The following is a 55,127-nucleotide window of genomic DNA, read 5'->3' as shown; positions in this document are numbered from 1 at the left end:
CGAAGTCCCACCGCTCGCCTTGCCGGACATAGAGACGCGCGCGTTCCAGAACGGTAACCGCTAGGCCCTTCTCGGCCGGATAGCCCTTGATCCCGAAGTGCTGCTCGCCGCGGCCCACTACAATAGCATGCAACAAGGCTCGCAACGCCGCATTGGAATTGCTCGAAGGCCGCCGACGATTGATGAGTTCGGAATGCACGATCGGAGCCTGCCGGAAAGTCCGCCGGGCGATATCGCTTGCTGCTTGCGACAGGCCATAGGAAAGCGACTGCAAATCGAGCGGCTTACCAGTGTCGAACCAGTGCGCGCGCTCGAAACCCTCTCTCAGGAGACCTTCCAGCTGCGCGGACAAATGGGCAATGCGGGCATCGATCTCGCGCCTGGCGGCTGCATCTCCGGCCAGTTCGGGGCTTTCGTTGCGCACGTCTCGCGCGGCTTCGAGCTCGATCGCTGTTTTGCGAATGTCCGCACTGTTCGATGCAAGACCAACAATTACGGGCAGACCGTGCCGATGCTCCGTGCGCGAGACTTCGATCAGACTCGCCTCCGCTTGGCCGGGATCGACGTCGATCCCAGGCAGAAGCAGCAGGAACTTGCCAGCAGCCCCGGCGCTAACCCGAACGTCTTTCGGACCAAGCCCTTGCGGCGCCAGTTCGCCGATTTGTGCGTCGAACCAGCGCGGCGTGCCATATTCGGCGTAATGCCGCTTGGCCAGAATCGGCTGCAGCGAGGCGAGATCGTTCAGAGACGCTATCTCGAGCCGCCCGCGTTCGGCGATGCGGGCCTCGATTTCGCCCTCAATGTCGAAATCGCTGCCGGCATAGATTGCATAGGCGCCGAGATGGCGACGGTAGACCAGCGCCGAAATCTTCACGAGATCGGCAAGCTGCTCTTCGACGTCCGCATCGGAATGACCGAGGCTTGCCGCAATCGTCCGGGATGAGGCTGCCAGACCCGATCCATTGCTGAACAGATCGATGACCGCCACGGTCTTCGCGATCTGCAAGCGCAGGTGGGTGCCGTCGCGGCCCGCCCTCGCTATCGCCTCTGCGGCCTGTGCCCATCGATGGCCGTCGGGCGAAGCCATGATCGCAGGCTCCAGATTGACCTGCAGATAATCCCAAAGTTCTGCCGGTCCGAAGGTTCTTCCCGAGGCGAGTGTCGTGCGCGGAAGGAATTCGGTGAAGCCGCTGGGTTCCGCCGAGGCAAGAAAACCGAACAGGCTGCGTTCGTTCTGGCTGAAGCGCCGCCGGGTGATCGGCCCGAGCAGCGCTGCCGCCGCAGGGTTGAGAGGCCAGCAATCGTCGAGCCTTTCCGCAAGATCCTTGGGCACACCTGGTCGCCGTTCGGCAATCTCGCTGGCAACAATAGCGGCAATTTGATGCGACTGAGGGTGCGAACGCTCTGTCGTGACGGCACGACCGACCAATTCGATGACCTCGTCGACCGCCGTAATGATCGGGACATCCGCAAAGCGGCCCTGAACCTTGCGCCATTCGTCCTGGACGCTTTGCCCGAGGCGATCCGCATAGCGCTCGAAAGCCTGGTGCAGCACGCCCACAACGATAAGTCTTCCCTCGCTGCGATTGGCCGCCTCTGCGAGATCCTGGAAGAAATGGATGTCGACGGCGTGATCGGCAGCACCTTCCAGATATTTGCCCAGTTCGTCGACAACGACGAGAACCCCGCCCTTGGGACGCGCTTCAACCTCGCGTTGCAGCCGCTCGACGATATCGCGCCCGTCAGCGGCTTCCATCCTGGACCGCTTGGTCCGCGCGTGGCCCGGCTCGCCAGCGATTGCTGATGCGACCGCTTCGCGCAGGTCCGCCACCGGGTTGCCCCGCCGACCGCTCACCGGCACGCAGAGCCAGTCTTTGGGCGCACGCCCGAAAACGTCGGCCACTTCGGGCACATCGCCAAGCAGTTGCTTCGCTTCCCTGTAGGCGGGCCCGCGCCCGAGCGAGTAGGAGGCAAGCGCAAGCGCGAGGCTCGACTTGCCGCCGCCGTAAGGGCCCGTCCAGGTGAACGCGCCCTGGCCGTTTGTCGCGAGGCGGAGCGTGGTGGTCAACGCATCGCGCGCCGATCCTTGAAGTACATAGCCGGAGAGGGGATCGGCCTGGCCAAAATCGGCATCGATCCTGATCGATCTTTGGTAGCGCGGGGCGACCGAAACATGGTCTGAGAGATAGGCCTGCGTCATGCCGCGAGCGCCTTGGTGTGCGGATAGGCGCTGGCGATGAAGGAGGCCGGATCAGGCAGGCCTTCTCCCCGCCTGGCAATCGCGCGCACACCTGCGCTGTCGGTCCACAGAAAGGCGCCCTTGGCGACCCTTTCGATATCGACAAGCCGGTCGATCAGCGCATCCTCGTCTAGCTTGAAGATCCGCCCCGGCGATCCGGGCTCGTATACCAGCGTATCGATGGCGAGCGTTGCTTGCTCGGGCGCACGCCTCGCCCAGAAATCTGCAAGCGCAAAAAGGAAGATACCGTCGGGCAAGCCGGGCTTGGGCCCATGGCGGAAAGCGAACGATCGCGATGACACTTCGCGCATAAGGCCAAGTTCGCCAAGTACGGTTTCCACCTGATCGTCAACCGCGCCCGCGCCGACCTTGGCGACATAGGATCTGACAAAGCATTCCACGTCGCGCTTGATCGTTGTGGAGGAGGCCCGCGACCGGTCGAGTTGGGCACACAGCAGCCGGATCGGCTCGGCAATGCCGTCGCGGTCGAACCCGTGTGCATTCAGATGGTTGAACGCATAATACCACGTCGTGGCGCGCTCGAAATTGCTGGCGATCTGCCAATGGAGCAGCCATGTGGTCGCGAGGCTTTCCATGAACGGATCGAGACCTGAATCGCGGTCAAAGATGAGATCTCCGAAGGGCGTTGCCTTCAAGGCACCGACACCCCTCTCCGGGTCTTCTTCAATGATTCGGCACGCGAGCGCCCAATGCTTGATCGCCGCAACCATATTCTTGCCGACCCCGAACCGGATGATCCCTTCGTCCTTGTCGAAGGTATTGGGGGCCGGAGCTTCCGAATCCTCGCAGACGGCATCGTAAGCCTTGCGCAGCCACAGCCGCCTCAGCGGGAAGGTTTCATGTCCCGCGAAGCGCGTCTTGACGTCGGGCTGTCCAAGGGGTCCTCTGAGCATGATTTGTTCCTACTGGGGATTTCCCCCAGTTGGCAACCCTGCCCGCGCCTCTTGTACGAAGTTTTAGGCTTCAGGCAGCGGCGCGGTAGGCTTTCTCGTACGCAGCCAAGAGCGCAGTGACGGCACGGTCAATGTCCGCCTCGGAAGTGGTTCGGCCAATCCCGATGCGAACGGACGACGAAGCCTCGTCAAAGGAAAGCCCTTGCGCCAACAGGACGTAAGACGGCTCGATGCTGCCTGAGTTGCAGGCTGAGTCTGTCGATGCTGATAGTTCGCCGCGGGCATGCAAGAGGATGTCTTCCGCATTCACTCCCTCGGCCCTGAGGCTTGTGCAACCCGGGATGCGCTCGGCATGCGGATTGATAGTAAAAGGGCATCCCTTCCTGGTGACTCGATCTTCGAAAAGTCTTTGTAATGATTGAATATGTGTGCGTGCCGACTGGCCGTGGCGCTCGTAAAGCCGCGCCGCCGCTGCAAGCCCGGCGCAAAGCGGAACCGGCACTGTACCGCTGCGTCCGAGAGGCTGCTGTCCACCGCCATCAAGCTGCGGAACGAGCCGTAACCGCGCGGCGCGCGACACGACAAGGCCGCCGATGCCTTTTGGACCGTAGAACTTGTGACCGGAGAAACTCAGCAGATCGGCACTGGTATGGTTGAAGTCGACATCGATCTTTCCAACGGTCTGCGCCGCGTCTGTGTGAAACAGGACACCTTGGCGATGACAGATTTCGGCAATCTCGCGCACGGGTTGAATGACGCCGGTTTCGTTGTTGGCGTGCATGACCGATACGAGCGCCGTGTCGGGCCTCAGGGCCTGCGCGATGGCTTCTGCGCGAACGCGGCCATTTGACCCTGGTCTGACCTCGGTGACCTCGATCCCGCTTTTGACGAGCGAACGGGCGGCTTCCAGCACGCATTTGTGCTCGATCGACGACACCACCAGATGGTTTCCGCGTCGTTCGGCTGAGCTCATAACACCTTTGATGGCGAGGTTGTTCGCCTCGGTTGCTCCGCTGGTGAAGAGGATTTCGTCCTCCCCGGCACCGAGCAGCGCCGCAAGCGCTTCGCGCGATCGTTCGACAATTTTCGAGGCTTGCAGGCCATGCGCATGATCCGAATGCGGATTGCCCCAGTCATGGCTCATCGCGTCCGTCATCGCATCGATGACCGAGGGATCGACCGGAGTTGAGGCCATGAAATCGAGATAGGCGGGGTCGGGTCTGCGCAAGGAACAACCTTCATTGAAATCGGTGCACCGATAAGACCAAACCTGGCCATGCAAAGCAACCACGATCGCGCGGCGTTCGAGCCTGAATGGCGACGACCTTCCGATTTGGCCCTTTCCTTTCTTTCTTATTCTTCGCCCTTCTACCCTCACTGCAGATCGCTATTGCCTGAGGGCAAAGTAATGTCTTTTTGATCTGCCTCGCGAACGCAGCCGATGGTCGGTTGCCGCATCCGAGGCAGTCCATGAGCGTCATCCCCCTTCGATCCGAAGTCTCATCGCGCGGCGCGCGCATGCTGCGCACTGCGCTTGGCGGCGACATCGCTCGCTGGCTCGACGAGCCCGATGTCATCGAAGTCATGCTCAACCCCGACGGGCGTCTCTGGGTCGACCGGTTGGGCGAGGGTCTCGCGGCAAGCGAATGTCTGATGAGCGCGGCCGATGGTGAGCGCATCATCCGGCTGGTCGCCCATCATGTCGGCGCCGAGGTGCATGCTAGCGCACCGCGTGTGTCCGCCGAACTGCCGGAAGGCGGCGAGCGCTTCGAAGGTCTGCTGCCCCCGGTGGTTGCCGCTCCCAGCTTTGCCATTCGCAAACCAGCCATCGCGGTGTTCTCGCTGGCCGATTACGTGACGACCGGGATCATGAGCAAATGGCAGGCCACAGCGCTTGCCGGTGCAGTCGCTGCGAAGAAGAACATTCTGGTGGTTGGCGGCACCTCGACCGGCAAAACGACGCTCACCAATGCGTTGCTCGCCGAGGTCGCAGCCACGTCCGACCGTGTCGTCCTCATCGAGGATACGCTGGAGCTGCAATGTGCAGCGCCCAATCTGGTGTCGCTGCGGACCAAGGACGGCGTTGCCACCTTGTCCGATCTTGTCCGGTCGGCGCTGCGCCTGCGGCCCGACCGCATTCCCATCGGCGAGGTGCGCGGTGCCGAGGCGCTCGATCTGCTGAAAGCCTGGGGCACCGGTCATCCAGGCGGGGTCGGCACGCTCCACGCCGGCTCGGCGCTTGGCACGCTGCGGCGGCTTGAACAGCTGATCCAGGAAAGCGTGGTCACCGTGCCGCGCGCGCTGATCGCCGAAACCATCGATATCATCGCCGTGCTCGTGCGCGACGGCACCGGGCGGCGCCTTGCCGAACTCGCCGAGGTGCGCGGACTCGATGCCGCGGGCGAATACGTCCTCGCACCCCTTCCATCCACAACAGGAGACCATTCGTGACCCATATCTTGTCGCGAGCGCACCCGCGCCTGTCCGCTTTGATCGTTGGCAGCGTCATTGCGCTGGCATTTGCGGCGCCCGCCCATGCCGCCGGCTCGTCGATGCCGTGGGAAGCGCCGCTCCAGGCCATCCTGGAATCCATCCAGGGCCCGGTCGCTAAGATCGTCGCGGTGATCATCATCATCGCCACCGGGCTGGCACTTGCTTTCGGGGATACCTCGGGAGGTTTCCGGCGCCTGATCCAGATCGTCTTCGGGCTTTCGATCGCCTTTGCCGCGTCCTCCTTCTTCCTTTCGTTCTTCTCCTTCGGCGGCGGAGCGCTGGTGTGATGGATAGCGGTCAATCTTCTCTGCCGAACGGCTTTGCCGTCCCTGTCCACCGGGCGCTGACCGAGCATATCCTGCTCGGCGGTGCGCCGCGCGGACTTGCCATCGCCAACGCGACGCTGGCGGGTGCGATCGGACTGGGTCTGCAGCTGTGGATCGCAGGCGTCGCGTTTTTCGCGCTCGGCCACATGGTCGCGGTCTGGGCCGCCCGGCACGATCCGCAATTCGTCGATGTCGCGCGGCGGCATCCGCGGTTCCCCGCGCATCTGCAGGTCTGAGCCATGCTGAGCTTGCGCGAATATCGGAACAAGGCCGACCGGCTTGCGGACTTCCTGCCATGGGCGGCGCTCGTCTCCCCCGGCGTCGTGCTCAACAAGGACGGCAGCTTCCAGCGCACGTCTCGCTTTCGCGGGCCGGATCTCGACAGCGCGACCCCTGCCGAACTGGTTGCAACGACGGCGCGCCTGAACAGTGCGCTGCGCCGGCTCGGTTCGGGCTGGTCGATCTTCGTCGAGGCCGTGCGCCGTCCGGCACTGGATTATCCCGTCTGCGCATTTCCCGATCCGGCCTCGGCACTGGTCGAACGAGAGCGCGCCGCGCAGTTCGCAGAGGAGAGCGCGCATTTCGAGAGCCGCTATTTTCTGACCTTCCTATGGATGCCGCCTGCCGAGGATGCCGCGCGGGCTGAAAGCTGGCTCTACGAAGGAAAGGCCGAGAAAGGCGTGGATCCGCGCGAGCTTCTCGAGGGCTTCGCCGATCGGACCGACCGGCTGCTGCGCCTGTTCGAAGGGTTCTTTCCCGAGGTCCAATGGCTCGATGATGGCGAGACCCTGAGCTATCTTCACAGCTGCATCTCGACGCGGATGCACGATGTACGCGTTCCCGAAACCCCGATGCATCTCGATGCGCTGCTTGCCGACGAGCCGCTGACCGGCGGTCTCGAACCGCGCCTGGGTGCGGCCCATCTGCGGACGCTGACCGTGATCGGCTTTCCCAGCGCGACCTTCCCCGGCCTGCTCGATGAACTCAATGCGCAAGGCTTTGCCTATCGCTGGTCGACGCGCGCGATCATGCTCGACAAATCTGACGCGACGAAGCTGCTCTCGAAAATCCGCCGCCAGTGGTTCGCCAAGCGCAAATCGGTCGCCGCGATCCTCAAGGAAGTGATGACCAACGAGGCCTCGGTGCTGGTCGATAGCGATGCGGCCAACAAGGCCGAGGATGCCGATGCCGCGCTACAGGAGCTGGGCGCCGACCATGTCGGGCTCGCGCTGGTCACCGCGACCGTTACGGTGTGGGACGAGGATCCGGCGCTTGCCGCCGAGAAACTGCGGCTTGTAGAGAAGGTCATCCAGGGGCGCGACTTTTCCTGCGTGACCGAAGGCATGAACGCGATCGAGGCCTGGCTCGGATCGCTGCCCGGCCATGTCTATGCCAATGTTCGCCAGCCTCCGGTCTCAACCCTGAACCTCGCGCATATGTTGCCGCTTTCAGCGGTGTGGGCCGGACCCGAACGCGACGCGCATTTCGACGCGGCGCCGCTGTTTTACGCAAAGACCGAAGGTTCGACCCCGTTCCGGTTTTCGCTTCATGTCGGCGATGTCGGACATAGCCTGGTCGTCGGCCCGACCGGGGCGGGCAAATCGGTGTTGCTGGCCACGATGGCGATGCAGTTTCGCCGCTATGCCGGGTCGCAGATTTTCGCTTTCGATTTCGGCGGCTCGATCCGTACGGCCGCGCTCGCTTGCGGCGGCGATTGGCAGGATCTGGGATCGAGTCTTTCCGAGGACAGCGACGAGGCGGTCCTGCTGCAACCGCTGGCGCGGATCGATGAGCCGGCACAGCGGAACTGGGCCTCAGAATGGCTCCAGGCGATCCTCGCTGCGGAGGGCGTCACAGTCGATCCGGAGACCAAGGATCATCTGTGGTCGGCGCTGAGCTCGCTGGCGAGCGCCCCGGTCGCTGAGCGCACGCTCACCGGGCTTGCTGTCCTTTTGCAATCGCAGGCATTGAAGCAGGCGCTTGCCCCCTACTGCGTCGGCGGGCCGTTCGGACGGCTCCTCGATGCCGAGAGCGAACGGCTGGGCGAAGCGAGTTTCCAGGCGTTCGAGACCGAAGGGCTGACCGGATCGGCGGCTGCGCCTGCCGTGCTGTCCTATCTGTTTCACAGTATCGAAGGCCGCCTCGACGGCTCGCCGACGCTCATCATCATCGATGAAGGCTGGCTGGTGCTCGACAGTCCGGCCTTCGCCGCGCAATTGCGCCAATGGCTCAAGACCCTGCGCAAAAAGAATGCGAGCGTCGTTTTCGCCACTCAAAGCCTTGCAGATATCGAGACCTCGGCGATCGCGCCCGCGATTATCGAAAGCTGCCCGACGCGCATCTTCCTGCCCAATGACCGGGCAGTCGAACCCCAGATTTTGGGTATCTATCGCCGCTTCGGACTGAACGACCGCCAGATTGAAATCCTCAGCCGGGCAACGGCCAAGCGCGACTATTATTGTCAGTCCTCTCGCGGTAATCGCCTGTTCGAACTGGGCCTTGGCGAAGTGGCGCTCGCCTTTACCGCCGCATCTTCCAAGAGCGACCAGCTCACCATTTCCCGCATCGTCGAAGAGCAAGGCCGGAGCGGCTTTGCCGCGCACTGGCTGCGGCATCGCGGCCTCGACTGGGCCGCCGAATTGCTCGGCAACAATGCGCACTCTTCCGACCCACCAAGCCCCCCAGAAGGAGACCTGAAATGACCCGTCTAAGAATTGTCCGCAGCATCGCCATGGGCACCGCGCTCGCCATGGCGAGTACGAGCGCCTTGGTATCATCGCCCGCACACGCCCAGTTCGGCGGGATCGTCTATGATCCGTCCAATTACGCGCAGAACGTGCTGACCGCCGCGCGCACGCTCGAGCAGATCAACAACCAGATCCGCATGCTCCAGAACCAGGCGGACTCGCTCATCAACGAAGCGAGAAACCTCGAAAGCCTGCCGCTCACGCTCGTGCAGCCTTTGCAGGATCAGATCCAGCAGACCCAGCGACTGCTGAACGAAGCCCAGCGCATCGCCTACGATGTCCGCACCATCGAGGGCGCTTTCGACCTGCACTACAAGAACGTTCCGCTCGGTGCCTCGCAGCAGGCGATGGTCGACGGCGCCGAGGCGCGCTGGCAAAACAGCGTGGCGGCCTTCGAAGATGCTCTTAAGGTCCAGGCGGGCACAGTTGCCAATATCGACGGTTCGCGCGAAGCGCTCGGCAGCCTCGTTTCGGCGAGCCAGTCCGCCACGGGTGCCCTGCAGGCAGCACAGGCTGGCAACCAGCTGTTGGCATTGCAGGCCCGCCAGCTGGCCGACCTGACCGCCACGCTCGCCGCTACTGGCAGGGCGCAGGCGCTCGATGCGGCCGAACGCGCGGCGGCCAAGGCACAGGCGCGCGAACAGCTGAGGCGGTTTCTCGCTATTCGCCCGCGCTATCTGCCCGGCGGATCGGACTGATCCGCGATGGACACCAAACTCCTCGCGCGCATCGGTGCCGCTGTGTTCGTCGGTCTCGCCATCGCGATGACGATCGTGCAGCTGCGCGAGGAGCCCGCGCCGGTTCGGCAAGCCGACCGGCGCGTATGGGTGCCCGATGGCGATCCGCTCCCGGCACAGCTTCGCGTCTCCGCGGAGATGGGCGAACTGGCGCTGTCCTCGCCCGATTGCCGCGCCGCCTGGGCCGAGAAGCGCCGCCGCTTCTTTGGCGTCGATCACCCCGAGGCTTATTCCGGAATCGGCGATCGGGCGCTGCCCGGGGCCCCGCCCAGCGAAGCGCGAGGGGAGGACTGACATGGGTGGCACCGGCGTCGTCGATCGCTTTCTGGCGATCTTCTCCCAATATATCGACAGCGGCTTCGGGCTGCTTTCGGGCGAGGTAGCGTTCATCGCGACCACGCTGATCGTGATCGATGTAACGCTAGCCGCTCTGTTCTGGAGCTGGGGCGCGAACGACGACATCATCGCCCGGCTCGTCAAGAAGACGCTCTTTGTCGGGATCTTTGCCTACATCATCGGCAACTGGAGCGCGCTCGCCAACATCGTGTTCAACAGTTTTGCCGGGCTGGGCCTCAAGGCGAGCGGCTCGGGGCTCGGCGCGGGCGATCTGTTGCAGCCGGGAAGGGTGGCGCAGGTCGGCATCGATCCCGCCTGGCCGCTCCTTGAATCGATTGCCGATTTGATGGGCTATGTCGGCTTCTTCGAGAATTTTCTGCAGATCATCATCCTGCTTGTCGCCTGGGCGATTGTCATCATCGCCTTCTTCATTCTCTCCATCCAGCTGTTCGTGACCCTGATCGAGTTCAAGCTGACGACCTTGGCGGGTTTCGTGCTCATTCCCTTTGGCCTCTTCGGCAAGACCGCTTTCCTCGCCGAACGCGTGCTCGGCAATGTGGTCTCGTCGGGGATCAAGGTGCTCGTTCTCGCCGTCATCATCGGCATCGGCTCGACGCTCTTCGCCGAGTTCACCGGCGCCATCCCCGGCGAGCCCACCATCGAGGATGCGCTGGCCATCGTGCTCGCCAGCCTCACCCTGCTTGGTCTGGGCATTTTCGGGCCGGGGATCGCCAATGGCATTGTCGCGGGCGGTCCGCAGCTCGGTGCAGGCGCTGCCGCGGGCACCGCGCTTCTGGCAGGCGGCGCTGCGGTCGGCGGCGTGGCCGGTGCCAAGCTCGCTGGCGGCGCGGTCGCCAGTGCTGCCTCTTCCGTCGCGCAAGGCACCTCGCGCGCCGCCGGAGGTGCGACCATGGCCTATGCAACCGGTTCGGCGGGCAAGAGCGGCGGCGCCGCAGTTGCGGGCGGAATGGCGGGTGTTGGCCGCGCAGCAGGCGGTGCCGCCATGTCTCCGCTGCGCAAGGCGGCAGACAGCGCCAGGAGCAATTTCCGCGAGGGCGCGCGTGCATCGGTCGGGAATATGGGTGGGCGCATCTTGCCCGCTTCCGGTGCATCGTCACCGGATCCGGAACAGACAAACGGCCCGCCAGCCTGGGCGCGGTCCATGAAGCACAGGCAGAGCCTTGGCCATTCGGCCTCGCTTGCCGCGCACACCGTGCGTGCCGGCGACGGCTCCGGCGCAGGCGCTTCCATCGACACCAAAGAGAAGGATTAGCCTCCAATGTTCAAACGGCCTTCGATCCGGTACGCAAAGACGCCTCAAGCAGAGACGCCCTACCAGCGCGCGGCGCAGGTCTGGGACGAGCGCATCGGCTCAGCCCGCGTCCAGGCAAAGAGCTGGCGTTATGCCTTTTTCGGCGCGCTCGGCCTGTCGGCCGTACTGACCGGCGGGCTCGTGTGGCAGAATGCGCGCGGCACCATCGTGCCCTGGGTGGTCGAGGTCGACAAGCTTGGCGAAGCGCGCAGCGTCGCGCCCGCCGCCGCGGATTTCGAGCCGACCGATCCGCAAATCGCCTTCCACCTTGCCCGCTTTATTGAGCATGTCCGCGCCATCCCCGACGATCCTATTGTGGTGCGCGAGAACTGGCTCAGAGCCTACCAGTTCGCCAGCGACAAGGGTGCCTTGGCGCTCAACGATTATGCGCGGGCCAACGACCCGTTCGCAGCAATCGGCCGCGAACAGGTGGCGGTCGATATGACCAGCGTGATCCGCGCCTCGCCGCGCAGCTTCCGCGTGGCCTGGGTCGAGCGGCGCTACCGCGACGGCGCGCTCGCCGAAACCACTCGCTGGACCGCCATTCTCGGCGTTGCCGTCCAGCCTCCCAGAACACCCGACGCGCTCACCAGCAATCCGCTCGGGATCTTCGTCACATCGATCAACTGGTCAAAGGAGCTTGGCTGATGACCCACCTACTTGCATTTTCCCGTCCGGCGCTGCTCGCAGCGGGCGTTCTGCTCTTTGCCGGATCGCCGGCGGCAGCGACGCCTGCGCCGCAGGCACAGGCCGCATCGCGCGCGCTCGCCGCTTTCGACTTCGCCGATGCATCCCGGCTTTTTCAGGCATCCGCCCAAGAAACTTCCCCATTGCGGCAGGCCTCCCCCACTGCCGCGCGCCGCTCCCCTGCCTCTGACCCCGAGGGGCATGTGGGAGCGGCGAATGAGGCCGCCAGGATCGAACCGGACAATGCAGGATTCGACAATGCCATCCAGCGCTATGCCTATCGCGAAGGTGCATTGTTCCAGGTCTACGCAAAGCCCGGGCAAGTAACCGACATCGCCTTGCAGGAAGGCGAAACGCTGGTTGGCCCCGGACCGGTCGCTGCGGGTGATACCGTGCGCTGGATGATCGGCGACACGCTGAGCGGCTCGGGAGCGACGCGGCGGGTCCATATCCTCATCAAACCGACACGGCCCGATATCGCCACCAATCTGGTCATCAATACCGACCGCCGCACCTATCATATCGAACTGCGCGCCAACCCGAACATCTATATGGCCTCGGTCAGCTGGTCCTATCCGGCAGACGAACTGATCGCGCTGCGCCGCGAAGAAGAGCGAGCGGTACGAGCCGCACCGGTCACCGAGGGGTTCACTCTGGAGGCGCTCAATTTCGATTACCGCATCTCGGGTGATGAGCCCGACTGGCGGCCCATTCGCGTCTTCGACGACGGACGACGGACCCTGGTCGAGTTTCCACCCGACGTCGTCCAGGGTGAAATGCCGCCGTTCTTCGTGGTGGGCGCCGGTGGCGCAGCCGAGCTGGTCAATTACCGGGTCTCCGGGCGCTATCTCATCGTCGACCGCCTCTTCCACAAGGCCGAACTGCGCTTGGGTGCCGGTCGCAGACAGGTCCGGGTGAAGATTGAAAACCGCAAGCGGGGCCGGTCGTGAACGAGGAAAGCAAGACCGAGCCGCCACCCGATGCCGAAAGTATCGTTCAATTGCGCGGGGAAGGACCGCGCGTGGTCAGGCTGTCGCGCAAGGCGATCGGCATTGCCAGCGCCGCGGGTCTGACCGTGCTTGGCGGTATATTGCTCTATGCCCTGCAGCCGCCTTCGCAGGACGGCGGCGAAGAGCTGGTGAACACCGACGGGATCGCTGTGGCAGACGGACTTGCCGCAGCTCCGGCGGACTATTCCCAGGTTCCGAGGTTAGGGCCTCCGCTGCCGGGCGATCTCGGTCAACCGATCCTCGAGGCGCAGGATCGCGGTGCTATTGCCGCGCTGCCCCCTGTCGGCGCGCCGTCTCCGGTCCCGCCCCAGCGGGCGGCGCCGAGCCCTGAAGAGATAGAGCGCGAACGCCTGGAACAGGAACGCGAGGCGGCGCGCGGCAGCCGCCTGTTTTTTGGCGGCGGGACACAAGCTGCCAGTTCCGGTCCGGCAGGTTTGGGTGCTGGGCCGCAACCCGCAGCACCAGTTCAGCCTTCCGTCTCGACCGCGCGGGCAAGTTTTCTCCAGCGGCCTGCCGACACGCGGACAGCGTCCGTGCAGCGGCTTGAGGCGGTGCCATCTGGCGCGCTGCTTCAGGCCGGGTCGATCATTCCGGCAGCGCTGATCACCGGCATCCGCTCAGACCAGCCCGGCCTTGTGACCGCGCAGGTGACCGAGAATGTCTATGACAGCCTGACCGGGCGGCACCTTCTGATCCCGCAGGGTGCGCGCCTGATCGGTGAGTACGATTCCGATGTCGGGTTCGGGCAACGCCGGGTGCTGCTGGCCTGGAACAGGCTCATCCTGCCTGATGGTCGCTCGATTGTGCTGGATCGTCAGCCAGTCGCCGATCCGTCGGGCTATGCCGGACTGGAAGACGGCGTCGATTACCATTGGGGCGGTGTCGTCAAGGCGGCGCTCGTTTCCACCTTGCTCGGGATTGGCGGCGAACTCGGCGCAGGCGGAGATGATGACCTGCTGCGCGCTGTTCGCCGCGGCAGTCAGGACAGCATCAATCGCGCGGGCGAGCAGGTCGTTGCACGCGAGCTCGATATCCGCCCGACGCTGACGATCCGCCCGGGCTTTCCCGTGCGGGTGCTGGTGACGCGCGATATCGTGCTGGAGGTTGGAGCATGACCCGGCTCAAACTCTCCGACATCACCGATGGCAAGCCCGTAAAGCTAACGATCGAAATCCCTGCGCGGCTCCATCGCCGGCTGGTCGAATATGGGACTGTGCTCAATGGCGGGATACGCGAGGATGCGCCCGTGCCCGAACTTCTGATCCCCCCGATGATCGAACGCTTCGTTGCAAGCGACCGGGATTTCGCCAAGGCACGCAGAAGAACGCACGCATCATCAAGCCGATAAGTTCTGACAATGCCCGGGCTTTTTCTGGTTCCTCTCGGCCATTATTAGATAAGAATTGCGCCAATAGGTAGAATTGCTCTGTATTCCTGTACATGATCGGCTCTACTGTCGGATCGGGAATTCAGGTTCCTCGCGACCGGGTGGCGATGCGCATGTCCAAGCTACTCGCTAAAACCATCGATGCACTTGCCAACGGGTGCTTCCATCACCCGGTCGCACTTCGCGGACCAAGCTATCTGTTTATAATTCCATTATAAGTTGGCCCCTTTTGGCCATGATCTTCATGTTTTCGACCGCGACGATTGGAGTCGCGATCAAAGCAGAGGAGTGACCAATGAAGGAACTCGACACAACCCAGAGCGAGATCATCGATCTCGGCAGCGCATCCGAGGAGACCAAGGGCGACGCCCTGTTCGACATCGATGTGAGCGGCGGTCGTTTGTCCTATGCCACCGGCATGGCTGACGACTGAACCTCGCGAGGGGCGCGTGCCGGACCTGGCCGCGCCCCTTCTCCTCATAGAAAGTTCATGGTCAATCCGGATCCCGATGCTCTCGCGTGGTGCAAGGTGAGCGAACGTTTCATCTTTCTCGACATCGCGCGGGACCGGTATTTTGCCTTGGCGGACGGAGCGCAACACGTGTTTCTCGAAAGGCTCGGCATCGAAGCGGCTGTGTCCTGGCATCAGCCGCCACCAATGCCGCGCCCTGCGGACTGGCTCGTCCCGCAGCGTGTTTCCCATGATATTGGTAACGGACCTTTCCGGCTGGCCGATGTGGCCGCAGCTGTCTGGTCGCAGCGCCGGATCGAACACCGCCTTGCGCGGACATCATTCCAGACGGTCCTCGTTGAACTTCGCCACCTGGCCGAGCAACGCACGCAGGACGATTCCATGAAATTCCGGTCCGGTCCCACCGTGCGTGCTTTCGAGCACGCCCGCCTTCTGCGTTCGGCCGCAGACCGCTGTCTCCCGCGTTCGATCGCGTTGAAATTACGGCTCGCAAAGCTGAGACACCGCACGCATCTTGTTATTGGCGTGAAGGACCGGCCGTTCGGTGCCCATGCCTGGGTCCAGCATGGCGACATTGTGCTGAATGACAGCTTGGAAGAAGTTCGGCGCTACACGCCGATTCTGATAATTTGAAACAGGGCCGTTTCGTGCTTGCCGTCCCGCGTCGGCGTGGCGTCCCGCCGGCCGTTCGCAGAAGCGCAAGTCCTGACGATGTTTGCGGTGACAACGCCTCATTCTGGACCAGCGATGACACTCCCGAAGTCAGTCTGGGGCCGCAAGGCGACCTGATCGGTTGCGTCTTCTCTGCACACACCGCCCGCTCGGTCGACGCTGTCCCGCTATCTGAATTCGAGTCCGCCCAGACCGCCGCCCTACGGCTTGTTCGGGATTACTGGGGCGCCTACGTTGCGGTCCTGCCTGATCCGGGGCGCCGCACTCTTGCATTGCTGGTCGATCCCTCCGGTCTGTTGCCCGTCTACCGTAGAATCGGCCAGACGCATGTGGTGTTCGCGTCCGATGCCTGTCTGCTCGGAGAAGCTGTTGGAGATCGCCTCAAGGTCGACTGGGCCGCGCTCGCGTCGTTCCTTCGCTATCCGGAATTGCGACAGAAACAGACCTGTCTGGCAGATGTCGATGAGCTCACCCCCGGTGCGCTCATGGTGACCGGCGGAGATCGGGAACTTGAACTCCCCGTCTGGAGTGCGTCGGACTACCTTCCTCAAGGGCGCGCTGCGTCGGTTGGCGATGCTGCCGCAGAGCTGAGAGAGTTGGCAACCCGGACCTGCGCTGCATGGACAGACCGGTTCGGACCTGTGGCTGTCGCCACCTCAGGCGGGGTGGATTCCTCTTTTCTGTGCTCCGCACTCGCCGCCGGAGACAGGGATTTCGGATGTATCACGCTGGCGACCTTGGACAGCAGCGGCGACGAAAGCGATTATGCACGGCTGCTGGCCGAACATCTCGGGGCGGATTTCACACGGCGGGTCTATGATACGGCCTATTACCGTCCCACCGTATGTGCCTCCGCCGGTCTTCCACGGCCCGGTCGCAAAGGGTTTCTGACGGTGGTCGACGCGCTGCTTGCCGAAGGGGCCGCCGACCTCGGAAAATCCATCGTTCTCGATGGCAATGGCGGCGATAATCTCTTCTGTTTTCTCCATTCTGCGGCGCCTATCATCGACCGGCTGCGCAACGAGGGACCAAGGGCGGCACTTTTCGAAACTCTGCCAGACATGTGCCGTGTCACCGGTTGCGATGTGCCGACCATGCTGCGCGCGACTGGCAAGCGCCTGATGGGGCGGCGTTCGAAGAAGGAATTCGCGCCAGACAGCCGATTGCTTGCCGATGGGCCCATCCTGGAGGATTTGCCCGAACCGTTGACGCCGTGGCATCGCCTGGCGACCCGGCGCCACACAGGCAAGCGCGATCATCTTGCGCTGATCATGCGCGCCCAGCATCATATGCACGGGTTGGGTCCCGGGCCAGCGCGCTTCTCCCCGCTGATGAGCCAGCCCCTGCTCGAATTTTGCCTCGGCGTCCCCACCTGGACCTGGGTGACAGGCGGTCAGAACCGTGCGCTGGCCCGCGCCGCCTTCGCGGACCTGCTTCCTCGCAGCGTTCTCAATCGCATGTCCAAGGCGGGACCCGACAGTTTCATTCGAGGCGCCTTCGACCGTCATCGCGCCGTGCTTCGTGACCTGCTTCTCGATGGTCTACTGGCGAAACAGGGTGTGATTGATCGCGCAGCTGTCGAGCAGGCTTTCACGCTCGAAACAGCGCGGCGCGGATCGCTGGTCTACCGCCTGCTGGACCTCGTCGAGGCTGAGAACTGGTCGCGCTCATGGGAATGAGCTGCGACCATCCGAGCATCGTAGGTTCTCCCGGGCCGGCGCGCCATCCATCGCCAGCCACCGTGCATATTGCCCTGCCTTTGCCGGGTCGCAGTCGATCCGCTGCATCAACCAGAATTCGAACCATTCCACTGATCGCCGGTAGATTGCCTGACGGTGTGCGGGCTGCCACTTGATGTGGGTCTCCTCTTCCAAGACGTAGAGCTCGATCGGTCGCCCGAGGTGCGAGTAGGTCTCGAAGACATCGAGGCCCGCTTCATATTCGCTGTCGCCGGTCTGGATTAGGATTGGCACATCGACATCATTGACATTGAGAATAAGCGACATGGGTTGCCAGAACTCTTCGGTGCCAGGCTCGAAATGACGATATCCCATCGCGCGTACGAAATCTGTAAAGCGCGGACCCGCGGCGAGTGGGTAAGAATACATGTCTTCGCAGCATGAGCCCATCGAGGCGACCCGGAAGAGGTCCGAATTGATCAACGCCCACTGGACGGTCGACCCGCCATCGCTGAAGCCGCTGATGCCCATCCGCGCAGCATCGACCGCACCGGTATCGATGGCGAGCGAGATTGCGGTTTCGAGCGAGGATTGGACTCTGCGACGGTCGATCCAGTCTGCGCGGTTGGCGCGGGTCAGCTCCTCTTCGGTGGTCGCGCCAAGCGCTGCGGCAGAAAAGTCCGGACGATCGAAACTGAGCACGGCGAAACCGCGGTTGGCCAGCGGATGGATGGGAACCTCGTCCCCGGTACCGCCGCGCAGGAACCCTACACTTGTATATTGCACGACGACCAAGGGATGACGTTGCCCGGCCTGGTGGTCCGGTGGCAGGACAAGATCGGCATAGCTTTCGGCCCCGAAGGCGTTGCGGAACCTGAGGCGCTCAACGGTCCCGAAGGTGCTATCCTTAAGCTGCGGATTGGGATCGTGTATGAGGCGCTCTGCACCGGTGACGGCATCGATTGCAACCAGACGGCGAGGCTGACCGACCCCTTCGCGGCCGCACAGCAATTCGCCGTCGGCCACCATGCATCCGACCAGCGCATCTTCGGTAAGCAGGATCTGGCGCGGCTGCGCCTCACCAAGATCCCATCGCAGAATGGCGGTCTGACTGTTTGCCCAGCCCGTAGCTTGAAGGGCGAGTAGCGCGGTTCCATCGCTCGTCCACCACAGCTCGCGGATCCCTTCGCAGGCCATTTGTTCGCAGACAAGCCGATTACCGTCAGGCCAAGCGACGACAAGCCAGGTGGGGCTGATCAGCCGAGTGGGCTCGCTCGGCTCGAGCCACGCCGCAATCCCCTCGCCATTCTCGGCATAGGCGCGGGCTCTATCGGGGAGGCCCTCTGGCGCTTCGTCCGAGAGCAGGCGCGTTTCTTCCAAACTCGCGACCCGCACTTCGCCATTCGCCAGCGACACATAGCTATAGTGCGTTTCAAGCCGTCCGGTCGGGATTGGCCGATCGGCGAATTGCGGCGAGAAACGCTCGTCGAACAAAAATCCTTCGGCCGCTTCGTGTGCGATAGCCTCTGACTGGATGCGTATCCCGGGGCGCGTTGCGACTATCAGTGCACTTCCGTCGTTCGTCCATGCGAAACTATCGACATTATCGGGAAGGGCGGTCGCCTGTCGCGGTGGTACCGTTCGGTCAGGATCGACCAGCCATACCTGGGTCGAACCGTCCAGCCTCTTGAGATAGCCGATCCGGGAGCCGTCCGGAGACCAGCGGGGCGGGTTGGGCCTGTCCCATCCGCTCATAATCGCGGGGAAGTCGCGGAGCGGGAAATCATCGCGGATGAATTCGCCGCCACGGTCGACCTCGACGTCGGCACCGCTTCCGTCCATCGCCGCAATCATGAGCCTCTGGCAATAGGCGTTGGCTTCCGGATTTGCGCGCTTTACGAGGAAAGCGATGCGCTCGCCGTCGGGCGCTACGCCGAAGGCCCGGGCAGCGCCGAGCGGATTGGCGCGTCCGATGTCGGCCATCCTGACCTGATCATCGAGCGTAAAGGCCCGCTGGCCACTGCCCGATAGATCCCCTGCCACTTCGAAACCTGCACACGGATCTTCTTGCGGTGGCGGCAGGTCCACATGCGGAACGATGGATTGAGACAACGCTGCAGCGAGGGCCAGCGACATCACCAGTGCCTCCGGATACCGAATGCAATAAACCGTCCGATAGGGGAGTAGTTAGTCGAATCAAAAGGCGTATCGGTCGGGCCCGTCTGTCCGATGATCTCGGGTTCGTCATTGAACATGTTTTGTACGGTCAGCGACAGTGTGAGGCCGGGGTTGCGTCCTTCGCCACCGATCACATCGTAGCTCACGCCAAGATCGAGTGTGGCGCTAGGCGACAGGCGTTCCGCCACGCCGAAACGCGGATCTTCCAGTGCTCCTATATAATTGACTGCCGCATTGGCCTTGAAGGCGCCGGCTTCGAAGCGGGCCACGCCGCGTGCGCGGTATTGCGGCGGATTAAAAATCGTCCCGGCGAGCTGAACCTCTGGTAGGTCGGAATTCAGTTGCTGATTGCTGTCGAGCCAGCTGCCAGCGACTTCCAGACCCAGTCTGCGTTGGTTACCGAGGTCGTGGTCCCACGAAATCCGCGCGTCGATCCCTTCGACTGCCCAAACGGCGACATTGCGATTGCGGTTGTCGATGAAGGCTACGACATTCGCCGGATCATAAGGCGAGCCGGAAAAATTTTCGAGGCCGAACAAAGAATTGTCGATCAGCCCAGAAAAGATTGCGGGATCGGGCGAAAAATCGATCAGGCTTGCGTAACCCGGATCGCGAAAACCGGCGACAACCGATCCTGCAATGGGGCGAACCACCCGGTCGCGATAGCGAATGTCATACCAGGTGGCCGACACGAGCAAACCCGGCACTGACGGCGGACGAAATTCGAAACCTGCTGTCCAGCTGCGCGCACGTTCCGAGGTCACATCGGGGTTGCCCCCGCTTGTTATGAAGACGGTTTCCGGAGCCGTACCTGCGCCGAAAATCGAGGCCGGCAGCACGATGGTCTGGTACGGAATGAACCTCTGGTAAAGCGTTGGTGCCTTGAACGATCTCGCCCAGCTTCCCCGCAGGGTCAAGCTTGGGGTGGGTGCGTAGACCAAGCCGATGCGCGGCGTGGTCTGGCTGTCGAGACCGGGATAGCTTTCATGCCGTGCGGCCAGCGAGAGGCTTAGCTCGTCGATACCTCCGATCGCATTGCGCGACGAAACGAACGGGAGGAACAGCTCCCCATAGGCAAAGCGGGCCCGCTGCGTTTCGTCGAAAGCGATAATGAGAATGCCGCCTTCCGAGCGGGAGAAATCGAGCGAATTGTCGCGCAAGCCTGCACCAAATGCGAGGCGCGCATCGCCTCCCGGCAATGCAAAGAGCGGCCCTTCCGCGCCTGCTTCTAAGGACAGGACCTCGTTGCAGAAGCAGCCTTCGGTCACGCTTGTCGGGGCCGACGGCCGTGTAAAGGTCGTGCGGTAGCGCGTCCTGTCGCGTCCAAAAACACCGAGCACCGACAGCTGCCACGAAGCTCCGATATCGACCTTGAGCGACGGTGCGAGCGTGTAGGATTCGACCACTGGATCGGCGGTCTGGCGGAACGTGGAAGACCCGGTGATGCGAACCGAACTGCGCCGCGAATAAAGTGCGTCCACGCTTGCCTCGATACCGGGTGATATTTCGTGATGTCCGGAAAGCGTCACGGCATGCCGTTCCTGTGACGGAAACAGCGTGGTCTCAGGGTCGAGCGAGGCCGCATAGGATCGCTGCCCCGCCTCGATATCGGAGTTGTTGGTGAAATCATAGGCGAGGAAAAATCCGCCGCCATCCCACCGGGTTCCACCGACGATATCGGCCTGCTGGCGAAAATATCCGCCATCGGTGCTCGCGCCGATCTGGGCCGATGTTTCCACGCCTTCGAAATCCCGGCGCAGGATTACATTGACCACGCCGGCGACAGCGTCGGACCCGTATAGCGCCGACGCGCCGTCCGGGACGACCTCGATCCGGTCTACCGCCGCGAGCGGGATTGCCGAAATATCGACCCCTGCGAAGGCGGAATCGTATGGAAGGCGATGGCCGTTGAGAAGCGTAAGCGTCGCATCGGGACCCAGACCGCGCAGGTTCGCACTGGCCGCAGAGTTCACATTGCTGTTGATGAGCCCGGCACCCGAACCCACTCCGGGATTCTGACCGCCCGAGAAATTCTGGGGTAGGCTGCGGATCGCTTCGCCGAGGTCCACCTGGCCGGCCTCGACGATCGTCTCGCGATCAAGCTCGATGACTTCACCGATGACCCGTGCGCCTCGGATTCGCGTTCCCGTGACAACGATCGCAGAACTTTCGTCGTCCAAAGCCGTATCGCCAACCTCGGCAGCGTTATCTTGTGCCTGTTCGCCTGGACTGTCTTGGGCGAAAAGAGGAGGAGCGGCACCTGCAAATGCTGCCCCGGTTAGAAGGACGGAAAGTGTGCGAATTGTCGACGACATTGATATCTCCCTGTTTTGGCGCGGTCCGGCCGCTACAGAGGATGACGCTCGCTTTTCTGAGCACCTTAGTTTCAATTGAAATTAAATTTTGAGTGATCCCTTTGGGCTGGGTGCCTGCAGTCACCAACTGTGACCCAGCGCTTGACGCAAATGCGCAAGAGCTTTCATCATGTGATAGTCGACGGTCGGCAGTGCGATGCCGAGCTCAAGATGTATCTCGCGGTAGGATTTCTTCTCGAAGCGGTTCATCGCGAAGATACGCGCGGTCTTTTGGGGGAGCTCTGCGAGCGCGATTTCCAACACGTGCCGGGCTTCACGAGCGTGTACGGCATCTTCTTGCGCGGCGCGGCTTGGCGCGTCTGCGTTTTCCAGAAGTGGCTGGGTCCTGACCCGGCACTTTTGCCGCCGCGCCTCGTCCACCAGCAAGTTGAATGCAATCCGCCTCAGAAAGCCCGCCGGATTGACGAGTTCCGTTAGCTGCTTGCTGGTCGCCGCACGCAGGAACACGTCCTGTGCTAGGTCGCGGGCGCGTTCGGAGCCCACGCGGCGCGCAAGATATGCGATCAGTCCAGCCCGTTCCTCGCGGTAGAGGGCATCGAGTGTGCGGCGGCGACCGACCGTTCGGCTTAGCTTTGCAGCGCAATATGCGGGGCCCATGCACTGGGGAGATTGGTGCCGAATTTCGGCGGCAATTTGAGTCATGCTTCGAACTTGGAGGCGACCGCAACCTGAGTTCGCCGTGGCGAACTGCGTGCGGGTTCCAGGTCTGTGCCGCCGTCCGGGGCCTGGTTTGTGCCCCTTGATCGGTCCGGCCGCCGGGCCTGCGATGGACCGGCGTGCATGATGTCCGGCGGAAAGATCCACGCGGACGGTGCCAGAATATCAATCCGCGCGCTGTCAATCTGCCCAACATAGGAATGGCTTGCAAGAGGTAAGTAGAGCCGTTTTGGACCCGCTTGTGGCGGCGGTCGTCGCCTTCCCTAAGAAAGCAACGGTCTCGGCGAGCGCCTGATCAAATATGCCCAATATTGGGGAGGCGGCCCCCTAGGTCATGGAATGTCGGCGCGGTGCTGGCGCCTCTAGCGAAATCGGCGAGAAAGGAGGTGCTTCATGGCTCGACCATTTGACAGCAACGACCGGGTCGGCGGATACGACTTTTCGGATTTCGCGCAGGAATTCCTGCGCCGCAATTCCTCTTACCGGCAACAATACGCACGGATCGCCAGCGCTAGCGGCTTCGACGCGCAATCCCCAGCTTGCCGCCGAATGGCGCGTTCATGGGGCCTTGAATTTCCCGATTGATCCCGACCTTTCGGCTCGCAGCGATCCGGCGATCTGGCGAGCCGAGGAAAACCCCAATATTGTAATTCTCAGCGGTAGCGGCGCAGTCAAGGCGGCGCGCGCAGCGTGCGACCTGATCGCCAAACGAGCGAGCAATGCGGGAGATCATCTGGCCCTCGCCGATACTGGCGCTCGTCACCGGCTGCTCGTTATGGCCTCAGCCCGGTTGGGTGGAGACAATTATCTGATCCCTCAAGACCAGTCGGTTCCGATCAGGCTAGCGGCGCTCGATGCGTTTCACCGCTGCGTTGATGGCTCCGCTCTGCCCACCAAGCGATACCCCTTACGGCCCACCACCTATCAGTCCAGACGCCTCCACTTGCTGCTCGCCATACTCGATAATCTGGCCAGAGCGCCTGAGGGTGTCACCCTCCGAGAGATTGCGGGAACCCTCGTCTATCGCGGATTATCCGCGCAACGCGCCATAGACTGGAAATCGTCATCGCAACGCCGACAGACCCAGCGTCTTGTCGCCGAAGCACGGAGGATGGCGTCGCACGGCTATCTCGACCTGCTTCGCCAAAGCCGGTTCCGACCTTTTCAAACGCACTGAATGCACTATGGTTTTTCCTTGGGCAAGCCGCTGAATTTTGTGGCGCGCCCGGATTGGAACCAGACCTTGAGGGTCGCAACTGCAACAGCCGGAAAGGGTGGAATGGAACCGTCTTGTCTGGCACCGAGCAGGCGGTCGGGTGGCGGCGTGTTGGATTGCGTGCTGCCGATCGAACGGCAGGTCTATGTACGCATATCTCGCGGAGGAATTCGCAACTGAACTTATCAATGTTCGTTCGGACACTGAACTCGATGGCGCCCTTAAACAGGTTTCCCGACGCCTTGGCTTCGACCACTTCGCACTTAGCCTGGAGATGCGTTCGACATCGTGCGAGGCACCGGGCTTGCTATTGCACGACTATCCCGACGAATGGGCGAAAGTCTATATCGCCTTCGACCTCGCAGGGCAGGATCCGGTGCGAAGAGCCTGCGACAAGACCATCATCGGTTTTGCCTGGGACTGGATTGACGAACTCGTCCCTCTCACGCGCGGCGACCGTCAGATGCTCAATGTTGGCCGGGAATGCGGAATTGGCAATGGCTATACCGTTCCGCGGCACTTACCCGGGATAGGGCGCGGTACCTGCACCTTTGCTGTTCGACCCGATCGAGAACTGCCCCGACGGCGTTTCGCCGTCGCGGAAGTGATCGGGACGCTGGCTTTGAGCTGTGCACTGGGACTGAGCTCAGAAAGACTCGATGAGAAGGTTCCCTCCCTGACCGATCGGCAGCGGGAGTGTCTGCTCTGGGTTGCAAGAGGGAAGACTGCAGCTGAAACGGCCATGATACTCGAAATCAGTACCGAAACCGTCATTCAGCATCTCAAGATGGCCCGCGAACGCTACCAGGTCCATTGTAAACAGTCCCTCGTCGTCGCGGCGCTGTTCGACGGGTTGATCGGGTTTGCCGACATCATCCGTTGGCGCGATGTCGGATAGACGTGTCACACGAGCTCAAGAGCTTCGGCTAGTCGATCTCCATTTCGTCGACTCAAATGGAGCGTGCATGGTTCACAATGCAGGCATCTCTCTGTGTCGGCAAATCAGAAAATGCCGAAGCCCTTATTCAACCGTTTCTTCAACACAATCACACCATTGAGCCAAGGTCCGATCCCACGCTAGGGTAGACTGAAACCATTTTCTTGAGATCGCTAGTCGTCAGCCCAAGGCGGATCGCGAGACCGAAGAAGTTGATAATTTCGCCATATTCGGGGCCGAGTAAATGAGCGCCCATGATAGTGTCGCTGTCGTTATCGATTATGACCTTGGTTGCAGCGCAGCTTTCGCCAACGCGAAGGTTGGAATACCAGTCGCCGGTGTCATTCTCGACGACGCGGATATCGTGCCCGGCCTCTCGTGCTTCCTCTTCGAGCATGCCAACACGGGCTAGCTCTGGTACGGTAAATACAGCGCTCGGAACTCCCGAATAATCCGGCTTGGTGCCATTGCCCATGAGCATATTGGACGCAGCTACCTTGCCCTCGAAAACCGCGACAGGCGTAAGCGGAGCGCCCTGCGTGTCGGCGGCATCCCCGGCAGCGTAGATTTTCGGGTTGGACGTGCTTTGCAGGTAGGCGTTGACCGCAACGCCCTTGTCACCCGCCTCGACATTGGCTGCGGCCAGATCGAGCTGGTCAATTGCTGGGACGCGGCCCGCGCCGTGGACGACGAGGTCGGCGCGCAAATCTTTCGTTTCGCTGTCCGTTTCTACCGTGACAAGAAAGTCAGTCCCGTCCTTCTTGATCGATTTGAGTGACGTGCGCCGTCGCAGTTGGACGCCGACTTCCTTGCCCCGCGCCACGAGTTTTTCGACGAGATCGGGATCGAAACCTTTAAGCGGTCTCTCGCCACGGTCGATGATGCACACCTCGCTGCCGGCGCGTGCTGCGATATGGCCAAACTCGAACGAGATGAAGCCGCCGCCGATGAACAAGATGCGTTTGGGCAGCGCATCGAGCCGCATGAACTCAGTGCTGTCGGTGAGATGTTCGGCACCGGGCACCTCTATCGGTCGCGGTTTGGCGCCCGTCGCGATCAGGAAGTGGTTTGCCTGGAACTGCCCCTCGCCTTCGATTTCGACAGTATCTTCGCCGACGAAGCGCGCCTTCCCGTGAAGCGTAGTCACGCCGTTGCTCTCCAGACCATTTTCGATCCGGCTGGGCATCTTGTCGGTAAAGGTCTGGGTGAATGCAACCAGATCGGGCCAGCTGATCGCGATGTCGTTCGGCTCGATGCCCTTGCCGTGCATAAGCCGCGCCGCGTCGATGATTTCCGCCCCGCGGCGAAGCATTTTCTTGGGATCGCAGCCGCGTAGGGCGCAGGTGCCGCCATAAGGCAGTTCGTCGACCACCGCGACCGACCAACCTGCAGAGGCGCATTTGTTGGCGGCATTTACGGCTGCCATGCCGACACCCAGCACTATGAGATCGAAGTTTCGCGTATTCATCTCATCGTCCTCCGCAACATGCGGCGCCCGTGCCATCGGCGCGCGCTTCCTGGATTGGCGGGCAGGGGATGGTGCCGAATGAGCAAAAGACGCAGCAATCCCCCACATTGGGGCGGAGTTTCACACCGCAACCTTTGCAATCGTAGAAAAACCAGCAGGCATCGCTCGGCATCGTTTCGATCCTTTTATGCCCGCAAGTAGGGCATGTGATCTCGGACTTCAGTGCGATCATAGCGGGCTCGCGGCAAGGGTCGCTGGATAACCGGCGTCGGTCGACGCCGTTGCGATGGCAGTGGTGGTCGTTTGTGCAGGGTCGAACCGGGCGATGGCGGTTTTCGCCTCGTAATCGATCGTGACGTCTTCCACACCCGCCACGCTCTCCATTGCGCGCCGCACTGTGATCGGGCAGGTCGCGCAGGTCATATTCTCGACCGCAAAGCTCGCCGTTTGCAGGAATGCCGGATTTTGTTGGACCCGTTCGTCGGAGTTTTGCGGCAACAGGGTTGCTGCCCCGATACCCGCTCCGGCCAGCCCCAATACCGCAACTGCGGCGATCATCGTCTTCTTCATCTTTCGAACTCCTAATAGAATAGCGGTGCCCACCAATCGACCGTGGCCGAGGCAGCGATCAAAGCGGTTGCTAGCCATAGGGCGCTCTTGACGATCAGGTTTGCTTCGGGCCGCGCGCAATAGGTTTCGTCTTCGCAAGGTTCGGCTTGCCGAAAATAGGCGTGCCGGAATCCAAGGCCCAGAAAGAGGAGCGCGATGGCGATAAACACCCATTTATAAGGTTCGAGCGCGGTAAGATTGCCGATCCATGCGCCGCCGATGCCCAGGCTCAGCAACAACAGCGGAGCAATACAGCAGGACGAGGCGAGTATCGCGCCGAGCGCGCCTCCACTTGCCCATATTTGGTGCGCATTCTTTTGCGTTTGATCGGTCATGGAAACCGATATAGTCTCTGTAGTAACTACAGGTTCAAGCACTAACTGGCATTTGGCTCATGACAGCATCACAAATGATCAAGCGTGGCGAACTGGCCAAACAGTCGGGCTGCAACCTTGAGACGATCCGCTACTACGAGAAGATCGGTCTGCTTAAGCCGCCCGAGCGCACGGCAACCGGGCACAGGCTCTACTCACCCGGCGACCAGGCGCGGCTCGGCTTTATCCTGCGAGGCCGCGATCTGGGTTTTTCGATCGAGGAGCTAAAAAGCCTGCTCAGCCTTGTCGATTCGCACGACTACAGCTGCGGCGAGGTTCAGGATTTGACCAGTAACCATCTGGCCAGCGTGCGATCCAAGATTGCCGACTTGAGAAGGTTGGAGCAGACCCTTGCCGAAGTATCGGCCCGCTGCGAGGGCGGAAATGTTCCAGAATGCCCCATCATCGATACGCTCTTCGGTCGTGGTCCTGCCGCTCGACCGTGAAGCAATGCCATTGGAGGGGGTACGCGGCTTGAATCTATTTTGATTCTTTCATGAGACCAACCTTTGGCTCAGCCAAGTGCGACGCTGTGACACGGAGCCGCTGATCAGTTCAACCACCGCAAAACGCAATGTTGCTATTGCGAATTATTCGCAATTTCAATATTGGCGCCTTCAGATTCTGAAGGAGCCGTCCATGTATCGATATCTCGCTAGCGCGTTTGCAGTCATTTTCGTTTCGCCCGCCATGGCCCAGACGGTTCATCAAACAGAGGCCGACGAAATGGATCAGTCCGGCGACGTAATCGTCGTTACCGCGGCGCGTACCCAGCTACCGGCAAGCGCCCTTCCGCTTACTGTGGACGTGATCGACAGTGAATCTCTCCAGCGCCAGGCGCAGATTTCCGGCTCGACCGTGGATGCAGTCTCCGCGCTCTTGCCCTCCTTCTCGCCTACCCGCGAAAAACTGAGCGGGGCGGGCGAAAGCCTGCGTGGCCGTTCGCCGCTTTACGCCATCAACGGCATCCCCCAATCGACACCGGTGCGAGACGGTTCGCGTGATGGATATACGATTGACCCGTTTTTCATCGATCGGGTGGAAGTGATCTACGGTTCGAACGCCTTGCAGGGCGTCGGCGCTACTGGCGGTGTTGTGAACCAGGTCACGGTCGGTGCGCCGAGCGAGGACGGCATTGCGGTGCGTGCACTCGCCCAGCTTACACTGCCTGACGGTTTCGACGGCGAAGGCATCGGAGCAAAATCAGGCGGCCTGCTGGGTTATCGGGACGGCCCGCTCGATGCGAGCTTCGGCGCAACGCTCGAACGGCGTGGAGCCTTCTTCGATGGTGCTGGCAACAGGATCGGGGTCGATGGAACACAAGGGGAAATCCAGGACAGCGACAGCTGGTCTGTCTTTGCGCGCCTGGGGTATGACCTTGCGAGCGGTGCACGGTTTGAAGTGGTGGCCAACCGTTTTGAACTCGAGGGAAATGCCAATTACGTCATCGTTCCTGGCGATCGCGCTACAGGTGTCCCGTCCACCAGCGTGCGCGGCGTCACACCGGGCGACCCTCCCTCCAATACCGCAGAGCTCCTATCGGCTTCGCTCGTGGACCCCGAACTGGGTGGAGGCACACTCATCCTGCAGGGCTTCTACAGCCGCACGAACGATGTGTTCGGCGGCGGAGTTTTTGGGACATTCCAAGATCCTGCAATCGATCCGTCGAGGACACTCTTCGATCAGTCTGCCAACCAGTCGCGTAAACTAGGCGGCAAGGTTAGCTACGAACGCGCTATTCCCGGCCTGGAAGATCTCGTTCTAACGGCAGGCTTCGATGCTCTCTTTGATCAGACGGAACAATCGCTGGTACAGACCGGCAGGGTGTGGGTGCCGCAAAGCGATTTCCGCAGCCTCGCGCCGTTTCTGCAGAGCAATCTGGCGCTCGCCGATGGAGTTGTTCGCGTAGCAGGGGGCCTGCGCTATGAGAATGTCCAGCTATCCATTGATGATTTCCAGACGCTCGCCAGCTATGGTTCGGTGCAGGTGGAGGGCGGATCTCCGTCGTTCAAAGACCTTTTGTGGAACGCTGGGGTAATAGTCGAACCTGTCGACGGGCTCCGTGCTTACGGTAGCTATGCCGAGGGCTTCACTATTGCCGATGTCGGCCGTATCCTGCGCGGCATTACCCAAACCGGGGTCGATGTCGACGACTTCCTTTCACTGGAACCCGTGGTCTCGAACAATCGTGAGCTTGGCCTTGAATGGGATCGCGGCCCACTCAAAGCTTCAGCGAGCTATTTTTGGTCGTCGAGCGATTTCGGATCGCTGCTTGTTCTTCGCAACGACGTCTTTGAGGTCGAACGTCAACCCATAGAGATCGAAGGGTTCGAAGCCAGCCTCGCGTGGCGGACACCCCTTCCGGGCCTCTCTTTCAGTGGCGGCTATGCCAATCTTTCGGGCCGAACCGACAGTGATAGCGACGGGATCGTGGACGAGGATCTCGATGGGGCGAACATTTCACCTGACCGGATCAATCTTGCCGCCGACTATTCCTCCGGTCCGCTTAGCCTGCGCACACAAGCACGGTTCTATCTTCCGCGAGAATTTAATGACGTGGCCAGTGCTACGGATTTTGAGGGCTACACATTGCTCGACGCCTTCCTTGCCTATCGTAGCGATATCGGCGAGTTCGCGCTCGCCGCATCGAACCTGACCGACGAATTGTACGTGACCTACGACAGTGACACTGTACGGGTCGCGGACAACAGTCGTTTCTATTCGGGCCGCGGGCGGACCTTCACGCTAAGCTGGCGCGGCGCTTTCTGATGAAGCTTCTCTCATGGCTGCATCGCTGGACTGGCGGCATCGTGGGCATCCTGCTCGCGCTGATCGGGTTGTCCGGCACCGTGCTGTTGTGGGAGGAAAGCTGGATCATGCTGCCTGGGGCCGATCAGCCGGTTGTGGCCGATCCTGCCGCACTCGGCGAGACGATTGCCGCAGCCCGTAAGGCGGGACCGGGACTGTCGCGAATTACCTTCGCCAGCGATGAGATTGGACTGCACCAGGTCATTTATGCCGATGGAAGCGGCGCTTATCTGAACCAAGACGGTGTGCTTGTCGAACGGTGGGTCAGTATGTGGGATCGTCCCGAACTCTGGCTGTTCGATTTACATCACTATCTGTTCATGGGAGAAGCAGGGAAAACCATCACCGGGATCCTTGGAATCCTGCTTGTTGGCTTCTGCATCACCGGGCTTCTTCTCTGGTGGCGCACCCGGACGACCTATCGCTTCCGTATATGGCCTGCCCGCTTCACGCGATCAGCCATTGTTCGCCATCACCGCGACCTAGGTGCGGTTGCTTCGCCCTTGCTCATTCTCGCCGCCTTCACCGGTGCGATGATGGTGTTCCCTTCGATTTCGGCGTGGCTATTGTCTCCCGTCACGGAGGAACAGATTGCGCCGTCGCTCCCCGAACACCTCGAACCTCCGGACGAACAGACGAATTGGCCGCTCGTTATGGCACGAGCACAGGCCGCTTTCCCATCAGCAGTTCCCAGACGTCTGATGATGCCCGCAGCCGAAGGTGCGCCGCTTGCGCTGCGCTTGAAGCAGGATTTTGAGTGGACGCCCAATGGCCGGACATACGTCTGGATCGATCCTAGGGCCGCTCATGTTGTCGGCGTGCAGGATCCGGCCACCAGCGACATCGCTTCGGCTCTTACGGAGAAATACTATCCGGTACATGCCGCGAAGGTCGGCGGCATCGGGTGGCGCTTATTCATGAGTTTTGCGGGCTTGGCTTTGGCGATGCTCGGCCTCTTCGCGTCATGGAGCTTCTGGGCCGGGCGGGGACGTGCGCCTCGCCGCAGCCGGTCTTGAGCGGGAACCGCGGCAGCAGTCTGCAGCTCTTCTGATCGAAGCCGGATGCGACGAGGCGAGGGAACCAATATGCGCCCTGTCCGTCCCCTGATTACAGAGCCTTGTCATTTAACTTTTGATAGCCTTCCATGCCGACCACCATTCTGATTGTCGAAGACGAATTCCTCATAGCTGTCGAAATGGAGGCGGTGGTTCACGATCTCGGTCATGAATCCGCAGGAATAGCCGACGACATGGAGTCGGCATTGGCAAAGGCTTCAGAAGCGATCGATGTGGCGCTCGTCGATGTTAATCTGGCCGATGGAGCCACTGGTCCCAGGATCGGCGAGAAGCTTGCCGCGGATTTCGGGATCGAGGTTATTTTCGTAACCGCCAATCCCGCACAACTCGGCGAAGGGGTGAGCGGAACACTGGGCGCGCTGGAAAAACCGGTCGATCTTAGCATTCTAAAGCAGGTTCTCGACTATGTCATTGCGGTCCGAAAGGGCGAAAAACTCGATCCGCCAGCCCGTCTTAGGCTCTTCTTTAACTAGGCTCCTGCAACCTGCTTTTTCGGACATCCATGACGAGTTCAACGCCATCGTCATGCCAGGTTCTCTCGTAATTGCCTCCTAGCTGTTGCTTCACGGCCAACTCGATGAGGCGACTTCCGAAACCCGTTTGAGGCTCACGCGCCTTGTCGATGTGAGCTCCGTGTTCCCTCCAGCGGAAGCGGACGATCTCGTCCTCGGTTGACAGGTCCAGCGAAATCCTCCCGTTGGGATTGGACAGAGCTCCGTACTTCATCGCGTTGGTAGCCAGCTCGTGGAACACCAATGCGACCGGCGTGGCGGCGCGGCTTTCGACCGCGATATCGGGGCCGGATATAGCAATCCTTCCTTCGGAAAAGGCAGGATAGGTCTCGAAGATCGTCGCAAGCAGCGTGGCGAGGGTCACTTCCTTGCCCTCGGGCTGGGACTTTTCGCTATGCGGCCGGACGAATTCGTGCGCGCGCCCCAGCGCGGAAATCCGGCCAAGCAAGTCGCGCGACGCTTCACCGAACGCTTCATTTGCGCGCGCTGTCAGGCTGATCAGACCGGAAACAATCGCGAAGATGTTCTTGATGCGATGGCTGAGCTCCTGGCTCAGGATTTCGTTTTGGAGGGCGGTGCGCTTCTGCTCGTCGATATCCGTGCAAGTGCCGATCCAGCGCTGGATCTCACCCTGCTCGTTGAGGATCGGCAGCGCACGACCGATCATCCAGCGATAATCACCGCTGTGATGCCGCAGGCGATATTCAACCTCGTACGGTTCGCCGGTAGCGAGGCTGTGGTTCCATTTCTTCCATGCGTCGGCCTGGTCATCCTCATGGAACATCCCGGTCCATCCTTCGCCGTCGGTTGATCCGACAGGGACACCCGTGAATTCATACCAGCGCGCATTGTAATAATCGTGGGAGCCGTCGGGAAGAGTCGACCAAACCATCTGCGGCATGGTGTCGGCGAGCGCATGGAAAGCAGCTCCGGCGGATTGCAGCGCATGCTCTGTAGCCAAGGGCAAGACATCCGGCGCCGAGGAGGATTCGCGGCTGCCGAGCTGGAAATTCGTGATGACTTTTGCATTCATAGCCAGCTTGTGACCTTCCCGGGATGAACAGAATCGGACCGATAGGATACCTGTCGTATCTTGTTGATTTTCAAACGCTGAAGCTCATCGCACAGGTGGGGCGGTCAGTAAACTCGCCCTGTAGAGCACCAGACGGGGCCCTCCCCAGTTCTTGGTATGTCGCTGCCTATCCGGATTTGATGAGATGCAAGCAGTCATCAAAATCACAGGTAATCTTCATGCAGCAAAGCAGCGGTATAAATGGTGCAAGCCTGGTCGATCCGGCACTTCGCGCCATGTTCGAGGCGCGCAAGCGCGTGTTCGTGGATCTTCTTGGCTGGGACGTTCCGGTGCTCGACGGGACCTTTGAAATCGATCAGTTCGATACGCCCTCGGCCGCCTATCTCGTCCTTACCGGCGAAAATTGCGAGCATCGCGCATCGGCCCGGCTCCTGCGTTCTGATGGACCTCATATCTTGCGCGATCTTTTTCCGCAGCTGTGCACCGGACCTGTTCCGCAGGATGAGGCATTTCGCGAGATTACCCGTTTCTGTATCGATCCGACGTTGCCGCGCGCTGATCGCCGGGGTGTCCGCAACCAGCTCGTCTCCGCACTCGCCGATTTTGCAATATCGGAAGGGATCTCTGGTTATTCGGCGGTCGCCCCGGTGCCCTGGTTCCGGCAGATCGCCCAGTTCGGCTGGCGCTGCCAGCAGCTGGGACCGTGCGTTCCTATCGATGGCCAGCAGCTTGTCGCTCTTCGCATCGACATCGACCAGGATACACGCGCGCAACTCGCCAACGCAGGGATCTACTGCCGCAATCCTCAGCCGGAAGCCTATGGTGGTATGGAGCTGGCAGCATGACTGCGCCGAGCGAGGCGTATTGGCTCGATCAGCTTCAAGAGGATGGCTATTGCATCATTCCGCAACTTGTCGCCGAGCAACAGATCGCCGCACTCGATGCCGACCTGGAAGGTGCGTTTGCGCAGGCGCCACTCGGCAAGGGAGACTTCTATGGGTATCGGACCAAACGGTTTGGAAGCCTCCTTCGCCGGTCGAAGGTCGCAGGCGATCTGGTCCTGCAGCCGCTAGTCCTATCGCTAGCCCGCTCAATTCTCGGCAGCGCCTGCGACCGGATACAGCTAAATGTCGCCCAGGCGATCGCGATCAACCCCGGCGAGATAGAACAGTTTCCGCATTGCGATCAGGATATGTGGGCGGGCCGCAAAGGCGATCACGAATATCTTCTCAACGTCATCTGGCCGCTCACCGAGTTCACCGAAGAAAACGGCGCAACGCGCATATATCCCGGTACGCACAAGCAAGCGATCGAAAGCCTTGATCAGCTCGATGATCCGATAGTGGCCGAGTGCGGACCCGGAGATGCGATCTGCTTTCTCGGCTCGACCGTCCATGGAGCGGGACCAAACCAGACCGAGGATGTCCGCCGCGGTGTCGTGATCGGCTATAGCCTCGGCTGGCTCAAACCTTACGAGAATCTCTGGCTCGCATACCCGCCCGCAGTAGCAAAAGAGTTCTCGCCTGAACTCGCCGAGCTCGCCGGTTATGTCCAGCACCGCCCGAACCTCGGTAATTTCGAGGGGCAGTGCCCGTCGGTACTGCTGAGCGACAAGGTGCCCGAATTCCCTCAGGCAACCGATGGTCTGCGCCCCGACCAGAAAGAAGCGGTTCGTGAGTTCGCCAAGACGCGCCGCGGTGGACGATGAGTCCCGCTCACGTCCTCGAGCCTACGTACAGGCGGTTGAAAGATGCATTGCTGGAAGGGCGCTTCCGGGCCGGTACGAAGCTTGAGGCGATGCGACTCGCTGACGATTTCGGAGTGAGCATGACGCCGGTAAGAGACAGCCTGAACCAGCTTGTCGGTGAAGGGCTGGTCGACCTCACGCCCGGCGAAGGATTTCGCGTACCGCTGCTTACCGAACAGGCCTTGCGCGACATTCTGCAAGTCAACGCCCTGCTTTTGGAGCAGGCTCCCGACAACGATCACAAATCACTGACAATCGACGAAGGATCCAACGTCACTCAGGGTGCTTATGCCGACCGATTGGCGCACGTCTTCAGAGACATCGCGGCAAACTCAGGCAATCGGTTTCGCGTGCATTTGGTCGAACGCATTAGCGACAGACTCCACCCGATACGTGAACTCGAGCCGGAGATTTGGCTTGGGGCGTCGCATGCCCTTGAGCAAATTGAGCGAACAGCTCAGCAGGGGTTCGATGGCTCAAACCGAGCGGTACGCGCATATCATCAACACATTGAGGATCTGGTACCCGCTCTTGTCGGACGTTTGAACCAGCAGACGCCCTAGCCCTCGCCAATATTTTAGGTCGTCTCTCCACTCTCGGACAGAACCGTCGCGAGGTGGTCATTCCAGGCATCGAGCGCCTGGCGCTTTTCGTCCTTCCAGTCGTGGCGCTGGTAGATGCCGGCGACTCCGGCGCGAGATCCGCCCACATGGTTGAGAACGGCTTCGGTGACTTCAAACCGAACGCCAAGCCGCTGGAAGTTCGTTGCGAGGGTTCGTCGTAGATCATGAAGGCGCCAGGCTTCGAGCGGCTCTTCGCGACGTTCCTCGATCAGGCTGTCGAGCTTCACCTTCCCTTTGGCGTATCCCGTAAAGCCCGCCCCGCTAGCTGTCGCGAAAACACGGCCCTTACGCGGCCACCTCTCGCCGCGAGCCTCCCGGTCGAGCTCGGCGATTGCAAGATCGTTGAGGGGAATGGAGTTAGGTTCTCCGTTCTTGGTTCGAGATCCGGGCAGGGTCCACAATCTTTCGCTGCGACTGAGCTCCTGCCAGTGCATCCCGGAGACTTCTTCACGGCGCTGTCCGGTTACGATCAGAAGCCTGACAATTGGACCAAAGCAGCGATGACATTCCGGTGCCGCATTCCAGATATGGCGGAGTTCGCCATCCTTGAGCCAGCGCTCTCGTGGCTTGACCGGAGGCGGCGTTTCCATGCCCTCCATCGGACTGCGATCGATATCTCCGCGACTCACGGCCCAGCGAAACAGGCGGCGCATAACGGCAAAGACATTTCGCCGGTTTGCCACCTGCTTGGGCGGCATCTGATCGAGAACCGAAACGACGTCGATCTTCGTAATCGCTGGCAGCGCCTTCATTCCGAATGTGGGCTTGAGGTAGAGGCGAATGGATCGCTCCACCAGGCGACGCCATCCCTCGCGTTTGCAGGAGCGAGTGAAGAGGTCAGCGTAATTCGAGAAGGCGAGGTCGACAGCTTCCCGGCGGCGCTGCTTTTCCGCATCAACCGGATCAATGCCCTGCGCAACAATCACCAACAATCGCTCAGCTTCCAAGCGTGCAGTAGTCGGTGTCCAGGGCGATCCATGTGATCCGATCGTGAAACGACGGGTCTTCGCTTCTCGTCCGCCCATTCGGAACTGGATTATGTAACTGATTGATCCAGCAGCTGTAATCTTGACGCCAAAGCCCTTGAGATCGGTGTCCCAAAGATAGTTTTCCTTAGGTCCAACCGGGAGTGAATCGACCGTGCGCTTGCTGATTTTTCCTGTTGCCATGCAGTACCTCGTGGCCTTTTTCTGGCAATCACCGGGTAATCACGCAAGCGGAAAAAGGGGCGAATTGGAGGCAATTCTGGCGTGCGCGCTTTTAGCTAAGTCGTTGTTTTTACAAAATCCGCGTAGTCTAGCGTCGCCTGAATCGAAAGTACCAGACTTCGTGCCCCTGCCGCCGGGCCTTCGCCTCGTAGCGAGTCTCGGGCCAGCCGCCCGGACGCGTCAGGAAGTCCGTCGGACTTTTGCACAACCATTCGAAATCGGTGCGGTCTTTCATCACCGACAGCGCGTGGCGCAGATAGACGGGGTGATCGGTTCCGAAGCGGAACTCGCCATTGGGCTTCAGCTTGGCCGCGATCATGTCGACCGGCCCCTTGTTCATCATCCGCCGCTTCGCATGCCTGGCTTTCGGCCATGGGTCGGGATGCAGCAGATAGACAAAGCTGAGCGAGCCGTCGGGTACGCGGGAAAGCACTTCCAGCGCGTCGCCATTGTGCAGGCGCACATTGGGCAGGCCCCGCTCCTCGATCTGCACCAGCGCGCTCGCGACGCCGTTCACGAAGGGCTCCGCGCCCACGAACACATGGTCGGGCAGCATATCGGCCCGCTCGATCATATGCTCGCCCGAACCGAAACCGATCTCGAAATGCAGCGGCCGGTCCATGCCGGTCAGCGCGCGAGACGTTACCGCGCCTTCATCCGGCACGGATATCTGCGGCAGCAGTTCGTCGATCAGCCGCTGCTGCCGCTCACGCAGGGGTTTGCCCTTGGAACGGCCATAGAGCCGGTTGAGCGTGGTCGGATCGCCTTCCTTATAAGCCGTCATGACTGGCGGCTTAAAACTCGGCCTTGAGCTTCTCGGCGAGGTCGGTCTTCTCCCAGGGGAACAGATCACCCTTCACGTCGCGCCCGAAATGGCCGTAGGCGGCGCTGGGGCGATAGATCGGCTTGTTGAGGCCCAGATGCGTGCGGATGCCGCGCGGGGTAAGGCGAACGAGCTGCGGCAGCAGCGTTTCCAGCTTCGCCGGATCGACCTCTCCCGTATTGTGCATGTCGACATAGACGGACAGCGGCTCGGCCACGCCGATGGCATAGCTCAGCTGGATCGTGCAGCGCTTGGCAAGCCCCGCCGCCACGACGTTTTTGGCCAGATATCGCGTAATATAAGCCGCCGACCGATCGACCTTGGTCGGGTCTTTGCCGCTGAACGCGCCGCCGCCATGGGGAGCCGCGCCGCCATAGGTGTCCACGATGATCTTGCGGCCGGTAAGCCCGGCATCGCCGTCCGGCCCCCCGATCTCGAAGCGACCGGTGGGGTTGACGTGGATCACCGTCTTGTCGCTGACGAACCCGTCCGGAAGCACATCTGCGAAGACGGAGCGGACATAATCGTTCAGCTTGCCATATTTCTCGGCATCGCCCTCGCCATCGTGGAAATAATAACCCGGCGCGTGCTGGGTGGAGACGACCAGCGCCTCGGCACCGACCGGCTTGCCGTCCACATAGCGCAGCGTCACCTGGCTCTTGCTGTCGGGCTCCAGAAAGTCCGCCGCCCCAGACTTACGATCGTCCGCCATGCGCGCCAAAATCTTGTGCGAATAATCGAGCGTCGCCGGCATCAGATCCGGCGTCTCGTCACAGGCGAAGCCGAACATGATGCCCTGATCGCCCGCGCCTTCGTCCTTATTGTCCTTGGCATCGACGCCCTGCGCGATCTCGCTCGACTGGCCATGGAGGTAGTTCTGCAGCTCCAGCGTTTCCCAGTGGAAACCGTCCTGTTCGTAGCCGATGTCTTTCACCGTGCCGCGCACCGCCTCTTCGATCTTGGCCACGGCACCGGGTGCCCAGCCGCCCGTCGCGGCATGATCCTTGGCGTCATAAAGCGGCTGGCAGCGGATTTCGCCGGCCAGTACCACGCGGTTGGTGGTGGTGAGCGTTTCGCAGGCCACGCGCGATTCGGGATCGTTGGACAGCATCAGATCGACGATGGCATCGGACACCTGATCCGCCACCTTGTCAGGATGTCCTTCGCTAACGCTTTCGGACGTAAAGATATAATCGCTGCGCATGGGGAGACGTCCCTTCCGGAAATCAGGTGATATAAAGAAAGCTTTATATGCGCCTTAGCGACGTGCCCGCGCGCTTGCAATGCCGAGCGCGACGAGCAGTACGCCGCACAGGATGGCAAGCCAGTTGCCGAAGCGCGCGAACCAAGTGGGGGCAAGCGGCGGAGGCAGAAGCGCATCGATCCGCGCCTCTTTTCCTGTCGCCAGCGAAGCCAGCACACGTCCGTCCGCATCCACCAGTGCGCTGATCCCGGTGGTGGTCGAGCGCACCAGCGGCAGCCCTTCCTCGATGGCCCGCAACCGAGCTTGCTTCAGATGCTGCGGCGGGCCCCAGGTGCCGAACCATCCATCATTGGACGGGTTGAACAGGAAGGCCGGCCGGTCGCGGGAATCGATGACATGGCCGGAAAACACGATCTCGTAGCAGATTTGCACGCCCATTTTGGGATCGCCGGACAGGCTGATCGAGCGCGGCCCTGGACCGGGATCGAAATCGATCGAGCCCGCCACCAGCCGTGACAGGCCAAGCGGCTGCAGAAGCGAGCGCATCGGCAGATATTCGCCATAAGGCACCAGATGTGCCTTGGCGTAGCTGCCCTCGATCGCACCGGAAGGGCCGATCACGGTGACAACATTTCTAGCACCGGTGAGGCCGGAGGAGCCGATTTCCAGATCCTGCGCGCCGGTGATCAGCCGCCCGCCGGGCACGATCGTCGCGATCCGCGCGCGCGCCAGCTCGGCAGAGGCGCCGTAGGTCGTGTCCATATAATAGCGGCGCGGATAACCGCTTTCGAGATAATCGGGGATCGCGCCTTCCGGCCAGAAAACCATGTCGAACGGCGCCTCGCCGGGCGCAGGCTGAGACAGGCGCGCGAGCCGCTGGAAAAACTCCTCGTAACGGCGCGGATCGTTGGCGATGTCCTGTCCGATATTGGGCTGCACGATCGCGATGTGCGGCGCGCTCTCCGGCAGCGGATCGCTGAACAGGTTCTTTGGCAGGAAGGCGGCGATCAGCATGATCAGGCTGACCACGCCGAGCGCCATGAAGCGACGATCGCGCAGGCTCATACTGCCAATTTGTGCCAGCGCACCCGGTACAATCAGCAGCAGTCCGGAAAAACCATAGGTCCCGACAAACCGCGCGCCGTGCGGCAGCAGGCCGTAATCGACCGTCAGGCTGGAAACCGGATTCCATGGGAAACCGGTGAACAGCCAGCCGCGCAGCCATTCGGTTAGCGTCCACAAACCGGCAAAGGCCAGCACCAGCGCAATCGGTCGCCCGCGCCCGATCCACCAGGCGCCGAGCGCCGCGAGCGCCGGATAGACCGCGAGGTAGATCGACAGCAGAACCACCGCGATCCAGCCCAGCCAGGCCGGCATCTCCGCCTGATAGGTGAAAGCGGTGGCGATCCAGTTGAGGCCCAGCACGAACTGCGTCAGCCCGAACAACCATCCGATCACGAATACCCGCCGCTTGCCCTCGGCCAGCATCAGCAATCGGATCAGCAAGGCAAAACCGATTACGGGGATCACGAGGAAGGTGAAGGAGGGCGCGAAGCCCCAGGCAACGAGAATCCCGGCCAGCGCCGCCAACAGGAAGGGGCGGTGCGCCATCAGGCGATCGGCTGCGGTGTTTGCGCTCTGCATAGCCGCCGCCTCTGCCTCCATCACGAAGCCGCTGGCAAGTCCATTTGCCCGCGCGTCGCTCCGCGCCATTCGCCGGGTATGCGAAGGCCGCCCGGTTGCGCTACGCCTTGAGGCAAGCCCAGCGGACGCGATTCGCTTGGGACCAAACAGGAGAGAGACCCCATGAAAGCCCTATTGCTGGCCCTGCCGCTGCTCGGCCTTTCCGCCCCCGCCGCCGCCGAGACCATCCTTGCCGGCAACCTGATCACCGATGCGGCGTCCGATCCGATGGGCCCGGCGACAATTGTGGTGGAAGACGGCAGAATCGTCTCGATCACCCGGGGCATCAATCGCACCGCCACCGGCGCGGACGTTATCGACCTTTCCGACAAGACGGTGCTGCCCGGCCTCATCGACACGCATGTCCACCTGACCGGTGATCCGGGCGGCGATTTCTGGAAGGAAGCGGTGGAGCCTGCCGAATGGGGCGTGGTGGTAGGCGTGAAGAACGCTGCCAAGACGGTGCGCGCCGGTTTCACCACCGTGCGCGACGTCGGATCGTCCCAAGAGGGCGCGTTCGTGCTGCGGCGCGGGACGGCGGAAGGGCTGATCGAGGGGCCGCGCATCCTGGCTTCCGGCCCGGCGCTGTCGATCGTCGGCGGACATGGCGACGTAAGCGGCTTCACGCCGGAGGTGAACCTGCTGCTCGATCCCGGCTTTACCTGCACCGGCGCGGTGGAGTGCGCCGAAAAGGTGCGGCTCGCCAGCCAGAACGGCTCCGATGTCATCAAGATCACCGCGACCGGCGGCGTGCTGAGCCAGCAAGGCCGCGGGCTGGGCGCGCATTTCTCGCAGGAGGAGATGCGCTCCATTGTCGATACCGCGCATTCGCTCGGCCTCAAGGTCGCCGCCCACGCCCATGGCGCGCGCGGTATCGAGGCGGCGGCGCGCGCAGGGATCGATTCGGTGGAGCACGGCACCTTCGCCGATGAAGCCGCGCTCACCGTCATGAAGGAAAAGGGCACCTATATGGTCCCCACCCTCCTCGCCTTTCGCGGCATTTCCGAAGGGCTGGGTCAGGGCGTCTACACACCGGTGGTGGAGCAGAAGATCCGCATGACGCTCGATCAGGTCGGCAAGGCGATGGCCGGGGCCAAGCGGCTCGGCGTGCCGATCGCGTTCGGCACCGACGCGGGCGTGTTCGCGCATGGCCGCAATGCCGAGGAGTTCGAAATGATGGTGGATGCGGGCATGACCCCGCGTGAGGCACTGGCGAGCGCCACCACCGTTGCCGCGCGTCTGCTCGACATGGAAAGCCAGATCGGCCGGATCGCACCGGGTTATTCGGCGGACATCATCGCCGTGGACGGCAATCCGCTGGAGGACGCCCGCGCGCTGCAGAATGTCGACTGGGTGATGGTGCGCGGCCAGGTGGTGAAGTGACCGAAGCCGTGTCCGCCGCCGTCCGCAGCGACATCGACGGTCCGATCGTCACCATTACCATCGATCGGCCGGACAAACGCAACGCCGTCGACGGCCCCACCGCCCGCGCGCTGCGCGAGGCATTCGAAGCGTTCGAGGCGGACGACGATCTGGCTGTCGCAGTCCTCACAGGGGCGGGCGGCCACTTCTGCGCGGGTGCGGACCTTGCCACGGTGGGCGACAAGGAGCGCGGCAACCATGTCGAGGAGACCGGCCGCGCCGCCGGGCCGATGGGGCCCACGCGTATGGTCTTTTCCAAGCCCGTCATTGCCGCGATCGAGGGCTATGCCGTCGCGGGAGGGCTGGAACTGGCGCTGATGTGCGACCTGCGCGTCGCCGCCGAGGAATCGGTGCTCGGCGTGTTCTGCCGCCGCTGGGGCGTGCCGCTGATCGATGGCGGCACGGTGCGTCTGCCGCGCATCATCGGCCAGAGCCGCGCGATGGATATGATTCTGACGGGACGTCCCGTCACCGCTGCCGAAGCGCTGGATATGGGACTGGTGAACCGTATGACGCTGCAGGGCCAGGCGCTGGCCGAGGCGCAGGAGCTGGCGCGCCAGATCGCCGCTTTCCCGCAGGGCTGTCTGCGCGCCGACCGCGCTTCCGCCTTGGCGCAATGGGACCTGCCGCTGCCGGACGCGCTCGCCGCGGAAGGTGCGGGCGCCTTCCCCATCGTCGCGGCCGAGGCGATTGCTGGCGCAAAACGCTTCGCCGAGGGCGCGGGCCGCCATGGCAGTTTCGACCGCGAGGATGAGGAATGACCGCCCCCACCGCGCGCGATCTGATCCGCCGCGGCGCGCGCCAGCATGGCCACCGCACCGCCTTCCACTTCGGCGGACAGGATGTGAGCGTCGCGGAGGCCGACCGGCGATCGAACCGCTTGGCCCATGCGCTGGCCGCCAAGGGCGCGGGCCATCATGCGCGCGTTGCGATCCTGCTCGACAACGGGCTGCATTCGATCCCGCTCGATTTCGCCTGCATGAAGGGCGGCATCAACCGCGTGCCGCTGAACGGCCGTCTGTCCGAGGACGAGCATGCGCGGATGCTGGAGAATACCGGCTGCGATATGCTGGTTCACGGCGCCGAACATGCCGCGCGGGCCGAGGCGCTGGCGGCGCGGCGGGCGGGGCTGACGCTGCTGGCGGTCGAGGATCTGCTGGCGATGGACGTGGCCGAGACCGAGCCCGATGTGCCCGTGCGGCCGGACGACATCATCCTTACCCTCTTCACCTCGGGCACCACCGGCACGCTGAAGGCCGCGCAGCACACGCAAGCGAGTTATGCAGCCATCTGCCGCAACCTGATGCTGAACCTGATCGATATCCGACCGGGCGACGTGATGATGCACGCAGCCTCGCTGATCCACGCCAGCGGCGTGTTCGTGATCCCTTATTGGCTGCGCGGTGGCACGTCGGTGATCCTGCCGGGCTTCGACCCCACCACCTATCTGGCCGATCTGAAGCGCCACCGGGCCACCGCGATCAATCTGGTGCCGACGATGCTGCAGATGCTGCTGCAGCAGGATGCGTTTCAGGACGGTTATCCGGATCTGCGCCAGCTGATCTACGGCGCCTCCCCCATGCCGCGCCCGGTGATCGAGGCGGCGATGGCCGCCTGGGGGCGCGAAAAGTTCTGGCAATATTACGGGCAGACCGAATGCCCGCTCTGCCTCGCCGTGTTGCGACCGGAAGATCATGACGGCGATCGCCTCTCCGCCTGCGGCCAGCCCGCGATCGATATGGCCATCCGCCTGATCGACGAGCAAGGGAACGACGTGGCCGAGGGCGAGCCGGGCGAAATCGCGGTGCGCGGCCCGTCGATGATGGCGGGCTATCACGACGCGCCGGATCTGAACGCGGAAATGTTCACAAGCGACGGCTGGCTGCGCACGCGCGACATCGGCCAGTTCGACGCGGACGGCTTCCTCCATTTGCGGGACCGTACGTCCGACATGATCGTGACCGGCGGCTATAACGTCTATCCGCGCGAGGTAGAGGACGCCCTGATGGCGCACCCCGCCGTGAGCGAATGCGCGGTGATCGGCCTGCCCGACGACAAGTGGGTGGAAGCGGTGACCGCCGCCGTCGTGCTAAGCGATGAGGTTTCGGATGAGGGGCTGATCGCCTTCGTGGGCGAACGCCTCGCCGGCTACAAGAAACCCCGCCGCGTGCTACGCATCGAAGCCATTCCTAAAACCGCCATCGGCAAGATCGACCGCAAGGCGCTGCGCACGCGGTTCGGGTAGGCAAACATGAAAAGTTATCGCCGAAGAATCCTGAAGCGTGAATTTGGGCTTTAGTCCCAATTACCGACTTACTAAATCCCGGCCGATGGAGGGCGCGGTGGTGGTGGCTGCGGTGGTGTCAGCACGGCAGGTGGGGGTTTGATACGAAATAAACGCACTTTTCGAAAGTAGCCGAGGGCTCGGTCGCAGTTAACCTTCGTGTCGCATCGAGCAAAAAGGTTCAGCGCGACCCCATGACGTTGGTCTACTACCACATGCACAAAAACTCTGAAGGGTTTCGGTTCTCCACGGCGTTCACTGGGCCCATGCCGGTAGAGGCCAATCAGTGCATTCTTTCCGGCGATTTTCTCGCGGGTGATTTTGCAGGCTTCTTGCGACGGGCTACATTCAGGCGGTCCGCTGTAATATCCAAAGTCAGTGCTGATTATCGCATCTGTGGAGTGGAACTCTTCCACCTTGCTGTCGATACCACTTACATCTTGCCGGACGTACTCTGGTGGTAATTCAAGCGTATAATCGTAAGCGATCGGAGTATCGCTGCGGATAATATCTGGCTCGTCACACGAGACGGTGAAAATGCTCAGCGTGCACACTAAGACCATTATCGGCGACAATTTCATAGTAATTAAACGGCGATACCAAGAAAGCGCTCCAGCGAAACAGTATTGCCCACTTTCACTAATCGCAAAGTGCCTAGCAAGGCAATTACGGCATCCATAAAAAAAGCGGCCGGATCGTCTCCGGCCGCCCTTTCGCGTTGCATCGAACCCTAAGGCTCAGAGCACTTCGAACAGTCCTGCTGCGCCCATGCCGCCGCCGACGCACATGGTGACGACGACATATTTCGCGCCGCGGCGCTTGCCTTCGATCAACGCGTGGCCGGTGCAGCGGGCGCCCGTCATGCCGTAAGGGTGGCCGATCGAGATCGAGCCGCCGTTGACGTTCAAGAGGTCATTGTCGATGCCCAGCTTGTCGCGGCAGTAGAGCACCTGCACCGCGAACGCCTCGTTCAGTTCCCACAGGCCGATATCGTCGACCTTGAGGTCGAACCGCTCGAGCAGCTTGGGAATCGCGAAGACCGGGCCGATGCCCATTTCGTCGGGCTCGGTGCCCGCAACCGCCATGCCGACATAACGGCCGAGCGGCGTGAGGCCCTTCTTTTCGGCAACCTTGGCTTCCATCAGGATGCTGGCCGAGGAACCGTCGGACAGCTGCGACGCGTTGCCCGCTGTGATCGTGGTGCCTTCGCCCATCACCGGCTTCAGGCCATTGAGGCCTTCCAGCGTGGTCTGCGGACGATTGCCTTCGTCCTTGTCGATGGTGATCTCGACATCGGAGACCTCGCCCGTTTCCTTGTCCTGCACCTTGTGGGTGGTGGTGACGGGCACGATCTCGTCGTCGAACAGGCCCTGCTCCTGCGCCTTCGCGGTGCGCATCTGGCTGTTATAGGCATATTCGTCCTGCGCATCGCGGCTGATGCCGTAGCGCTGGGCCACCGTCTCGGCGGTCTGCAGCATGGGCATGTAGACGGCGCCGTGCATCGCGATCAGCTCCGGATCGGGCATCACGCGCATTTCCTTGGTCTGGACGAGCGAGATGCTTTCCTGACCACCGGCAGCGACCACGTCCATGCGATCGGTGATGATCTGCTTGGCGGCGGTGGCGATCGACATGAGGCCCGAGGAGCACTGGCGATCGATCGTCATGCCGGACACGCCGATCGGGCAGCCTGCGCGCAGCGCGACCTGGCGGGCAAGGTTGCCGGCCTGCGTGCCCTGCTGCAGCGCGCTGCCCCAGACCACGTCCTGCAGCTCTCCGGCTTCGATCCCGGCACGCTCGATCGCGGGAGCCAGCGAATAGGAACCGAGCGTCGGCCCCTTGGTGTCGTTGAACCCGCCCTTATAGGCGCGCCCGATTGCGGTGCGGGCGGTGGAAACGATGACGGCGTCACGCATGAAATGATCCTTCTTTTAGGTTCCCCTCCCGCCGGCGGGAGGGGGTAGGGTGGGAATGTGGGGGAAGCGCCTCAGGCAGCCCCCCCGGCCCCTCCCGCAAGCGGGAGGGGAGCGTTCAAACGAAAAACTGGCTGATCCATTCGGCGATGAGCGCGGGCTTGTCCTGCCCTTCGATCTCCACCGTGAAATCGAGCACCTGCTGCCACTGGCCGGGGCGCTTTTCTTCCAGATCGACGAGCTTGAAGCGGCCGCGCACTTTCGATCCGGAGCGCACTGGGGTGAGGAAACGGACTTTGTTGCCGCCGTAATTGACGCCCATTTTCACGCCCTCGGGCCGCGGCATGTCGGTTTCGGCGGCGAGCCGCGGGAACAGCGAAAGCGTCAGGAAGCCATGGGCGATGGTGCCGCCGAAGGGCGTCATCTTAGCGCGCTCGGGATCGACATGGATGAATTGATGATCGCCCGTCGCCTCTGCGAACTTGTCGATCATGTCCTGATCGACCGTGACCCAGGGCGATACGCCCAGTTCCTGGCCGATCAGTTCCTTCATCTTGTCGGCTGCCATCGCCTGGGTCATGCTCTCTCCTTCAACGGGTATGGCGAACCATGGCGCGTTTCCGCCCGTTTCTCAAGCAAAACGGGGTGCCGTTACGGCAAGCGAGCGCGGGGGTGAGCCAAGCCGAGAGAGCCGCCAGCCGGAGGCACGGGCCAGCGCTCAGGCCCCGCTCGATCCTTCGATCTGCTGCACCGGCTGAACCTTGGGATAGGGCATGATCATTTCGCCGTCGGGCGCCGCGGTGAAGGTGGTCTGCGTGGGATAGGCGAACTCCAGCCCTTGCTCTCCGAAACGCTTGTAGATCGTCATCCCGATGCGGTGGCGCATATCGTAAAAGGCGGCGTAATCGGCCGCGCCGTCGAACTCCACCTCGTAATCGATCGAGCTGTCGCCGAAGCCGACGAAGCCCGCGCGCACGAAAGTGCCGCCCTCGGCCTCGACGATTTCCTGCAGTAGATCGGGCACCGCGCGCGCCTGATCCGGCGGGGTCTGGTAGATCAGCGTAATCCCGAATTTCGCGCGCCGGTGCGGGCGGCGGGTGACGTTGTCGATCTTCTTGTCGAGCAGATTGGCGTTGGAGATGATCATCTCTTCGCCGGTAAAGGCGCGGATACGCGTGGTCTTGAGGCCGATTTCCTCCACCGCGCCGGTCACATTGTCGAACGCGATGGTATCGCCCTTGGCAAACGGCTTGTCGAAGATGATCGCAATCGCCGCGAACAGATCGGAGAAAATGCCCTGCGCGGCAAGACCGATGGCGATGCCGCCGACGCCCAGCCCCGCGATCAGACCGGTGACGTCCACGCCCAGATTGCCCAGGATCACCACCAGCGCGATGGCGAAAATGATGAAGGTGACGAAGATGTGGATCAGCTTCATCGCGCTGTCGAGCGTCTCATGCGTGTCGTCGTTGGCGTGGCTGCGCCGTTCGATGAAGCCGATGATCAACTCGCGCACCCAGATCGCGATCTGCAGCACCACCGCGATGGTGAAGATGAAGCCTACCGTCTTCTCCAGCCACGAGGGCGCATTGGCATAATTCACAACCAGTTCGGCGGCGATCATGAAGCGGAAGGTACGCGTGGTCTTCGAAATCGTGCGGCCCAGGATCACGCGATAGCCGGTCAGATCGTCATTGCTGCGCACATAGCGCGCGCCGAACCGCTTGATCGCGGACAGGATGACGTAAAGTAGCACGGCCACGGCCAGCCCGATCAGCACCTCGACCCAATGGAGCTGGAACCATTGCAGCGTCGATTCGAAATAATCGGTCACCTGCTTCCACGCTCTGGACAAGTCGGCCTTGTCCGCAATCGGTTTGGGTGACTTCACATCGATCTTCGCCGTCATCTACAAACGCTCCTTCTTGGCCCTTGCGGGCCGGTTCGGGCGCGGAGATAGGAACGAGGCTCGGCCTTGTCCAACTTAGCGTAAGTTTACTTCAGGCGGGCGCGGGGGCGGCCTTCGGACGGGCGGCGTGTGCCATCATCGGCCGGAACCCCTGTTCCTTGCGGCGGCGCGCCAGATAGGTGTCGAGGCCGATCTGCATGGCGATGAGCATGTAGATGAAGGGCTGATAAGCGATGCCAACGAACAGCGATCCGGTCAGATAGACCATCTGCCCGTTCTGCAGCGCTTGGGCGAGCGGGGCGATCCAGCGCTCGCCCTCCTTTTCGCTATTTCGGTATCGCCGCCGCACCATCTCCATGCGCCAGACCCCGCCGACATGGATGATCAGCCAGAGCGCCAGGCCGAACCAACCCTGTTCGCCCAACATCTCGAAATAGCTGGAGTGATAGGCGCGGCCTTCGTCCACCACCTCCTTCACCTCAACATTGCCAGTGTCGAAGCCGTTGGCGTCCATCATCGGCAATTCGTAACGCAGCTTGTTCTGGCGATAGGCATCGAAGCCGCCGCCGCCGGGGTGCGCCTTCACATATTCCAGAGTCCAGGCCCATACGGCCAGGCGCGTGGAAGCGGATTCGTCCTGATCGTAATTCTGGATGGTCTCCATCCGCTCGCTGAAACTGGACGGCAAGAAGGGAATAGCCGCCAGCCCGAGCAGCGCCGCACCCCCCAGATACAGGAACTTGTAGCGCGAGAAGCGCAGCGAGAGGATGTACAGCACGCCCAGGCAGACCAGGCCCGTGCGCGCCTGCGTGCCGATGGGGATCAGGATGCAGGCGAAGGTCAGCGCGATCGCAAACAGGCGCATCGCCAGCCGCCAGCGCTTGTCGTCGGACGGAAAGATCGTGCCGTGCTGTGCGATCCACCAGACCAGCGGGATCACCGCGATGGACACGCAGCTGATGATCGATCCTTCATAAAGGCCGCTATTGTCTTCCACCAGAATGACGAGCGCGCCGTAGCCGCCGCCGGACAGCACCGTCTTGATACCCCCGTTCACCACCAGCGCGGCCAGCGACAGCGTCATGGTGAGCGCCAGCGCCTCGATCCTGAGACGGGTGCGCAAGGTGAGCGGAAGGAAGATCGCGAACACCATCGCCTTCCACACCCAGTCCCATTTTTCGAGCGCGGCCTGCGGTTCGTCTGCGGTAAGCGTGGTGTATCCGGCATAAGCCAGCAGCACGAGCATGCACATCTGCCGAACGGAAAAGCGCGCGTCCTTCTTTCCGCCGTCCATCAGAAAACCGAACAGCGCGAAGGCGAAGACGATCAGCGAGACCGGAATCGAGTTCAGCAGAAAATAGCTGAGCCGCTGCGGCGCGACGATATCGATATAGGCGTAGATCAGCGTGAACAGGAACGGCTTGCGCAGCCCGAACAGCAGGAACAGCCCGAGAAAGCCGAGAAGATAGAGATCGCGCATGGCCCGTCAGCGCCAGCGACTGGGCGGAGCGGCGCCCTCCGCCGTCTCCTGCGCTGCCGACTCATCATCGAGGTCCGGCCGGTGCAGCAGCCGCCAGAAGGCTAGCAACAGCAAGCCGTGGCTCAGCAGAATGGAGAAATGGTCGATCATCGGCGGCGGTGCGCGCAGGCTCCCTGGACTATGCCTTCAGCGCCTAGCCGCTTTGGGTTGACGGCCCGTTAAGGCTTTTGCGCCATCAGCGGGCTCTATGGCGCGCATTCTTCACGTCCTCGATCACAGTCTGCCGCTCCACAGCGGCTACACTTTCCGCACCCGCGCGATCATGAAGGCGCAGGAGCGGGCCGGATGGGAGGTGGCCGGGCTCACCGGCCTGCGACACGGGGCCAATGGCGGCGGTGCGGGCGAAGAGGCTGAAATTCATGAAGGCCTGCGCTTTTACCGCACACCCGGCCATACCTCCCTGCCCTCGCCCATGCGCGAATTTCGCGAGGTCGCGATGCTGGCGGACCGCATCGTGCAACTGCATCGCCGATGGCCGTTCGATATCATCCACGCGCACTCGCCCGTCCTCGACGGTCTGGCCGCACAGCGCGCGGCACAGCGTCTTGGGCTGCCGTTCGTCTACGAAATCCGCGCTTTCTGGGAAGATGCCGCCGTCGGCAATGGCACGGGCACCGAGGGCAATGCGCGGTACCGCCTTATCAAGGCGCTGGAGACGCGCGTCGTGCGCCACGCCGATGCGGTCGCGGTGATCTGCGAGGGCCTGCGCAGCGATCTGATCGCGCGCGGTATCGATCCGCAAAAAATCACCGTTTCCCCCAATGGTGTCGATCTCGACCTGTTCGGCACGCCGCCGCGCCGCGATGCCGCGCTGGCGAGCCGCCTGCTGCTGGACGACGGGCCGGTGATCGGATTTATCGGCAGTTTTTACGATTATGAAGGCATCGATACGCTGATCGACGCGCTAGGCCCTCTGCGAGAGCTGGTGCCTGGCACGCAACTGCTGCTGGTGGGCGGCGGCCCGTGCGAACAGGTGCTGCGCGCCCGGGCGCTGGGATCGAACGCGTCCAGGGCGATCCGCTTCGTTGGCCGCGTGCCGCATGAGGAGGTCGAGCGCTATTACAGCCTGATCGACGTGCTCGTCTATCCGCGCAAGCGCATGCGCCTGACCGAGCTCGTCACCCCGCTGAAGCCGCTGGAGGCCATGGCGCAGCGCCGTCTCGTCGCCGCGTCCGATGTCGGCGGGCACCGCGAACTCATCGACCATGGACGCACCGGCACGCTGTTCGCAGCGGATGATCCGCAGGCGCTTGCCGATGCGGTGGCGGGGCTGCTGAACGATCGCGGCGGCTGGGAGGCCCGTCGCGACACCGCGCAGGCTTTTGTGAAGGCCGAGCGCGACTGGGCGGCGAATGTTCATCGTTACGATCCCGTTTACCATTCGCTGTTAAAGCGACCGGACATAGGCCGCGCAGCCTAAGGAAAGCGCGCGATTCGGGGGCGGTATGACACTCAAACGACATCACTGGACGATCCCTGCGGCGCTTGCCGCGGGCTGCGCCGCCGCTGCCGTCACCGTGCTGATCCCCATTGCAGTGATCGAGAACTTCACCGCATCGAGCGGTCTTTCCGAAATTATCCCGCAAACCGCCCCGCCGCTGGGGTCCACCGCGCGCATCGGCATTGCCTTTGTGGCCGCGGTCGTCGTTGCCGGCATCGTGCTCGCCCTGATCGGCAACGGCGCGCCCGCGCATCGCGGAACGAAGGAACCCAAGTCCATGGCCAGCATATCTTTCCGGCGTTTCCCCCGGTTTACCGGGATTCGCCGCTCGACCATCGACACCCCGGCAGGCGGAAATTCGCAAGGCTGGTTTGCCCGCCTGAAGTCCAAATTGGATGCGCTGGCCGGACGCGAAAGCGGTGTCCCTGCAATTCGCGAGTTTGACGATCTTCCCAAGCTCAAGCGGGCGGACCGGCACCCCGACGCACCGCCGCGCCCTCCGATCCGGGCGAACACCGATCTCGGCGAGCATTTCGATGCAGACGAACGGGCAGTCCCGGCCTGGGAGCAGCCGGCACAGGTCGCGGCAAGCGCTGCGCCGGTACAGGAAGACCTTCCCCGCGCCGTCCCCGCCGCCCCGCGCCTGCCCGAAGGCGGTCGCCCGCTCGGCGCTGCCTTCATGGCCGATGCGCGGGATGAGGAAAGCAGCCCTGCCGCTGCCGAGGACAAGCCCGTGTCCGACAGCGGCGTGCCTTATGCCGATCTCGATCTGGACGACCTGATCGACCGACTGGAAGCCCGGCTGCGCACCCGTGCAGAGCGCGCATCGGAGAAAACGCCGGTCGCCGAAGAGCCAGGCATCGAACCGGAGCAGGAAGAGCGCGAGCAGCCGGCCGAGACCGAAACGGCCGCAGCGCCGCCTGCCGAACCGGACGTGATCGAAGAACAAGCCCTGCCGGAACCCGCACCGGCGGAAACGGTCGCCGAGCAGGAAGAGGACAGTTTGCCGCCGCTCGCGCCGCGTCCGGTCCAGGCCGTGCCCAAGGCGCACGAACCGCGGGACGAGATGGACGAGGCCCTGCGCGCTGCGCTGGAAACGCTTGAGCGGATGAACCGCCGCAGCGCTTAAGCCTCGGCGATCAGCAAGGCTTCCACCACAATCGCATCCCGCTCCGTTCGCGCGGCAATCTCGGCCACCAGATAACGGATCACGCCATAATCGGCCTGCTCGATCCGCGCGCACAGATCCGCAATGTGGTGCCCGGAACCCCCGCCGGACCGCATGGTGATACGCAGGCGCAGGCCATCGAAGGTGGCGCTGGCCCAAGGGCGCTCGCCCGCGCGCACGATCGTCCAGCCTGGCCCTGACAGATCGAGCAGCTGGCGAACGAACCGCCCTGCGCTGCGGCTGAGAAGCGCTTCATGCCGCACTATGCTTCTCCCGCTCGGCCTCGATGAAAGCGATTACGCGCGCTGCGGTGCGCTCACGCACTTCGCGGCCATTGCGCAGATCCTGCACGAACCGCGGATCGCGCACCGCCAAGCGGCCGAACTTGGTCGGCGGCATATCCATTTCCCGCAAAAAGCGCTCCACCAGCCGTCCGATATGCATCGCGCAATCCTCCTTTGCTCGAATCGATGTTCTTTATATGTTCCAGCTTTTTCCTTTCGAAATCCTACTTGTCTAGGATTTTTCCTATCTCTATATACGGGGTATGGACGGCAGCGAACAGCGCCGCGCGCTGGCGCGGCTGATCGAGGAAAAGGGCGGCGATTATGCTGGCCTCTCGCGCCTGCTTGCCAAAAATCCGGCTTATATCCAGCAGTTCATCAAGCGCGGCAGTCCCCGGCGGCTGGCCGAGGAAGACCGCCGGACGATCGCCGAGTTTTTCGGCGTGGATGCCGCGCGGCTCGGCGGACCGCCTGCTACGGCGCCCGCGTTTCTTGCCGTCGACCGGCTCGATGTCGGGGCCTCGGCGGGGCCGGGCGCGGCGGTCGATCATGAAAGCACCAAGGGCGCGGTGAGTTTCGATCCCAAAATGCTGCGCGGGCTGGGCGTGCGCGCCGAAGACGCCTCCATGATCAGGGTGCGCGGCGACAGCATGGAGCCCACGCTGATGGACGGCGACGAGATCCTGGTGGACCGCACGCCGCGTGCCTGGCGCGACGGCATCCACGTCATCCGCGTCGACGGAGACCTGATGGTCAAGCGCCTTTCCCGCGTGCCGGGCGGCGGCGTGCTGATCTCCTCGGACAACAAGGCGGTGCCGAGCCTGGGCGAACGCCCGCTCGACACGGTCGACGTGGTCGGCCGCGTGCTATGGGTTGGCCGCAAGCTTTAGCGGCAAATGCACGATCGTGTGCGATCCGCTGCATTGACGCGCCGCCACCCGCGCCCTTGCATCGCGTGCGGGCTCCGGCCACATCTAGCGCCATGGCCAACGTCACTTCGAACCCCGCCCCCACGCCCCCGCTCAAGGCCGCGATGATCCCGGTCACGCCGCTGCAGCAGAACTGTTCGCTCATCTGGTGCACCGCCACCAATAAGGCAGCCCTGGTCGACCCGGGCGGCGACCTCGACAAGCTGAAGGCAGCGGTGAAGCAGGCCGGTGTGGAGTTGGAGAAAATTCTCATCACTCACGGCCATGCCGATCATTGCGGCGAGGCGGGCAAGCTTGCCAAGGAACTGGGTCTGCCGATCGAGGGGCCGCATGAGGCGGACCGGTTCTGGATCAGCCGGCTGGACGATGACGGCCCGCGCTTCGGCCTCGACAGCGCCCCGTTCGAGCCCGATCGCTGGCTGGTCGACGGCGACCAGGTGACCGTGGGCGATTTGACGCTGGACGTCTATCACTGCCCCGGCCACACACCCGGCCACGTCGTCTTTCACCACCCCGAATCGAAGCTCGCCATCGTGGGCGACGTGATTTTTGAAGGGTCGATCGGCCGCACCGACTTCCCGATGGGCAACCATCAGGATCTGATCGACGCGATCACCGGAAAGCTCTGGCCGCTGGGCGACGACACCACCTTCATCCCCGGCCATGGACGCCCCAGCCAGTTCGGACGCGAGCGTCAAAGCAACCCCTTTGTCGGCGACGCCGCGCTGGCGTGATAAGCTAGCGGAACGTTTCGGTTAGCGCGTCGGCCTCCATCTCCTTGGGATCGGGGCCGAAGCGGTTGGGTCCGCGCGTCCCCGGCAGGCACATGAACACCAAAACGATCAGTCCGCCGATATAAGGGATGAACGAGAGAAGCACGAACCAGCCGGAATGGTCCTGATCGTGAAACCGGCGCACCTGGACTGCCAGCGACGGGATGAGGATCCCGATGCCCAATAGCGCGACCGCAACGCCGAGAAGGCCGGTGAACCCATCCAGTCCAGCACCCCCGCTCACTTCCTCATCTGCAACGATAAGTGTGCACACGGCGAGATAGACGATCACGACAAGGAGCGTGAACATCCAGAATTCTTTCCGCCGCGAACGACCCTGGAAATCGGCATAGCGCTTGAGCGGCAGCAACATCCACTTCATCGAAAACATACCCTCTTCTTCAACCCTGATCCACTTGGGCGGGCTTATCCCGACACAGCTAGGTTCGGCCTGCCGCGCAAGCTATCGTGCAACGGGAGACCCAACAAGCGGCGCGCAAACAGGGCGAACGCTGCAACGAAGAATTAACCGGGCGCTTGGTAAATGGATGCCAAGGGAATGGGGTTTTTGCAGAGTACAAGCGGATGACGCAGGCCATACGCGGCATATTGGTCGAGGAAGACACCGAACATTCGGGGACCGAAGAGCGGCGTTCGAATGAACGACACCGGGTGGTGTTTCGCACGGCCAAGCTGCTGCTGGAAGATCATGACTGCTTCTGCATCATGCGCGATATTTCCAGCGCTGGCATGAAGCTGCAAACCTTTGGGCCGATGGACGGCATCGATGTGATCGACATCGAATTTCTCGGTGGACGCACGCTGCGGATGCACAAAAGGTGGGAACGGGACGGCTTCTGCGGTTTCCAGTTCGAAGCGCCGATTGATATCGCCAGTGTGATCGCGCTGCCACATGGCGAACGCGAGCGTCGCCCACAGCGGCTGCGCATGAACTTTCCCGCCGCGATCGAAGTGGATGGAGAGGTTTTTCAGGTAAGGCTGCACGACATTTCGCTGGCCGGTGCCAAGATCGGCATCGACAAGCGATTGCGGGCGTCCGCACCGCTGCGCATCGCGATCGACGGCATCGGGCGCAAGCGCGCCGATGTGCGCTGGTGGCGGCAGGGTTTTGCGGGCCTCCATTTCCACGCTCCGCTCGCCTTCAACGAACTGGCCGCATGGTCCGCGCAGCTGCCGACCGATTGGAGCGAAGAGAGCGAATAGCGCATTTGGCGGCGCAGGCGATCTGCGCTAGGCCGGGCGCCATGAACAAAGCCCTCCTTGCGCCCGCCCTTTTCCTCTCCACCACGATCCTTGCTGGAGGCGCCTCGGCTCAGTCCTCTGCCACGGTAGAATCCACCGCGCCGGATCCGCAGGAGCTGCGCCGGAGCGTCCAGACCCTCGTCGATTTCGGGACGCGGCACACCTTGTCCTCCGCCACCGACCCGAAGCGAGGCATCGGCGCCGCGCGCGCCTGGGCGGCGCAGCGGCTGCGCACCATCTCGAAGGATTGCGGCGGCTGTATCACGGTCGAGACGATCGGCGAGAGCGTGACCGGCGACCGCGCGCCGGATGGCGTGCGCGTGGAGGATGTGCTCGGCATCCAGCGTGGCACGGGCGATCCGAACCGCGTCGTCATCGTTCAAGGACATATCGACAGCCGCGTCAGCGATGTGATGAACATCACGGACGATGCGCCGGGCGCCAATGACGATGCCTCGGGCGTCGCTTTGGTGCTGGAGGCCGCGCGGCTTCTTTCGAAGGAAAAGTTCGACGGCACCATCGTCTACGCCGCCCTTTCGGGCGAAGAACAGGGCCTCTACGGCGCTGAGATCCTGGCGAAGACCGCCGAAGAGCGCGGTTGGACCGTCTCCGCTGTCCTCAACAATGATGTCGTCGGCAATAGCACCGGCATCGGAGGA

57 protein-coding genes (2 of these 57 cut by a window edge) are annotated in these 55,127 nt (G+C 62.4%); 33 read left to right on the top strand and 24 right to left on the bottom strand.

The annotated features are described in order from the left end of the window. The 3 genes from H7X45_RS12960 to H7X45_RS12950 form a co-directional block, all read right to left on the bottom strand. On the bottom strand, positions 1 to 2,200 hold the 5' portion of the coding sequence (locus H7X45_RS12960; RefSeq protein ID WP_187335251.1) for an ATP-binding protein. Its footprint begins 1,169 nt before the window's first position; the window shows 2,200 of its 3,369 coding nt (coding positions 1-2,200); it begins with the start codon at positions 2,198 to 2,200; the stop codon falls past the left edge of the window. Then, positions 2,197 to 3,153: a DUF4007 family protein gene (locus tag H7X45_RS12955; RefSeq protein WP_187335250.1), complete on the bottom strand. Its 957-nt coding sequence runs from the start codon at positions 3,151 to 3,153 to the stop codon at positions 2,197 to 2,199. The genes H7X45_RS12960 and H7X45_RS12955 overlap by 4 nt, the downstream gene beginning before the upstream one ends. 70 nt (positions 3,154 to 3,223) lie before the next feature. Next, the gene (locus tag H7X45_RS12950; RefSeq protein WP_187335249.1) at positions 3,224 to 4,381 is read right to left on the bottom strand and encodes a cysteine desulfurase family protein; all 1,158 of its coding nucleotides are present in this window, start codon (positions 4,379 to 4,381) and stop codon (positions 3,224 to 3,226) included. A 242-nt stretch (positions 4,382 to 4,623) separates the two neighbouring features. On the opposite strand from H7X45_RS12950, the gene trbB reads away from it, so the two are divergent. From trbB to H7X45_RS12880, 14 genes are all read left to right on the top strand, one after another. Then, on the top strand, positions 4,624 to 5,604 hold the full coding sequence (trbB, locus tag H7X45_RS12945) for a P-type conjugative transfer ATPase TrbB (RefSeq protein WP_187335248.1): 981 nt from the start codon (positions 4,624 to 4,626) through the stop codon (positions 5,602 to 5,604). Positions 5,605 to 5,609: 5 nt separating this feature from the next. Continuing rightward, a complete protein-coding gene (locus tag H7X45_RS12940; RefSeq protein WP_255356053.1) occupies positions 5,610 to 5,933 on the top strand; it encodes a TrbC/VirB2 family type IV secretion system protein in 324 nt (107 codons plus the stop codon). Continuing rightward, positions 5,933 to 6,208, top strand: a complete 276-nt coding sequence (locus H7X45_RS12935; RefSeq protein WP_187335247.1) for a VirB3 family type IV secretion system protein — start codon at positions 5,933 to 5,935, stop codon at positions 6,206 to 6,208. Before H7X45_RS12940 ends, H7X45_RS12935 begins: the two co-directional genes overlap by 1 nt. Positions 6,209 to 6,211: 3 nt before the next feature. Beyond that, entirely contained in the window at positions 6,212 to 8,674 is a 2,463-nt protein-coding gene (trbE, locus tag H7X45_RS12930) for a conjugal transfer protein TrbE (protein WP_187335246.1), read from the top strand. After that, on the top strand, positions 8,671 to 9,417 hold the full coding sequence (gene trbJ, locus H7X45_RS12925; protein ID WP_187335245.1) for a P-type conjugative transfer protein TrbJ: 747 nt from the start codon (positions 8,671 to 8,673) through the stop codon (positions 9,415 to 9,417). Before trbE ends, trbJ begins: the two co-directional genes overlap by 4 nt. A 6-nt stretch (positions 9,418 to 9,423) precedes the next feature. After that, the gene (trbK-alt, locus tag H7X45_RS12920) at positions 9,424 to 9,750 is read left to right on the top strand and encodes a putative entry exclusion protein TrbK-alt (protein ID WP_187335244.1); all 327 of its coding nucleotides are present in this window, start codon (positions 9,424 to 9,426) and stop codon (positions 9,748 to 9,750) included. A gap of 1 nt (position 9,751) precedes the next feature. Then, positions 9,752 to 11,065 (top strand): P-type conjugative transfer protein TrbL, encoded by a 1,314-nt coding sequence (gene trbL / locus H7X45_RS12915; protein ID WP_187335243.1) that lies wholly within the window; start codon positions 9,752 to 9,754, stop codon positions 11,063 to 11,065. Between the two features lie 6 nt (positions 11,066 to 11,071). After that, positions 11,072 to 11,752 carry a conjugal transfer protein TrbF gene (trbF, locus tag H7X45_RS12910; RefSeq protein WP_187335242.1) on the top strand — a complete coding sequence of 227 codons (681 nt, stop codon included), beginning with the start codon at positions 11,072 to 11,074 and terminating at the stop codon, positions 11,750 to 11,752. Next, the gene (trbG, locus tag H7X45_RS12905) at positions 11,752 to 12,741 is read left to right on the top strand and encodes a P-type conjugative transfer protein TrbG (protein WP_246449466.1); all 990 of its coding nucleotides are present in this window, start codon (positions 11,752 to 11,754) and stop codon (positions 12,739 to 12,741) included. Before trbF ends, trbG begins: the two co-directional genes overlap by 1 nt. Then, entirely contained in the window at positions 12,738 to 13,916 is a 1,179-nt protein-coding gene (locus H7X45_RS12900; protein WP_187335241.1) for a TraB/TrbI/VirB10 family type IV secretion system protein, read from the top strand. The genes trbG and H7X45_RS12900 overlap by 4 nt, the downstream gene beginning before the upstream one ends. Beyond that, entirely contained in the window at positions 13,913 to 14,149 is a 237-nt protein-coding gene (locus tag H7X45_RS12895; protein WP_187335240.1) for a DUF2274 domain-containing protein, read from the top strand. The genes H7X45_RS12900 and H7X45_RS12895 overlap by 4 nt, the downstream gene beginning before the upstream one ends. Positions 14,150 to 14,483: 334 nt before the next feature. Next, entirely contained in the window at positions 14,484 to 14,621 is a 138-nt protein-coding gene (locus H7X45_RS12890) for a benenodin family lasso peptide (protein ID WP_187335239.1), read from the top strand. A gap of 57 nt (positions 14,622 to 14,678) precedes the next feature. Then, complete coding sequence (locus tag H7X45_RS12885; RefSeq protein ID WP_187335238.1) at positions 14,679 to 15,293, top strand: lasso peptide biosynthesis B2 protein; 615 nt, start codon at positions 14,679 to 14,681, stop codon at positions 15,291 to 15,293. Beyond that, positions 15,290 to 17,011 (top strand): asparagine synthase-related protein, encoded by a 1,722-nt coding sequence (locus H7X45_RS12880; RefSeq protein ID WP_214645500.1) that lies wholly within the window; start codon positions 15,290 to 15,292, stop codon positions 17,009 to 17,011. The genes H7X45_RS12885 and H7X45_RS12880 overlap by 4 nt, the downstream gene beginning before the upstream one ends. Here the strand turns inward: H7X45_RS12880 and H7X45_RS12875 are convergent. From H7X45_RS12875 to H7X45_RS12865, 3 genes are all read right to left on the bottom strand, one after another. Then, positions 17,000 to 19,147: an Atxe2 family lasso peptide isopeptidase gene (locus H7X45_RS12875; RefSeq protein ID WP_187335236.1), complete on the bottom strand. Its 2,148-nt coding sequence runs from the start codon at positions 19,145 to 19,147 to the stop codon at positions 17,000 to 17,002. The two genes, H7X45_RS12880 and H7X45_RS12875, sit on opposite strands and share 12 nt — an antisense overlap. After that, entirely contained in the window at positions 19,147 to 21,369 is a 2,223-nt protein-coding gene (locus H7X45_RS12870) for a TonB-dependent receptor domain-containing protein (protein ID WP_187335235.1), read from the bottom strand. Before H7X45_RS12870 ends, H7X45_RS12875 begins: the two co-directional genes overlap by 1 nt. A 255-nt stretch (positions 21,370 to 21,624) precedes the next feature. Continuing rightward, a complete protein-coding gene (locus H7X45_RS12865; protein ID WP_214645499.1) occupies positions 21,625 to 22,206 on the bottom strand; it encodes an RNA polymerase sigma factor in 582 nt (193 codons plus the stop codon). A gap of 408 nt (positions 22,207 to 22,614) precedes the next feature. Here H7X45_RS12865 and H7X45_RS15260 point away from each other — a divergent pair, with 408 nt between their 5' ends. The 3 genes from H7X45_RS15260 to H7X45_RS12855 all read left to right on the top strand — a co-directional run bounded on the left by H7X45_RS15260 (position 22,615) and on the right by H7X45_RS12855 (position 24,335). Beyond that, a complete protein-coding gene (locus H7X45_RS15260) occupies positions 22,615 to 22,806 on the top strand; it encodes a transcriptional regulator domain-containing protein (protein WP_246449465.1) in 192 nt (63 codons plus the stop codon). Between the two features lie 190 nt (positions 22,807 to 22,996). Beyond that, positions 22,997 to 23,398 carry a DUF2285 domain-containing protein gene (locus tag H7X45_RS15255; protein WP_246449912.1) on the top strand — a complete coding sequence of 134 codons (402 nt, stop codon included), beginning with the start codon at positions 22,997 to 22,999 and terminating at the stop codon, positions 23,396 to 23,398. A 184-nt stretch (positions 23,399 to 23,582) separates the two neighbouring features. After that, positions 23,583 to 24,335, top strand: coding sequence for a LuxR family transcriptional regulator (locus H7X45_RS12855; RefSeq protein ID WP_047819460.1), 753 nt, complete (start codon positions 23,583 to 23,585; stop codon positions 24,333 to 24,335). A 148-nt stretch (positions 24,336 to 24,483) separates the two neighbouring features. Here the strand turns inward: H7X45_RS12855 and H7X45_RS12850 are convergent, their stop codons facing one another. The 4 genes from H7X45_RS12850 to H7X45_RS12840 are packed head-to-tail and all read right to left on the bottom strand — an operon-like array spanning position 24,484 to position 26,786. Next, positions 24,484 to 25,842: a dihydrolipoyl dehydrogenase family protein gene (locus H7X45_RS12850; RefSeq protein WP_187335232.1), complete on the bottom strand. Its 1,359-nt coding sequence runs from the start codon at positions 25,840 to 25,842 to the stop codon at positions 24,484 to 24,486. A gap of 1 nt (position 25,843) precedes the next feature. Continuing rightward, complete coding sequence (locus H7X45_RS15285) at positions 25,844 to 26,014, bottom strand: GDCCVxC domain-containing (seleno)protein (protein WP_425498171.1); 171 nt, start codon at positions 26,012 to 26,014, stop codon at positions 25,844 to 25,846. 56 nt (positions 26,015 to 26,070) lie between these two features. Continuing rightward, the gene (locus tag H7X45_RS12845) at positions 26,071 to 26,412 is read right to left on the bottom strand and encodes a heavy-metal-associated domain-containing protein (protein WP_187335231.1); all 342 of its coding nucleotides are present in this window, start codon (positions 26,410 to 26,412) and stop codon (positions 26,071 to 26,073) included. 11 nt (positions 26,413 to 26,423) lie between these two features. After that, positions 26,424 to 26,786 carry a mercuric transporter MerT family protein gene (locus H7X45_RS12840; RefSeq protein WP_187335230.1) on the bottom strand — a complete coding sequence of 121 codons (363 nt, stop codon included), beginning with the start codon at positions 26,784 to 26,786 and terminating at the stop codon, positions 26,424 to 26,426. Between the two features lie 74 nt (positions 26,787 to 26,860). Between H7X45_RS12840 and H7X45_RS12835 the strand changes: the two genes are divergently transcribed. From H7X45_RS12835 to H7X45_RS12820, 4 genes are all read left to right on the top strand, one after another. Continuing rightward, complete coding sequence (locus H7X45_RS12835; RefSeq protein ID WP_246449464.1) at positions 26,861 to 27,271, top strand: MerR family transcriptional regulator; 411 nt, start codon at positions 26,861 to 26,863, stop codon at positions 27,269 to 27,271. A gap of 193 nt (positions 27,272 to 27,464) precedes the next feature. Continuing rightward, positions 27,465 to 29,594: a TonB-dependent receptor gene (locus tag H7X45_RS12830; RefSeq protein WP_187335228.1), complete on the top strand. Its 2,130-nt coding sequence runs from the start codon at positions 27,465 to 27,467 to the stop codon at positions 29,592 to 29,594. Next, complete coding sequence (locus tag H7X45_RS12825) at positions 29,594 to 30,649, top strand: PepSY-associated TM helix domain-containing protein (protein WP_187335227.1); 1,056 nt, start codon at positions 29,594 to 29,596, stop codon at positions 30,647 to 30,649. The genes H7X45_RS12830 and H7X45_RS12825 overlap by 1 nt, the downstream gene beginning before the upstream one ends. 128 nt (positions 30,650 to 30,777) lie before the next feature. Next, a complete protein-coding gene (locus tag H7X45_RS12820; RefSeq protein WP_187335226.1) occupies positions 30,778 to 31,182 on the top strand; it encodes a response regulator in 405 nt (134 codons plus the stop codon). Here the strand turns inward: H7X45_RS12820 and H7X45_RS12815 are convergent. Beyond that, entirely contained in the window at positions 31,175 to 32,254 is a 1,080-nt protein-coding gene (locus H7X45_RS12815) for a sensor histidine kinase (RefSeq protein ID WP_187335225.1), read from the bottom strand. The two genes, H7X45_RS12820 and H7X45_RS12815, sit on opposite strands and share 8 nt — an antisense overlap. 23 nt (positions 32,255 to 32,277) lie before the next feature. Between H7X45_RS12815 and H7X45_RS12810 the strand changes: the two genes are divergently transcribed. The 3 genes from H7X45_RS12810 to H7X45_RS12800 are packed head-to-tail and all read left to right on the top strand — an operon-like array spanning position 32,278 to position 34,564. Further along, entirely contained in the window at positions 32,278 to 33,099 is an 822-nt protein-coding gene (locus H7X45_RS12810) for an acyl-homoserine-lactone synthase (RefSeq protein ID WP_246449463.1), read from the top strand. Beyond that, the gene (locus H7X45_RS12805) at positions 33,096 to 33,962 is read left to right on the top strand and encodes a phytanoyl-CoA dioxygenase family protein (RefSeq protein WP_187335224.1); all 867 of its coding nucleotides are present in this window, start codon (positions 33,096 to 33,098) and stop codon (positions 33,960 to 33,962) included. Before H7X45_RS12810 ends, H7X45_RS12805 begins: the two co-directional genes overlap by 4 nt. Before the next feature lie 35 nt (positions 33,963 to 33,997). After that, entirely contained in the window at positions 33,998 to 34,564 is a 567-nt protein-coding gene (locus H7X45_RS12800; protein WP_187335223.1) for a GntR family transcriptional regulator, read from the top strand. A 14-nt stretch (positions 34,565 to 34,578) separates the two neighbouring features. Here the strand turns inward: H7X45_RS12800 and H7X45_RS12795 are convergent, their stop codons facing one another. The 4 genes from H7X45_RS12795 to lnt all read right to left on the bottom strand — a co-directional run bounded on the left by H7X45_RS12795 (position 34,579) and on the right by lnt (position 39,572). Beyond that, positions 34,579 to 35,793, bottom strand: coding sequence for a tyrosine-type recombinase/integrase (locus H7X45_RS12795; RefSeq protein WP_187335222.1), 1,215 nt, complete (start codon positions 35,791 to 35,793; stop codon positions 34,579 to 34,581). A 127-nt stretch (positions 35,794 to 35,920) separates the two neighbouring features. Beyond that, positions 35,921 to 36,616, bottom strand: a complete 696-nt coding sequence (trmB, locus tag H7X45_RS12790; RefSeq protein WP_187335221.1) for a tRNA (guanosine(46)-N7)-methyltransferase TrmB — start codon at positions 36,614 to 36,616, stop codon at positions 35,921 to 35,923. A 10-nt stretch (positions 36,617 to 36,626) separates the two neighbouring features. After that, positions 36,627 to 37,859, bottom strand: coding sequence for a methionine adenosyltransferase (gene metK / locus H7X45_RS12785; protein ID WP_187335220.1), 1,233 nt, complete (start codon positions 37,857 to 37,859; stop codon positions 36,627 to 36,629). 54 nt (positions 37,860 to 37,913) lie between these two features. Next, positions 37,914 to 39,572 (bottom strand): apolipoprotein N-acyltransferase, encoded by a 1,659-nt coding sequence (gene lnt / locus H7X45_RS12780; RefSeq protein ID WP_246449462.1) that lies wholly within the window; start codon positions 39,570 to 39,572, stop codon positions 37,914 to 37,916. Positions 39,573 to 39,665: 93 nt separating this feature from the next. On the opposite strand from lnt, the gene H7X45_RS12775 reads away from it, so the two are divergent. From H7X45_RS12775 to H7X45_RS12765, 3 genes are read left to right on the top strand one after another with little or no spacing between them, the layout of a single operon-like run. Further along, a complete protein-coding gene (locus H7X45_RS12775; RefSeq protein WP_187335219.1) occupies positions 39,666 to 40,925 on the top strand; it encodes a metal-dependent hydrolase family protein in 1,260 nt (419 codons plus the stop codon). Beyond that, complete coding sequence (locus H7X45_RS12770) at positions 40,922 to 41,725, top strand: crotonase/enoyl-CoA hydratase family protein (protein WP_246449461.1); 804 nt, start codon at positions 40,922 to 40,924, stop codon at positions 41,723 to 41,725. Before H7X45_RS12775 ends, H7X45_RS12770 begins: the two co-directional genes overlap by 4 nt. Then, positions 41,722 to 43,209: a class I adenylate-forming enzyme family protein gene (locus tag H7X45_RS12765; RefSeq protein ID WP_187335218.1), complete on the top strand. Its 1,488-nt coding sequence runs from the start codon at positions 41,722 to 41,724 to the stop codon at positions 43,207 to 43,209. Before H7X45_RS12770 ends, H7X45_RS12765 begins: the two co-directional genes overlap by 4 nt. 71 nt (positions 43,210 to 43,280) lie before the next feature. Here H7X45_RS12765 and H7X45_RS12760 read toward each other — a convergent pair whose 3' ends face one another. The 6 genes from H7X45_RS12760 to H7X45_RS12735 all read right to left on the bottom strand — a co-directional run bounded on the left by H7X45_RS12760 (position 43,281) and on the right by H7X45_RS12735 (position 48,700). Continuing rightward, complete coding sequence (locus tag H7X45_RS12760) at positions 43,281 to 43,829, bottom strand: hypothetical protein (protein WP_187335217.1); 549 nt, start codon at positions 43,827 to 43,829, stop codon at positions 43,281 to 43,283. A 156-nt stretch (positions 43,830 to 43,985) separates the two neighbouring features. Beyond that, the gene (locus tag H7X45_RS12755; RefSeq protein WP_187335216.1) at positions 43,986 to 45,164 is read right to left on the bottom strand and encodes an acetyl-CoA C-acyltransferase; all 1,179 of its coding nucleotides are present in this window, start codon (positions 45,162 to 45,164) and stop codon (positions 43,986 to 43,988) included. A gap of 115 nt (positions 45,165 to 45,279) precedes the next feature. Then, positions 45,280 to 45,741, bottom strand: coding sequence for a MaoC family dehydratase (locus tag H7X45_RS12750; RefSeq protein WP_187335215.1), 462 nt, complete (start codon positions 45,739 to 45,741; stop codon positions 45,280 to 45,282). A gap of 138 nt (positions 45,742 to 45,879) precedes the next feature. Continuing rightward, entirely contained in the window at positions 45,880 to 47,070 is a 1,191-nt protein-coding gene (locus tag H7X45_RS12745; protein ID WP_187335214.1) for a mechanosensitive ion channel family protein, read from the bottom strand. Between the two features lie 91 nt (positions 47,071 to 47,161). Beyond that, positions 47,162 to 48,550 carry a putative O-glycosylation ligase, exosortase A system-associated gene (locus H7X45_RS12740; RefSeq protein ID WP_187335213.1) on the bottom strand — a complete coding sequence of 463 codons (1,389 nt, stop codon included), beginning with the start codon at positions 48,548 to 48,550 and terminating at the stop codon, positions 47,162 to 47,164. Positions 48,551 to 48,556: 6 nt separating this feature from the next. After that, the gene (locus H7X45_RS12735; protein ID WP_187335212.1) at positions 48,557 to 48,700 is read right to left on the bottom strand and encodes a hypothetical protein; all 144 of its coding nucleotides are present in this window, start codon (positions 48,698 to 48,700) and stop codon (positions 48,557 to 48,559) included. A 97-nt stretch (positions 48,701 to 48,797) separates the two neighbouring features. Between H7X45_RS12735 and H7X45_RS12730 the strand changes: the two genes are divergently transcribed. Continuing rightward, positions 48,798 to 50,030 carry a TIGR04063 family PEP-CTERM/XrtA system glycosyltransferase gene (locus H7X45_RS12730; RefSeq protein WP_187335211.1) on the top strand — a complete coding sequence of 411 codons (1,233 nt, stop codon included), beginning with the start codon at positions 48,798 to 48,800 and terminating at the stop codon, positions 50,028 to 50,030. A 25-nt stretch (positions 50,031 to 50,055) separates the two neighbouring features. Further along, complete coding sequence (locus H7X45_RS12725; protein ID WP_187335210.1) at positions 50,056 to 51,180, top strand: hypothetical protein; 1,125 nt, start codon at positions 50,056 to 50,058, stop codon at positions 51,178 to 51,180. Here the strand turns inward: H7X45_RS12725 and H7X45_RS12720 are convergent. Both H7X45_RS12720 and H7X45_RS12715 read right to left on the bottom strand, forming a co-directional pair. Next, the gene (locus H7X45_RS12720; protein WP_187335209.1) at positions 51,177 to 51,482 is read right to left on the bottom strand and encodes a hypothetical protein; all 306 of its coding nucleotides are present in this window, start codon (positions 51,480 to 51,482) and stop codon (positions 51,177 to 51,179) included. The two genes, H7X45_RS12725 and H7X45_RS12720, sit on opposite strands and share 4 nt — an antisense overlap. Then, positions 51,472 to 51,663: a hypothetical protein gene (locus H7X45_RS12715; RefSeq protein WP_187335208.1), complete on the bottom strand. Its 192-nt coding sequence runs from the start codon at positions 51,661 to 51,663 to the stop codon at positions 51,472 to 51,474. Before H7X45_RS12715 ends, H7X45_RS12720 begins: the two co-directional genes overlap by 11 nt. Before the next feature lie 103 nt (positions 51,664 to 51,766). Between H7X45_RS12715 and H7X45_RS12710 the strand changes: the two genes are divergently transcribed. Then, positions 51,767 to 52,393: a S24 family peptidase gene (locus H7X45_RS12710; RefSeq protein ID WP_187335207.1), complete on the top strand. Its 627-nt coding sequence runs from the start codon at positions 51,767 to 51,769 to the stop codon at positions 52,391 to 52,393. Positions 52,394 to 52,485: 92 nt separating this feature from the next. Continuing rightward, a complete protein-coding gene (locus H7X45_RS12705; protein WP_187335206.1) occupies positions 52,486 to 53,166 on the top strand; it encodes an MBL fold metallo-hydrolase in 681 nt (226 codons plus the stop codon). Positions 53,167 to 53,170: 4 nt separating this feature from the next. Here the strand turns inward: H7X45_RS12705 and H7X45_RS12700 are convergent, their stop codons facing one another. Next, positions 53,171 to 53,596, bottom strand: coding sequence for a DUF805 domain-containing protein (locus tag H7X45_RS12700; protein WP_343061066.1), 426 nt, complete (start codon positions 53,594 to 53,596; stop codon positions 53,171 to 53,173). Positions 53,597 to 53,790: 194 nt separating this feature from the next. Here H7X45_RS12700 and H7X45_RS12695 point away from each other — a divergent pair, with 194 nt between their 5' ends. After that, positions 53,791 to 54,429, top strand: a complete 639-nt coding sequence (locus tag H7X45_RS12695; RefSeq protein WP_187335205.1) for a PilZ domain-containing protein — start codon at positions 53,791 to 53,793, stop codon at positions 54,427 to 54,429. A 41-nt stretch (positions 54,430 to 54,470) separates the two neighbouring features. Next, positions 54,471 to 55,127 carry the 5' end (the start) of a M28 family metallopeptidase gene (locus H7X45_RS12690; RefSeq protein WP_187335204.1) on the top strand. 702 nt of this gene lie beyond the right edge of the window, so the window shows 657 of its 1,359 coding nt (coding positions 1-657); the start codon lies at positions 54,471 to 54,473; the stop codon falls past the right edge of the window.

This window comes from Novosphingopyxis iocasae (assembly GCF_014334095.1).
Classification (GTDB): domain Bacteria; phylum Pseudomonadota; class Alphaproteobacteria; order Sphingomonadales; family Sphingomonadaceae; genus Novosphingopyxis; species Novosphingopyxis iocasae.
This window is presented reverse-complemented; position numbering and strand designations above follow the sequence as displayed.

What these genes read in the sequence shown, in the direction of transcription:
- H7X45_RS12955 (WP_187335250.1), bottom strand. Translation starts at nt 3,153, where the DNA reads ATGCTCAGAGGACCCCTTGGACAGCCCGACGTCAAGACGCGCTTCGCG.
- trbB (WP_187335248.1), top strand. Translation starts at nt 4,624, where the DNA reads ATGAGCGTCATCCCCCTTCGATCCGAAGTCTCATCGCGCGGCGCGCGC.
- H7X45_RS12935 (WP_187335247.1), top strand. Translation starts at nt 5,933, where the DNA reads ATGGATAGCGGTCAATCTTCTCTGCCGAACGGCTTTGCCGTCCCTGTC.
- trbE (WP_187335246.1), top strand. Translation starts at nt 6,212, where the DNA reads ATGCTGAGCTTGCGCGAATATCGGAACAAGGCCGACCGGCTTGCGGAC.
- trbJ (WP_187335245.1), top strand. Translation starts at nt 8,671, where the DNA reads ATGACCCGTCTAAGAATTGTCCGCAGCATCGCCATGGGCACCGCGCTC.
- trbK-alt (WP_187335244.1), top strand. Translation starts at nt 9,424, where the DNA reads ATGGACACCAAACTCCTCGCGCGCATCGGTGCCGCTGTGTTCGTCGGT.
- trbL (WP_187335243.1), top strand. Translation starts at nt 9,752, where the DNA reads ATGGGTGGCACCGGCGTCGTCGATCGCTTTCTGGCGATCTTCTCCCAA.
- trbF (WP_187335242.1), top strand. Translation starts at nt 11,072, where the DNA reads ATGTTCAAACGGCCTTCGATCCGGTACGCAAAGACGCCTCAAGCAGAG.
- trbG (WP_246449466.1), top strand. Translation starts at nt 11,752, where the DNA reads ATGACCCACCTACTTGCATTTTCCCGTCCGGCGCTGCTCGCAGCGGGC.
- H7X45_RS12895 (WP_187335240.1), top strand. Translation starts at nt 13,913, where the DNA reads ATGACCCGGCTCAAACTCTCCGACATCACCGATGGCAAGCCCGTAAAG.
- H7X45_RS12890 (WP_187335239.1), top strand. Translation starts at nt 14,484, where the DNA reads ATGAAGGAACTCGACACAACCCAGAGCGAGATCATCGATCTCGGCAGC.
- H7X45_RS12885 (WP_187335238.1), top strand. Translation starts at nt 14,679, where the DNA reads ATGGTCAATCCGGATCCCGATGCTCTCGCGTGGTGCAAGGTGAGCGAA.
- H7X45_RS12875 (WP_187335236.1), bottom strand. Translation starts at nt 19,147, where the DNA reads ATGTCGCTGGCCCTCGCTGCAGCGTTGTCTCAATCCATCGTTCCGCAT.
- H7X45_RS12865 (WP_214645499.1), bottom strand. Translation starts at nt 22,206, where the DNA reads ATGACTCAAATTGCCGCCGAAATTCGGCACCAATCTCCCCAGTGCATG.
- H7X45_RS15260 (WP_246449465.1), top strand. Translation starts at nt 22,615, where the DNA reads ATGGCTCGACCATTTGACAGCAACGACCGGGTCGGCGGATACGACTTT.
- H7X45_RS15255 (WP_246449912.1), top strand. Translation starts at nt 22,997, where the DNA reads ATGGCCTCAGCCCGGTTGGGTGGAGACAATTATCTGATCCCTCAAGAC.
- H7X45_RS12855 (WP_047819460.1), top strand. Translation starts at nt 23,583, where the DNA reads ATGTACGCATATCTCGCGGAGGAATTCGCAACTGAACTTATCAATGTT.
- H7X45_RS12850 (WP_187335232.1), bottom strand. Translation starts at nt 25,842, where the DNA reads ATGAATACGCGAAACTTCGATCTCATAGTGCTGGGTGTCGGCATGGCA.
- H7X45_RS15285 (WP_425498171.1), bottom strand. Translation starts at nt 26,014, where the DNA reads ATGCCGAGCGATGCCTGCTGGTTTTTCTACGATTGCAAAGGTTGCGGT.
- H7X45_RS12845 (WP_187335231.1), bottom strand. Translation starts at nt 26,412, where the DNA reads ATGAAGAAGACGATGATCGCCGCAGTTGCGGTATTGGGGCTGGCCGGA.
- H7X45_RS12840 (WP_187335230.1), bottom strand. Translation starts at nt 26,786, where the DNA reads ATGACCGATCAAACGCAAAAGAATGCGCACCAAATATGGGCAAGTGGA.
- H7X45_RS12835 (WP_246449464.1), top strand. Translation starts at nt 26,861, where the DNA reads ATGATCAAGCGTGGCGAACTGGCCAAACAGTCGGGCTGCAACCTTGAG.
- H7X45_RS12830 (WP_187335228.1), top strand. Translation starts at nt 27,465, where the DNA reads ATGTATCGATATCTCGCTAGCGCGTTTGCAGTCATTTTCGTTTCGCCC.
- H7X45_RS12825 (WP_187335227.1), top strand. Translation starts at nt 29,594, where the DNA reads ATGAAGCTTCTCTCATGGCTGCATCGCTGGACTGGCGGCATCGTGGGC.
- H7X45_RS12820 (WP_187335226.1), top strand. Translation starts at nt 30,778, where the DNA reads ATGCCGACCACCATTCTGATTGTCGAAGACGAATTCCTCATAGCTGTC.
- H7X45_RS12815 (WP_187335225.1), bottom strand. Translation starts at nt 32,254, where the DNA reads ATGAATGCAAAAGTCATCACGAATTTCCAGCTCGGCAGCCGCGAATCC.
- H7X45_RS12810 (WP_246449463.1), top strand. Translation starts at nt 32,278, where the DNA reads ATGAACAGAATCGGACCGATAGGATACCTGTCGTATCTTGTTGATTTT.
- H7X45_RS12805 (WP_187335224.1), top strand. Translation starts at nt 33,096, where the DNA reads ATGACTGCGCCGAGCGAGGCGTATTGGCTCGATCAGCTTCAAGAGGAT.
- H7X45_RS12795 (WP_187335222.1), bottom strand. Translation starts at nt 35,793, where the DNA reads ATGGCAACAGGAAAAATCAGCAAGCGCACGGTCGATTCACTCCCGGTT.
- trmB (WP_187335221.1), bottom strand. Translation starts at nt 36,616, where the DNA reads ATGACGGCTTATAAGGAAGGCGATCCGACCACGCTCAACCGGCTCTAT.
- metK (WP_187335220.1), bottom strand. Translation starts at nt 37,859, where the DNA reads ATGCGCAGCGATTATATCTTTACGTCCGAAAGCGTTAGCGAAGGACAT.
- lnt (WP_246449462.1), bottom strand. Translation starts at nt 39,572, where the DNA reads ATGGCGCGGAGCGACGCGCGGGCAAATGGACTTGCCAGCGGCTTCGTG.
- H7X45_RS12775 (WP_187335219.1), top strand. Translation starts at nt 39,666, where the DNA reads ATGAAAGCCCTATTGCTGGCCCTGCCGCTGCTCGGCCTTTCCGCCCCC.
- H7X45_RS12765 (WP_187335218.1), top strand. Translation starts at nt 41,722, where the DNA reads ATGACCGCCCCCACCGCGCGCGATCTGATCCGCCGCGGCGCGCGCCAG.
- H7X45_RS12760 (WP_187335217.1), bottom strand. Translation starts at nt 43,829, where the DNA reads ATGAAATTGTCGCCGATAATGGTCTTAGTGTGCACGCTGAGCATTTTC.
- H7X45_RS12755 (WP_187335216.1), bottom strand. Translation starts at nt 45,164, where the DNA reads ATGCGTGACGCCGTCATCGTTTCCACCGCCCGCACCGCAATCGGGCGC.
- H7X45_RS12750 (WP_187335215.1), bottom strand. Translation starts at nt 45,741, where the DNA reads ATGACCCAGGCGATGGCAGCCGACAAGATGAAGGAACTGATCGGCCAG.
- H7X45_RS12745 (WP_187335214.1), bottom strand. Translation starts at nt 47,070, where the DNA reads ATGACGGCGAAGATCGATGTGAAGTCACCCAAACCGATTGCGGACAAG.
- H7X45_RS12740 (WP_187335213.1), bottom strand. Translation starts at nt 48,550, where the DNA reads ATGCGCGATCTCTATCTTCTCGGCTTTCTCGGGCTGTTCCTGCTGTTC.
- H7X45_RS12735 (WP_187335212.1), bottom strand. Translation starts at nt 48,700, where the DNA reads ATGATCGACCATTTCTCCATTCTGCTGAGCCACGGCTTGCTGTTGCTA.
- H7X45_RS12730 (WP_187335211.1), top strand. Translation starts at nt 48,798, where the DNA reads ATGGCGCGCATTCTTCACGTCCTCGATCACAGTCTGCCGCTCCACAGC.
- H7X45_RS12725 (WP_187335210.1), top strand. Translation starts at nt 50,056, where the DNA reads ATGACACTCAAACGACATCACTGGACGATCCCTGCGGCGCTTGCCGCG.
- H7X45_RS12715 (WP_187335208.1), bottom strand. Translation starts at nt 51,663, where the DNA reads ATGCATATCGGACGGCTGGTGGAGCGCTTTTTGCGGGAAATGGATATG.
- H7X45_RS12710 (WP_187335207.1), top strand. Translation starts at nt 51,767, where the DNA reads ATGGACGGCAGCGAACAGCGCCGCGCGCTGGCGCGGCTGATCGAGGAA.
- H7X45_RS12705 (WP_187335206.1), top strand. Translation starts at nt 52,486, where the DNA reads ATGGCCAACGTCACTTCGAACCCCGCCCCCACGCCCCCGCTCAAGGCC.
- H7X45_RS12700 (WP_343061066.1), bottom strand. Translation starts at nt 53,596, where the DNA reads ATGTTTTCGATGAAGTGGATGTTGCTGCCGCTCAAGCGCTATGCCGAT.
- H7X45_RS12695 (WP_187335205.1), top strand. Translation starts at nt 53,791, where the DNA reads ATGACGCAGGCCATACGCGGCATATTGGTCGAGGAAGACACCGAACAT.